The sequence below is a fragment of the Bradyrhizobium sp. CCBAU 45394 genome (assembly GCF_028128655.1).
Lineage (GTDB): Bacteria > Pseudomonadota > Alphaproteobacteria > Rhizobiales > Xanthobacteraceae > Bradyrhizobium > Bradyrhizobium diazoefficiens.
The window spans coordinates 282,217-339,887 of record NZ_LBIX01000177.1 but is presented as its reverse complement, the minus strand read 5'-3'; the positions used below and the strand labels follow the sequence as shown (position 1 = coordinate 339,887).

Sequence of the window (57,671 nt, the reverse complement as noted above, 5' to 3'; positions counted from 1 at the left end):
GCACGCCGAGACGCACACCATCGTGTTGCCGCATGCGCTGGCCTACAACGCCCCCGCCGTGCCCGAGGCGATGGCGCGCGTCGCGCGCGCGATCGGCGCGGCCGATGCGTCGCAGGGACTCTACGAGCTCGCGAAACGGCTGAATGCAAAACTGGCGCTACGCGATGTCGGCATGCCCGAGAGCGGCATCGACAAGGCGGCCGATCTCGCCGTCACCAACGCCTACTGGAATCCGCGGCCGCTCGAGCGAGGCGCCATCCGCGACCTGATCGCGCGCGCCTGGGCCGGCGAGCCGCCTGTTACCACCAAAGCTGTGGCTTGAAGCGATGCGGCGCACGCTGATCAGATCCGCTACCATCATCAGCATGGATGATGCGATCGGCGACCTCCGCACCGGCGACGTGCTGGTCGAAGGCAGCCGCATCGTTGACGTGCGGCCGTCGATCGACCTCGGCAGCGGCGCGGCCGAGACCGAAATCGTCGACGGCAAGGGGCGCATCGTCATCCCCGGCCTCGTCAACGCGCATATGCACACGTGGCAGACGGGCTTACGCGGCTATGCCGCGAACTGGACGCTGCTCGAATATTTCCGGCGCATGCATGCCGGGCTCGCGACCGTGTTCCGGCCCGACGACATCTACATCGCCACGCTGGCCGGCGCGCTGAATCAGATCAATTGCGGCACCACCACGCTGGTTGACTGGTGCCACAACAATCCGACGCCCGATCACACCGATGCCGCCGTGCGCGGCCTGATCGAGAGCGGCATTCGCGCCGCGTTCTTCCACGGCTCGCCCAAGCCGGAGCCAAAGCCCGGCGAGCCGCATTTCTCGGAAGTGCCGCATCCGCGCCGCGAGGTCGAGCGGCTGCTCGCCGGCCCCCTCGCCGACCGCGACGGTCTCGTCACGCTCGGGCTTGCGATCCTCGGTCCGCATTATTCGACGCTCGACGTCGCCATGCACGACTTCCGCCTGGCGCGGGAGCTGAAGCTGATCGCTTCGATGCACCAGGGCGGCGGTCCGGCCAAGACGCCTGATGGCTGGGAGAAGTTGATCGCGGCCGGCCTCGTCGGTGCCGGCGTCAATATCGTCCACGGCAACGATCTGCCCGACGATCTCCTCGACCGGATGGTCGATCTCGGCGTGTCGTTCTCGGTCACGCCAGAGAACGAGATGATCCAGGGCCACGGCTTCCCGATCACGGGACGCCTGCTGAAGCGCGGCGTCCGGCCGACGATCGGCATTGATCTGGAATCCGTGCTGGCCGGCGATCTCTTCTCCGCCGCCCGCGTCGCGCTGTCGATGCAGCGGGCACTCGACAATGCGGAGTCGCGCCGGGACAGCGGCACCATTCCTGCGACCACCACGATCCCCGTGCGCGAGGCGCTGCGCTGGATCACGATTGAAGGCGCGCGCATGCTCGGCCGGGAGAGCCAGATCGGCTCGCTGACGCCGGGCAAGCTCGCCGACCTCGTCATCATCAACGCATCCGATCTCAATCTCGTCCCGGTGCACGATCCCGTCGCGACCGTCACGATGCAGACGAGCCTCGCCAACATCGAGGCCGTCATGATCGGCGGCGCGTGGAAGAAGCGGAACGGCCGGCTTCTGGTCGAGGGACTGGAGGCGAAGAAGGAGCTGCTGGCGCAATCGGGCCGGCGGCTGGTGCAGGATATCGAACGACAGGGACGCGCCGCCTGAAGGCGCCAATGGACAACAACAATGACTGACGCTTCAAGGAATGTAGCCTTTATCGGAATCGGCAAGATGGGCCTGCCGATGTCGCAGCTCGTCGCCAAGGCCGGCTATGCCGTCACCGCGTTCGATCGGAGCGCGGCACGGACCAACGAGGCGCGAACACAGGGCATTTCGATCGCCGCCTCACCGGCCGAGGCCGTAAGCGGCAAGGAAGCGATCATCACGTCGCTGCCGGACGACGCAGCCTTGCGCGGCGCGTTGCTCGGTCCAACCGGCGTCATCGCCGCGATGGCCCCCGGAGCCGTTCTGATCGAGACCAGCACCGTGAGTGTCGAGGCCTCCACCGAAGTTGCGGCCACCGCGCAGGCGCGCGGCGTCCTCTATCTGCGCGCGCCGGTCTCCGGCAACGCCAGCATCGTCCACACCGGCGCGCTGACCTGCTTCGTCTCGGGCCCGAAGGACGCCTTCGAAAATTCAAAGCCGCTGTTCGCCGCCTTCACCCGCGCCCAGACCTATCTCGGGCCCGGCGAGGAAGCCCGTTACGCCAAGCTCGCGGTCAATCTGATGATCGCGGTGTCGGCCGCAATGATGGCGGAGAGCCTGGCGCTGGCGCGCAAGGGCGGCATCGCCTGGCAGGACATCCTGAAAGTGCTCGACGACAGCGCGGTGGCCTCGCCGATGGTGAAGTACAAGACCGCGCCGCTTCGAACGCGGGATTTCGAATCGACCTTCTCCTGCAAGCAGATGGCCAAGGACCTCGATCTCATTCTCGGCGCCGGCCACGCCGTCGGCGTGCCGCTGCAGCTCGCGGCGCAAGTGCGCGAGACCTATGGCTCGCTGGTCGCGCAGGGCGACGGCGAGGCCGACTTCATCGCGACCGTCAAGCATCTCGAGCGGCTGTCCGGCCTCGGCGAACCGAAGCTCTGATCAACGGAGACACCCTTGCGTAACTTCAACGAGACCACGATCACGGAGGCGGTGCTGGAGCGGATCGCAGGCGCAACCGATCCGCGCATCAAGCAGGTCAGCGAGGCGCTGGTGCGCCACCTTCACGCCTTCGTCCGCGAGGTCCGCCCGACCCAGAAGGAATGGGAATACGGCATCGACTTCCTGACCCGCACCGGCCACATGTGCGACGACAAGCGCCAGGAGTTCATCCTGCTGTCGGACACGCTCGGCGTCTCCATGCTGGTCGACGCGATCAACCACCCGGTGCCGGAAGGTGCGACCGAGACCACGGTGCTCGGCCCGTTCTTCGTGCAGGCCGCGCCGGAGAAGGACATCGGCGCCGACATCTCCGGTCCCATGGAAGGCGATCCCACGCTGGTCACCGGCTCGGTCTCGACCGTCGACGGACGTCCGCTGGCGGGCGCCGTCGTCGACGTCTGGCATTCCGACGATGACGGCTATTACGACGTGCAGCAGCTCGACCAGATCGGCGATCTCGCGATGCGCGCGCGCTTCCACACCGACGCCAATGGCCGCTTCCATTTCTGGTCGATCAAGCCGGCCGCCTATCCGATCCCGCATGACGGCCCGGTCGGCGAGATGCTGGAGGTGCAGGGCCGCCATCCCTGGCGTCCGGCGCATGTGCATTTCATGATCTCGGCGCCCGGCTTCGAGCAGCTCGTGACCCATGTGTTCGTCGCCGGCGACAAATATCTCGACAGCGACGTGGTGTTCGGCGTCAAGGACAGCCTGATCCGCGAGTTCGTCCGCCACCCGGCGGGGCGTGCGCCGGATGGTCGCATGGTGGACACCGACTATTTCCATCTCAACTACGATTTCGGCCTGAAGCAGGTTGCGAGCAGCGCAAGAGCCGCCTAAGCCGAACCACAACTCAGCGGACCGGCAAGAGTCCGTCATCGGGGCAGACAGGGAGCAAGGATGGGACCGCGGGTCAGCACAGTAGCATTGGCCGATCGCCTCACCGGCATGATCGGCCCGCGCGCGAGCGTCGCGCGCGGCGTGCTCGATCAGCACGGCCAGAGCGAGTCGCATTATCGCAATTTGCCGCCCGACATCGTCGTCTTTCCTGAAACCACGCAGGAAGTGGTCGACATCGTCAAGCTGTGCGCAAGCGCGGGCATGCCGATCGTCCCGTTCGGCGCCGGCACCTCGCTCGAGGGCAATGCGGCTTCGGTCGCCGGCGGCGTCTGCTTCGACTTCGCGCGCATGAACAAGGTGCTGGCCGTGCACGACAGCGACATGGACGTCGTGGTGCAGCCCGGCATCACGCGAAAGCAGCTCAATGCGGAGCTGCGCGGCACCGGTCTTTTCTTCCCGATCGATCCGGGCGCCGATGCCTCGATCGGCGGCATGACATCGACGAGGGCCTCCGGCACCATGGCGGTGCGCTACGGTACCATGAAGGACAACGTCATGGCGCTGGAGGTGGTGCTGGCCGACGGGCGCGTGATCCGGACCGCCAGGCGCGCCCGCAAGTCGGCCGCCGGTTACGACCTGACGCGCATGTTCGTCGGCGCCGAAGGCACCCTCGGGCTCATCACCGAGATCACGCTGAAGGTGCATCCCGTGCCGCAGGCGATCTCGGCCGCGGTTTGCAGCTTCGACACCCTGCACAACGCCGTGGACACCGCGATCTCCGTGATCCAGTCCGCGATCCCCGTGGCGCGCATCGAGCTGCTCGACGACGTCCTGATGCGCGGCATCAATGCCTACGCAAAGCTGGGCTATCGCGAGGCCCCGACCCTGTTCTTCGAATTCCACGGCTCCGAGGCCTCCGTCGCCGAGCAGGCCGAGGCCGCAGAGGCGATCGCCGCCGACCATGGCGGTCATGGCTTTGCCTGGGCCAAGGCGCAGGAAGACCGCAGCCGGCTCTGGCACGCCCGCGACAACACGCTCTATGCGGGCCTGGGCCTCCGGCCCGGCGCGCGCGCCGTGATCACCGATGTCTGCGTGCCGATCTCGCGGCTGGCGGAATGCCTGACCGAGACGCGGCGCGACGCGGACGAGCACGGCTTCACCGCGCCGATCGTCGGCCATGTCGGCGACGGCAACTTCCACATGCTGATCCTGATCGATCCGGCAAAACCGGACGAAGCTGAGGGCGCCAAGGCGCTCCAGGCCCGCATGGTCGCCCGCGCCATTGCCATGGACGGCACCTGCACCGGCGAACACGGCATCGGGCTCGGCAAGATCGACTATCTCGCTGACGAGCTCGGCGAGGCCGTGGACGTGATGCGAGCGATCAAGACCGCGCTCGATCCTGATGGACTGATGAATCCCGGAAAGATCTTTGCGGGCGGAGCCAAGGCATGAGCGACGCGCTTCCGATCGAGGTCACCTCACCCACGCCACTGCTCGAGCTGCGCGGCATCAGCAAGGAGTTTCCCGGCGTCAAGGCGCTGGATGACGTGTCCTTTGCCGTCTTCCCCGGCGAAGTCCATATGCTGCTCGGGGAGAACGGCGCCGGCAAGTCGAGCCTGATGAAGGTGCTGTGCGGCGCCTACAGCGCCGATGCCGGCGAGTTCTACTACAGGGGCGAGAAGGTCGCGATCGGCTCCGCCGCGGATGCGCAGAAGCTCGGCATTGCCGTGATCTTCCAGGAGTTCTCGCTGGTCCCCCATCTCGACATCGCCCAGAACATCTTCCTCGGCCGCGAGCCGAAGGGCCGCATCCCCGGCACGATCGACCGGAGCAAGATCCTCGCCGACGCCAAACGCGTGCTCGGCACCATCGGCTTCGACATCGATCCCTCCACGATCGTGGACAAGCTCGGGGTGGCGCAGCAGCAGATGGTCGAGATCGCCAAGGCGATCAGCCAGAACGCCCGCATCCTCGTCATGGACGAGCCGACCGCGGCGCTGTCCGACCGCGAGACCGAGCTCCTGTTCGCGCTGATCGCGCGGCTGAAAGCCGACGGCGTATCGATCGTCTATATCTCGCACCGCATGGCGGAGGTGTTCGCGCTCGGCGATCGCATCACGGTGCTGCGCGACGGCCGCCGCATCGACGGTGTCCGCCCGGCCGACGTCACGCCGGACCAGCTCGTCCGCATGATGGTCGGACGCACCGTCGACATGACCTATCCGCGCAATTTCGCCGACAAGCCCGGCGAGGTACTGCTGCAGGTCAAGGGCCTGAGCTCCTCGACCGGGATCTCCGACATCAACATCGAGGTGCGCCGGGGCGAGATCGTCGGCCTGTGCGGCCTGGTCGGCTCCGGCCGCAGCGAAGTCGCGCGCGCCATCTTCGGCGCCGATCCCGTCAGCTCCGGCGAGATCATCTTCGACGGCAAGACCATCTCCGGCGAGCCTGATCTCGCCGCCCGCCGCGGCATCGCGCTGATCCCGGAGAGCCGCAAGAGCGAGGGCCTCGCTCTGCTGCGGTCGGTGAGCGACAATCTGGTGGTGTCGGCGCTGCGAAAACTGTTCCCGAGCGGACTGTTCGACCAGCGTTCGGCGCAGCGCACGGCCGACGGCCTGATCCGGCAGCTGAGGATCGCGACGCCCAGCGCGCGCCAGACCGTCGGCCTGCTCTCGGGCGGCAACCAGCAGAAGGTCGTGATTGGCAAGTGGCTGGCCGCCGGCTCGAAGCTCTTCATCTTCGACGAGCCGACGCGAGGCATCGACATCGGCGCCAAGTCCGAGATCTTTGCGCTGATCGACCGCCTGGTCGCGGAAGGCGCCGCCGCACTGATGATCTCGTCCGAGCAGGTCGAGATCTGCCATGTCTGCGACCGCGCCTATGTGATGCGCGAGGGCCGCATCGCGGGACACCTGACGCGCAACGAACTGACCGAGGAGAACATCGTGCGACTGGGGATGCATCATGCGTGAAGCTGCGGTCGTTTCCGAGCCCAATCCGCTGCAACGCATTCCCGGCGTTGCCATCGTGCTGGTGCTGCTGATCGCGCTGTTCAGCGCGATCGCACCCGGATTCCTGTCGGTCGCCAACCTCTCCAACGTGCTGGTGCAGTCGACCATCCTCACCATGCTCGCGCTGCCGATGACCCTGATCATCATGACCGAGGGGCTCGACCTGTCGATGGGTGCGGTGCTGACGCTGACCTCGCTCTGTGTCGCGATCGTATCGCTCGCGACCAAGTCGATGCTCTTGGGCTTAGGTGCCGGCCTGCTGGTCGGCGCCGCCTTCGGCACCGTCAACGGCTGGCTGGTCGCCATTCTCGGCATTCCGCCCTTCGTCGCGACGCTCGGCACGCTCGGCATGGCCCAGGGCCTGTCGCTGATCGTCAGCGACGGCCAGAGCGTGGTCGGCATTCCTCACAGCGTGCGCGACATCTACTCGGCGACGCTGCTCGGCGTTCCCGTGCCGATCGTGATGGCGCTGGTGACTTACGCCGCGTTTCACGGCCTGCTCTATCACACCCGCTTCGGCACCTACATCTTCGCGCTCGGCGGCAACCGCGAGGCGCTGCGCTATGCCGGCCTCTCGCCGAACAAGCTGCTGATCGCGGTCTATGCGCTCGGCGGCGCCATGGCCGGCATCGCGGGCCTGTTGATGACCGCGCGGATGAATTCAGGTCATCCGACCGCGGGCCTCGGCCTTGAATTCGATGCGATCGCAGCGGTAGCGGTCGGCGGCACCTCGTTCGAGCGCGGCAATGGCTGGCTGCTTGGCACGTTGCTCGGCGTGATCGCGGTCGGCGTGCTTCGCAATGGGCTCAACCTGATCTCGATGCCTTCTTCGGTGCAGGTCGCAAGCGTCGGCGTCCTCGTCATCGTCGCACTATTCCTCGACGGCCTGCGGAGCCGCGCATGACCGACATCACCAAGGAGGCGATCGTGCCGCCCCGCTCCTTCCTGTCGCAGGACGCGATCCAGGTGTTCTATCGCCTGCTCGCGGCGCTGCTGATCTGCGCCGTGCTGGCCGTGCTCAGCGATTCCTTCCTCAGCCTCGGCAACATCCTCAATGTGCTCCGGCAGGCGAGCCTGACCTTCTTCATCGCCTCCGGCCTGACGCTGGTGGTGCTGACCGCGGGCCTCGATCTCTCCGTCGGCGCCAATGTCGCGCTGTCGGCCTGTATCGCCGGAACCGTGATCCACAAGACCGGCTCGCCGGCACTCGGCATCCTCACCGGCCTTGCCTGCGGCGGCATCGTCGGCCTTCTCAACGGTGTCATGGTCACCGCGCTGCGCATCCCCTCCTTCATCGCGACCTATGGCATGCTCTGGGTGCTGAACGGCCTCACCTACTGGTACATGGCGGGCGAGACCCTTCACGGTTTTCCGGCAGGCTTCCGCCAGATCGGCAGCGGCTATCTGTTCGGCCTGCCGATCCCGGTCTACCTGCTGCTGGTCTTCCTCGGCATCGGAACGCTGTTTGCCCAGCGCACGATCTGGGGCCAAGAGATCTACGCGATCGGCGCCAATCCGGTCGCGGCGCGGCTCTCCGGCATTCCGGTCGCGCGGCGCCTGCTGCTGGTCTATGCCGTCTCCGGCACCATGGCGGGGCTCGCCTCGATCATCTTCCTGTCGCGGCTCAATTCGGCCGAGGCCGACATCGGCGAGAGCCTGACGCTACCGGCAATCGCGGCCGTGCTGATCGGCGGCACCTCGCTGTTCGGCGGTGTCGGCACCGTGTTCGGCACCTTCATCGGCGCGTTGATCCTGACGCTGGTGCTGAACGGCATGAACCTGCTCTCGGTCAGCTCCAACTGGCAGCCGCTCGTCACCGGCGTCATCGTCATCCTCGCGGTCTGGCTCGACATGAAGACCCGCCGCCGCGCGCAATGAGTTCCTAGAGTTCCAACAAGCAAAATGAGGGATGGAGGCAACATGAGACTGAAACTGGGCTATCTGGCGCTGCCGCTGCTGATGGCGGCCGCGATCACCACCGAGGTGCGTGCCGACGGCGAGACCATCGCCGTCTTCACCAAAAACCAGACCAACCCGTTCTTCCAGACGGTGCGGGTCGGCGCCGACAACATGGCGAAAGCGCTGAACGCGAAGACGCTGCAGTACATCCCGACCAAGCCGGACTCGATCCCCGAGCAGCTCAGCCAGATCGAGGACGTCGTGGTGAAGAAGCCGAGCGCCATCGTCTTCACGCCGGTGGACTACAAGGCGATGGTGCCGGGGGTCGAGAAGATCAACGAAGCCAAGATCCCCGTCGTCAACATCACCGACCGCTCGGCCGGCGGAAAATTCCTGTCCTTCGTCGGCGCCGACGATTACAGCCTTGGGCTGGAAACCGCACGCTTCCTGCTCAAGACGCTGGGTGGCAAGGGCAACATCGTCATCATCGAGGGCGTCAAGGGCTCCCTGACCAATGTCGACCGCGTCCGCGGCTTCAACGACGCGCTGAAGGAAAGCGCGGGCGCCAAGCTGCTGGCCTCGCAGCCCGGCAACTACCAGCGGCTCCAGGCGCTCCAGGTGATGGAAAACCTGATGCAGTCGAATTCGCAGATCGACGGCGTGCTGGCCGCCAACGACGCCATGGCGGTCGGTGCGATCGAGGCGCTCGACGGCGCCAACCGCAAGGCGCAGGTGATCGGCATCAACGGCACCAAGGAGGCGATCGACGCGATCAAGTCCGGCAAGCTGCTCGCGAGCGGCGATTACAACGGATTTGCGCAAGGCTGCCTCGGCACCATGATGGCGATCCGCTCCTTGCGCAGTCAGCCCGTCATCGGCGAGATCGTGCTGAAGCCGACCGTCATCACCAAGGACAATTTCCAGCCGTTCGACGTGCCGCTGGAGCAGCGGACCTGCCCGACCTTCGAGGACGCCGGCAAGCTCGGCGCCAAGTAACCCAACCGATCATCACAAGCACGGACGGCCGCACCCGCGGCCGTCCCAAGAAGACCAAGACATAAACGGAGACACCATGCTGTTCGCCATTCATGCCATCGACCGCACCGGCGCGCTGCCGACCCGGCTCGCCAATTACGACGCCCACAAGACCTTCCTCAGCGACACCTCGCGCTTCGGCGTCAAGATCGTGATGTCGGGGCCGCTCGTCTCCGACGACGGCGCAACCATGATCGGCAGCCTGTTTCTGATCGAGGCGCCGGGCCGAGCGGAGGTCGAAGCCTTCAACCGCGCCGATCCCTTCGCCGCGGCCGGCATCTGGGACAAGGTCACGATCACGGGCTTTCTACGCCGCCAGGGTTGAGCGGCCTCGGCAACACTGCACCAGGCACGCGCAGTCGTCATATTGACATCTCTGATGTGCCTTGCTGCTCGTGCCGTTATTCGGTGAATAGATCAGATTTCGATCGTTTGCGCTGCCTAGCGACAGACCCATACTCCGTTCACCAGCACACGGGCGCATGCCGGCGCCACGACGGTGGCCGCAGCGCCTGCCGCTACCGCGCCGCCCACGACAGCGCGGCGCGTGGTCCGTCGCGCGACTCCGGCAACACTTGCGGGCGTCGCCGGCCGTCCCACCCTCGCCTGCGCGCTGTCGACCGAAAATGACAGACCACGCTCGTGCGACCATTGCACGGAACCGATCGCGGCGACGGCAATAATGGCAGCTCCAAAGCACCAGTTTCTGCAGGTATGTTTCATGGTCGACCTCCTTCTTCCGTTGTTGAATCGCTATTCGTTTCGAGTCTTGCGCCCAACAGCGACGGGCGCACCGATGGCGAAATTTGCCACCTGCCATCTCTTACCGGCGAGAGCGCGGCGGTGGCGGGACGGGCCCCAAATCGCGCTGCCAGATGGTGCCATTGTCGAACTGAATGAGCATGCCATCCGGCGAATAGACCGCACTCTGGCTGAATGCGTCGATCCAGATCCGGGTTGCCGGCCAGTACCAGTCGGGCCACGCGCGGGACGGCTGCCCCGCTTCCGTCAGGAGATTAAGTTCAGTCCCGTTTTGGGTAATGTAAGCCGGCAAATTTCCCTGGCACATTCGGACACATTTGTAGATGCCGGTCAGGTTGATCGACTGGGCTGACACAGGAGTCGGCGCAAGCGCAGCTGTCATCACGGCGACAACGATCGGAAAATGTTTCATACAAATCACTCCTTCGTTCAAATGATCAGGAGAGCCCCTGTCGAATGGGCTTCCAATAAAAGCGAGTTGCGCTCCGCGAGCGAGCGCCGGATCACTGCGAATTTCGGTTCTTGCTCGCTCCTCTCAAACGCGGTGCCGTCGTGGGCGACTTCACCCACTCCGCCATTTGGATACAGGTGAGAAGATCGACATAGCTCGGACTTCCGCCGGCCGAGGCTTCCCCTTCGCAGCTATCGCGAAGGGGATTTGGCGCAGCGCTCCACACCGTGCTGAGCTGTTGCCGCGCAGCCAACTCATCGCGCATGCAGTCTGCGAAGCTCTGGGAAAGGGCAAGCCCCATTGCCTTGTCATCAGCTGTGGTCGCCTGGCACGTCGCCTCTACCTTCAATTCGGGGACGCGATCGGAGACGGGCATCACGAGCAGTTGGGTCCCGAGGAGCGCTGCGGATAATGCTGCCATCGTCATCTTGACCTCCTTCAAACTCTATCAAATGCCCCCCTGAACTGCCACCACGAGGCACCGCGCTAGAATTGCCCCGGTTGAGCCGGGGGACCGGGCCAATCGGATCGCAGGTTGCTCCGGTTGTTGCGATCGAAGAGGTCTTGCCTGCAGATGAAGCCGTTCCCGCAGCTAACCGCCGGAGGAGCAGGCCGGCGAACATCGGCGGCCGCCGCGATCTTTGCGTGCGGCGCCTTGGCGAGGGCGGCCGTGACCAGGACAACCTCAAGCCCGCAAAGGACGGTAAGCAAGCACGTCTTCTTCATGGGATCAGCGCTCCTTTGCTGGCCGGGCGCAGGCGGTAAACCGACCGCGCCGGTCAAACGGCCCGTCGTTCGGTAACAAGGCGGATGGGGATAGTCGCCGGAGCGAGTGCTGTGCCCGCGATTGCGACGGACGAAACACGGTGCGGGCACGTGATGCAGCAAGAGACATGTGAACTCTCCGGCACTCGGCGAACGTCGGGCATAACGGGGCACGACGTTACGGGACCGGCCTTGATCCAGATCAAGCTCACGTCGGCGTTCCCGCATTGCGCAGGGCGCGAGAGCTACGCCACTCCGTCGCGCGCTACGTGCGGCTCGTTCGAGGGGGAGTGGCGATTTCGTCGACCAGGGGGAGGCTCGTGGCTGACGTCGCTCAGCGCCGGAAACTCTCCGACCAGCCTTGCGAAATAAGCTCTCAACAGGCGATCGAAAGTCGACTTTGCTTCGCCGACGTCGCGGCCCTCAAGGCCGAGGTTTTCGGCAGTCCCACCCAGTACTTGTTGCGCCATGGCCTGCCTCCTCGAAGCAGTACACGCCCGGATGCCCTTTTTTCCTAGTTGTCAATAATCGATGAGCCGCGATCAATCGGTTTGATCCATCTCAAACGACTCGCGCTCTTGAATGGGAAGCAAAGGCCGACCGCCCATGGGCGTCAGCCTTGATGATGCGCGCAACAGGTGTTGCCGCTGGTCTCCAGAGAGATCGTCAGCGCGATGTGGGTACTACTTTGTAGTCATCCGCTTCGGTGGCGCGGTCGGCGCAGGCGCTGCCGGCGAGATGACAAACGTCACCCAGGCATTCCAGCCGTCGGGCCGGTTTTCCGCGGCAAATTCCTTGTAGGCCTTCAGGTTCAGATAGCCCTGCATGTCGCCAACCGGAAAGATGAACCCGACTTGCCGGCCGACGCTCGCGACCTGCGAGCGGAAGCAGCCGAGGCGATCGCCGGAGCCGCTATCGCAACCGAGCTGCTTATAGACGTAGCCCACCAGACCGATCTGGATTGGCTTGGTCAGGATTTGAGAGGCGCCCCAGTCGAAGTACATGCCGACGCCGCATTGATACTGCGTGTCAGTGTTCTTGAAATTGTAGGTGAAGCCGAGCACGCCAGAGAGTTCATGGCCGGTCTGCGGATTGAAATCGGTGTAGCCACCGCCTGCATCGATCGTCCCATGTCCGAGCCCGATATTGGCGAGGCGCGCGGACTGGTACGCGCCGACCGGGATGTCACCCATGACGTAGGTCATATAGTTGTTGACGCCCGCATTCCAGCGCAGTGCGAACTGGGGGATCAGGTCGCCAAAGCCCGTCACTGAATCGCTGAGAGAATCGAAGCGCGATGACGAACGTAGGCCGCGTTTACTTCGTCACGATCCTTCGCGTCGGCGCGACCGTGCTGGTCGGCGCCATTGGCGACAGCGAGAAAGTCAGCCACGTATTCCAGCCGGCTGGCCGATTTTCTGCGGCAAACTCGCCGTACCCTTTCAGGTTCAAATATCCCTGCAGGTCACCGACCGGAAACAGGTATCCGATCTGAGGACCGACTCCCACCACGCGCGACCGAAAACCCCCAAGGATCGGGGGCTGACCAAAATCGTCCGTGACCTGTTGATAGTAGTAGCCGACCAGCCCGACGAAGAGCTGCTTCGAGAGAAACTGCGAAGCACCCCAATCGATGTGGAAATCGACGCCATTCCGATATTGCGTGTCAGGATTCTTGAAATTGTAGGTGAACCCGGCGACTGCGGAAAATTCGTGCCCCGCCTTCTCATTGAAATAGGTGTAGCCGCCGCCGCCGTCGATCGCGCCGTGTCCGATGCCGAGGTTAGCAAGACGGGTTGGAGAGTAGGCGCCAACAGGAATGTCGCCGGTCAAATAGGTCATGAAATTGTGGACGCCGGCGTTCCACTTCAGCGTTGCTTGCGGATACAGATCGCCCACCGAGGTGATTGAATCAGAGAGGGTCCCCGTGCGGGTCGTCACAAAGGGCCCGACCGCTGTTGTCAGCGTTCCGTCGAGGGTTGCGGCGGATCGGCCAAACAAGCCGGTGATGCCGATTGCCAATTGTCCGCCAAGTACCGGCGTGGCGAACGTGTAGGTCGGGTTGAGCAGGACAAGGTCCGCCTGCGCGTTTAAACGCAGATTCAAATCGACATTGACGTTAGCGGGGATCCGGCCGACGCGGATTTCTCTTGCCGCGGCTGCGTTACCGAAGGCCGACACGCTGGTGTGATAATAGACCTCGGCCATCGACCAGCCGGGGACCGCAGGGACTGCCGCGAGGCTGCTGAAGCGCCCCGGAAGCCAGTATGAAACGCCATCCTCGTCGGCATATGCTGGGTCGGACGAGACTCCGGCCAATGCCATAGCCAGACCGATCGTTGCGCGAATAAGCCGACAATGAGACTTTGGCTCGGATAGGTACCGCTTCATCCGCTCGTCCTCCCGCCGACGAATGACAGTGTATCGATCGGCGATTCAATGTCTTGCTCCAAGGTAACGACTTCGTCAGATTCGGCTCAACATGTTGCGCTAAAGGCACTCAGCATCGCCGCTGGCCCGTAGGATTACCGACAGCATCGTTGACCGGAGGTATCCATATCTAGGCAAGCAGCGCCCGTGTGTAGCAAGAAGACTGCAAGATAGTGCCCCTGCCAGAGGCGGCGGCCACATCGAACGCTCTTGGTTAAGTCGCTGTGACATTCGTCACGCACTCGTGCGGGATGATAAGCGAGCAAACCTCAGCCGTTTGTGTCGCTCATGTCTCCGGCATCGTTCGGGTGTCATCGAGTTGGGTCAGCGCTCGACAGCCGGATGCGATCCGAAGTAGAGTGTTCGCGCGTGTTCGGAGTATATTGCAATGGATACTCGCAAGATACTTATTGCGCTGATCGCTGCCTTCACCGTCACGCCTCCAGCATTTGCACCGCAAACATAACGCCACGAGCTGCTCAAAGCACCGCTCGCGCGCGATCCGTCTTGATCAGATTAAGACGGAAACTGCCCCGAGGTTCACGTAGGGGCTACGTACCGCCGACCAGGAGAGAAGATTTCGGCCTCCAGCCAAGTCAGATCAGTTCGGTTTTCGGGAGTTAGCCAATGATGAGCGCCTCGAACCTGCATCGCCGAATTAGTTCGCGCTTTCTGCTCGCTGCTCTCTTGCTGATGCCGTTGACAGCCCTCAACGCCAACGCCCAGCAAACCACTGGCACTCCCGGTTCGCCCGGGGCGACGACCACGATCGACGGCAGGTATCTGCCGAATCCGCCGCAGCCGTTCAGGGGCGAGATCAATCCCAACGCCGTGCAATCGAAGCCGTACTGGCCGGCGCGCATTGTCCCGCCAAAGGGCGCGCCCAATGTGCTGCTGATCATGACGGACGATGTCGGCTTTAGCGCGCCAAGCACCTTCGGCGGCGTGATCCCGACGCCGGCGCTGGACCGTATCGCCCAGACGGGTCTGCGTTACACGGCGTTCCACACCGTGGCACTGTGCTCGCCAACGCGCGCGGCGCTGCTCACCGGCCGCAACCATCACTCGGTGGGTACTGGCGTCGTCGTCGATCAGGCGACCGGCTACCCCGGCTACAACAGCATCATCCCGCGCGATGCCGTCGCCATCGGCGAGATCCTTCGGCAGCACGGCTACGACACCTCGTGGTACGGCAAGGACCACAACCTGCCGCAGTGGGAGGCGAGCCAGGCTGGCCCCTTCCACAACTGGCCGACCGGACCCATCAAGGGCTTCGACTACTTTTATGGCTTCCCAGGCGATGACACGAGCCAATGGCAGCCGAACAATCTCTTCCGCAACACCACTCCGATCCAACCCTTCCAGGGAAATCCCGGCTGGAATCTGATCACCGCGATGGCCGATGAGGCGATCGGGCGCATCAAGATGCTGAACGACGTCCAGCCCGACCGTCCCTTCATGATCTACTACGCGCCCGGCGGCACGCACTCGCCTCACCATCCGACGCCCGAGTGGATCAAGAAGATCAGCGATTTGCATCTGTTCGACAAGGGTTGGAACGACCTGCGTGAACAGATCTTCGCTAACCAGAAACGACTGGGTGTGATTCCGCAGAACGCGCAGCTAACGGCCTGGCCGGACAGCATCCCGAAGTGGGATACGCTTTCGCCCGAGGCGAAGAAGCTCTACACCCGGCAAGCCGACGTCTATGCTGCGTATCTAGCTTACACCGACTACGAGATTGGTCGTGTCATCCAGGCCATCGCGGACACCGGCAAGCTCGACAACACGCTCGTCATCTACGTCAGCGGTGACAACGGCGCGAGCCCGGAGGGCACGCTCCATGGTCTTTACAACGAGTTCGCGGTTGCCAACGCCGTGCACCCGACGGTCGAAATGAACATGAAGTTCTATGACGCCTGGGGCTCCGACCAGACCTACCCGCACTACGCGGTGGGCTGGGCGTGGGCCTGGGATACGCCCTTCAAATGGACCAAGCAGATCGCGTCGTATTTCGGCGGCACCCGCAACGGCATGGCCATGGCCTGGCCGGCGCGGATCAAGGACGCTGGCGGCATCCGTCACCAATTCCACCATGTAATCGACGTCGTGCCGACAATCCTCGAGGCGGTTGGCGTCCCCGAGCCGGTGACGGTCAACGGCATCGCCCAGAAGCCGATCGAAGGCGTGAGCATGGCCTACACCTGGGAAGGTGGCAGCGCGCCCAGCCGGAGGACGACGCAGTACTTCGAAATGTTCGGCAAGCGGGCCGTTTATCAGGATGGCTGGATGGCCTCGACGCCTCCGCTGAGCCCGCCTTGGGACCTCAGTTTGGCGGAGCCGCCCTCGGACGTCATGAACGCCTACCGTTGGGAGCTCTACAATATCAACGAAGACTGGACGCAGTCGAACGACCTCGCCGCCAAGATGCCGGACAAGCTGCGCGACATGCAGCAATTGTTCACCATGGAAGCTGCGAAGTACCAGGTGTTCCCGCTCGACGACACGCGTTTGACCAGGTTCATTTCGCACAAGCCGAGCTACGCTCCGGGCCGGACCCAGTTCACCTATTCGGGTGAGCTGAGCAACGTGCCGTTCCCGGAAACAGGCTCCGCGCCGAGCCTGCTGAACCGGTCGTACACGGTCACCGCCGAGGTCGACGTTCCCCAAGGCGGCGGCGACGGCATGCTGATGACCGACGGCGGCCGGTTCGCCGGCTACGGCTTCTACCTGCTGAAGGGCCAGCCGGTGTTTACCTGGAATCTGGTCGCCCTGGAGCGCGTCAAGTGGCAGGCCAAGGAGACGCTCGCTCCGGGCAAGCACACGCTGGAGTTCGACTGGAAATATGACGGACCGGGCCTGGGCAAGGGCGGCACCAGCACCTTGAAGGTGGACGGCAAGGTGGTGGACAGCCATCCGATGCCGCGCAGTCTTCCCATAACCCTGATGTGGGATGAGACCTTCAACGTCGGCCTCGATACCGGCACGTCGGTGGATGACCAGGACTATCAGGTGCCATTCCGCTTCACCGGCAAGCTCAACAAGCTGACGGTGAAGCTCGGGCCGAACGAGATGTCGCCCGCGGAAAAGGAGACGGTCGCGAAGACAATGCGAGACAAGCAGTAGGTTCGTTGGCGAACGGAAGGTTCCGGCCACATGATTCATGCCAAAGCTCGCGAAGGCAGGTCCCCGGTCACAGCAGGAGGGTAACGTTTACAGGACGCTTGGTGTACTGGTGCTGGCAAGCACGATGGGCGGACTGACGACAGGGCCCGCCCAAGCCGCTCAGGAAACGCCGCAGAGCATGCTCGCGGCGCAGATACGCATGCAAGGCTTTGCCTGTGACAAGCCACTCGGTGCAGTCAGGGATCGACAACGATCAAAGCCCGACCACGCCGTGTGGGTGCTGAAGTGTGGCAACGCGACCTACAGGGTCAACCGTGCGCCCGACATGGCTGCAAAGGTCGAGCCGCTGCGGTGAACACCTCGCGCCTGGTCATGAGAAAAACCAAAGCAATCCCTGCCGCCGTTTTGGGAAGTGCCTTTTCGTCTCTCGTCTTTCCGGAGGCAGTTGCCAACCACATCCATAGGGCCACACGGCTTGCGCACAACCGAGCCCCGGGTCACGAGGATCGATTTGCTCGAGACGATCGCTCTTGATTGCAAGCCGGTGCTTCGCAGGAAGCTTCTGCCAGGACGCCAACGAAATTGCTGCAACCAAGGTGATCGCGAGCACGGCACCGGCGACGGGATGATTGAGCTTGTGGACGCGCATAGCGGGTCGCTGTCGATCCGGGGTGAAGGTCAGGAAAGCTTGCCCTTGGAAGTGTGCGACCCTGAAATTTCGTCCCGTTGATTTCGCTCAAGGTCCGTCGTTCGGCCCGTCCGGTACACGATGGCGAGTGTGAGCGCGTTCTGCTCTCCAACGTGCTGGCGTGTTGCAGATGCTTGACCCGCGTGGCACCGGTAAACCCATACAAAAGATGAGCGTGCCCTGCTGGTTAGGATAGCCGGGCGACCGACGCTGCCCCTCGGCGTCGCCCCCGGTGGGTTGATCTGCATCAACGTCACTCTCTGCATGATCCTGAAGGATGACGACATCCGCGCGTTTTGCGCACCTCTCAGGAGGGCATGCAATGAATTTTCGTGCGATTGTTTCCATACTATTTTTGACATCGGCGATATCCGCCCCTGCATTTGCGCAGCAAGCACAACCGACCACGCCGCCTCCGGGCTCCCCGGCCGCGACGATCACCATTCCCGGCAACCAGCTCCCGCCTCCCGATCCGAAGTTCGGTGGGGTCATCAAGGACAAGGCATCCGAGTCGACGCCATGGTGGCCGCCGCGCGTCGTGCCGCCCAAGGGCGCGCCGAACGTGCTAGTGATCATGACGGATGACCAGGGTTTTGGCGCACCGAGCACCTTCGGCGGCATCATCCCGACGCCCAGCATGGACCGGATCGCAAAGGCCGGCTTGCGCTACCCGAACTTCCATTCGACGTCGCTATGCTCGCCGACCCGCGCAGCGTTGATCACCGGACGCAACCATCACTCGGTCGGCTATGGGGTGGTCGGCGAAATCGCAACGGGTTTCCCGGGTTACGACTCGATCATCCCGATCGAGAAAGGCACGATCGGCACCATTCTGAAGGCGAACGGCTACGCGACTTCGTGGTTCGGCAAGGATCACAACACGCCGTCCTATCAGTCGAGCCAGGCCGGGCCGTTCGACCAATGGCCGAACGGAATGGGCTTCGATTATTTCTACGGCTTCGTCGGCGGCGATGCGAGCCAGTGGCAGCCGAATCTCTTCCGCAACACGACGGCGATCTATCCCTTCCAGGGCAATCCCGGCTGGAATCTGGAAACCGCGATGGCCGACGAGGCCATTCAGCACATGAAGCAGCTCAAGGAGGTCGCGCCGGACAAGCCGTTCTTCGTCTATTACGTGCCGGGCGCCACACATGCGCCGCATCACCCCACGCCCGAGTGGGTCAAGAAGATCAGCGACATGCACCTCTTCGACGAGGGCTGGAACAAGGTACGCGAGAAGATCTTCGCCAACCAGAAGCGGCTCGGCATCATGCCCGAGAACGCCAAGCTCACCCCGTGGCCGAAGGACCTGCCGGAGTGGGACTCGCTGAGCTGGGACGAAAAGAAGCTCTTCATCAAGCAGGCGGATGTTTATGGCGCCTATCTCGCCTACGCCGACCATGAGATCGGACGGGTCATCCAGGCGGTCGAAGACTTAGGAGAGCTAAACAACACCCTGATCATCTACATCGGCGGCGACAACGGTGCGAGCGCCGAAGGCATGCTCAACGGCACACCGAACGAGTTCACCACCTTCAATGGCGTTCCCGTGCCGGTGAAGGATCAGTTGCTCTGGTATCCGTTCTGGGGATCGGAGCGGACCTTCCCGCATTTCGCGGCCGGCTGGGCGTGGACGATGGATACACCCTTCAAGTGGGTGAAGCAGGTGCCATCACACTTCGGCGGGACGGCCCAGGGCGTGGCCATGTCCTGGCCGGGCCACATCACGGACGTCGGCGGCATCCGCCGCCAGTTCCACCACGTGATTGACATCGTGCCGACCATTCTCGAAGCGACCGGCATTTCGCAACCCGACACGATCAACGGGATCAAGCAGATTCCCATCGAAGGCGTCGGCATGACGTACACGTGGGACAAGGCGAACGCCAACACAGCGTCGCGCCACACCACGCAATATTTCGAGATGCTCGGCAATCGCGCCATCTATCAGGACGGGTGGGTGGCGGCCACGACGCCTGCGACGCTCCCCTGGGAGCTGAGCACCAAGACGCCGCCGGACGTGATCACCGGCTACAACTGGGAGCTCTACAACGTTCAGGAAGATCCCACGCAGTTCAACGACCTCGCGGCGAAGATGCCGGACAAGCTCAGGCAACTGCAGGATCTCTTCTACGCCGAGGCGAAGAAATACAACGTGCTGCCGCTCGACAACTCGACGCTGGCGCGCTGGAACACGCCGCGCCCGAGTCTCACGGCCGGACGAACGGTCTTCACGTATTCGGGCGAACTGATCGGCACACCCGCCAGTGCGGCGCCCGACATCCTGAACAAGAGCTACAGCATCACCGCTGAAGTGGACATTCCCGAAGGCGGAGCTGAGGGGATGATCGTCACCCATGGCGGCCGCTTCGGAGGCTACGGCCTGTTCCTGAGCAAAGGCGAGTTTGGCGTCGGCCGAGGCAAGGTGGTGTTCCTCTATAACCTGCTCGACCTCAAGCGCACGACGTGGGAGGGTCCCGAGCTGAGCGCCGGCAAGCACACCATCGCCTTCGACTTCAAGCCCGATGAACCGGGCCTGGGCAAAGGTGGCACGGGCGTGCTCTCGGTGGACGGCAAGGAAGTAGCCAGGAATTCCCTGGAGCACACCATACCTGTCACGTTCCCCGAGGATGAGACCTTCGATGTCGGCCAGGACACCCGCACGGGAGTGGCCCTCGTGGAGTATCGCTACGACACTCCGTTCAAGTTCACCGGCAAGATCAACAAACTGACCTTCAAGCTCGAACCTGAGCCGAAGTCACAAACGACAGGCAAGAACTAGCACTGCATTGAACCCGCGATTGAACTCAAGGCACAGGAGATCGCCATGAACATCGCCAATCAGTGGATGAATTCGTTCAGGATCCACCGCCGTGATCTGGGTCTGGGCGCTCTGGCGCTGGGCGCGGCCGCCACGCTGCCAGGATCGAGCACCGCGCAGACTCGAGCGGAAGAACTAGGCCAATTTCTGAAGGGAGAGCTGGGAGACCTTAAGGACCTGAAAGATGATGTGAAAGAGGAGATCGCGTACCTGCTTGGTATGGAGTGCTACGTCTATGGCTTCCCGCTGGTCATGATGGACGTGACAAATGGCGTGATCACGGCGACATCAAAGTCGGGAGAATACAAGGCACCCATCAACCAATTCGGTCGGATGAAGGGCTACGTCAGCCCGGATTTCAAGGATGTCGTGCGGATCAGCGTCAACTCGGTGTGGTTGTTCGCCGTTCTTGATCTCGACAAGGAGCCGCTTGTTGCCTCGCACCCCGACACGAAGGGGCGTTACATCGTCCTGCAGTTGATGAATATGTGGACCGACGATTTTGGCTCGATCGGCAGCCGCACCACCGGCACGGGCGCAGGCAAGTTCCTCGTCGCCGGGCCCAAGTGGAACGGCACCGCGCCGTCGGACATCAAGGACGTCTACCGATGCCCGACGCGCTTTGCATGGTTGCTCGTGCAGATGTCGGCCGCGGGCCCGCAGGACTTTCCGGAAATCCATGCCCTGCAGGATCAGCTTCTAATCACGCCGCTCAGCGCATGGGGCAAGCCGTATATGCCGCCCAGCGACGTTCCGATCGATCCTGCCGTGGACCTCACCACAACTCCGTACGATCAGGTGCGATTGATGACGGGGGAGATGTTTTTCAAGCGTCTGGCGACGCTGTTGAAGGACAACCCGCCCTATCCGGCCGACACCAAGATGCTCGAGAAACTCAAGAAGATCGGCATCGAACCTGGCAAGGAGTTCGACACCAGCAAGCTGGATCGCGCCATCATCAAGGGCCTGAACGGCGCACCGGGCGAGGTATGGCTGAAGTTTCAGGAGGGACCTTACGAAGCGCCGTCTGTGAACGGCTGGATCAACATGCTGAATATCGGGAGATATGGCACCGACTACAACACCCGCGCCCTGATCGCCTGGCTCGGACTTGGTGCGTTGACCTCCGATGATGCCGTGTATCCCAGTGCATTCGTGGACGGCGATGGCAATGTTCTGGATGGTGCCGCCAGGTACGTTCTGCATTTCGGCAAGGATGACTTTCCGCCCTCGGCCAGCGGCGTCTGGTCCGTCTCGCCCTATCGCGAGAATTTTTACGTACGGAACTCAATTGACCGCTACGGGATTCTTTCCGGAATGCCACTCAAGTACAACGCGGACGGCTCGCTGGATATCTACATCCAGGCCACGACGCCTGGCGCCGACAAGGAAGCAAACTGGCTGCCTTGTCCGCCGAGTCTTCCGTTCAACTTGACCATCCGCGCGTACCAGCCGAGCAAGCCGTTGCTCGATGGCACCTACAAGATTCCACCAGTCAGACGCGTGGGATGAGTTCGGGCGTCGGCAGAGATCGGTATGTTGAAAGGCATGGAGATCGCAAGATGGACCGTTCTCGCCGCGGCCATCGAGGCCGCGGCGACCGGTCTCGTCCTGTTCGCTCGACCGTCATGGTTCGCCCGGCTGGTATTCGGCAGTGAATTTTCGGATGCCGGCAGCGCGCTCGGCCGGCTGACGGCTATCGCTCTGCTCGGACTGACACTCGCCACCTGGCCTTCTGGCGCGGTAGGCCCACTGCCATCATCCGTTCGCGCGCTGATGACCTACAACGTCCTGGCAGCAATCTACCTCCTTTACCTCGCGATCGGCCACCAGTTAACTGGCATCCTCTTATGGCCGGCGATCGCGCTCCACGCGATCCTTGTGATCTTCCTCGGTCACGCCTGGTTAGCCAAGAGAGATCGCGAGAGCGCAGAAGACTTCTCGATATAGCGGCTGAAACCGATCTTCAGGATGCCGTGGGTTGATCTGCATCAACGTCACTCTCTGCATGATCCTGAAGAATGACAGCATCCGCGCGTTTGAGCGCCTCTCAGGAGGGCTTGCAATGAATTTTCGTGCGATTGCTTCCGTACTATTTTTGGCATCGGCGATATCCCCGGCGTTTGCACAGCAAGCGCAGCCAACCACGCCGCCTCCGGGCTCCCCGGCTGCGACCATCACCATTCCCGGCGACCAGCTTCCACCGCCGCCGCAGAAGTTTGGGGGCAAGATCGAACAGGGGGCAACGAATTCGAAGCCGTACTGGCCGGCGCGTATTGTGCCACCCAGGAACGCACCGAACGTCCTTTTGATCATTACGGACGATGCAGGATATGGCGTACCGAGCACCTTCGGCGGCGTCATCCCGACCCCGGCGCTCGACCGCATCGCCGCGGACGGTCTGCGCTATACCAATTTCCATTCGACCGCACTGTGCTCGCCAACCCGCGCCGCGCTGATCACCGGGCGCAATCATCATTCGGCCGGCTTCGGGGTGGTCGCAGAGCAAGCCACAGGCTTTCCCGGATATGACAGCATCATCACCAAAGATAAGGCCACGATCGGCCGCATCCTCACCGACAACGGCTACCACACCGCGTGGTTCGGCAAGAACCATAACACACCGGAATATCAGGCGAGCCAGGCCGGACCGTTCGATCAATGGCCGACCGGCATGGGCTTTGAATATTTCTACGGCTTCATGGGCGGCGACACGAGCCAGTGGCAGTCGGGCACGCTGGTCCGCAACACAACGCCGATCTATCCCTTTGTCGACAAGCCGGGCTGGAACCTGATGACGGCGATGGCCGACGAAGCCATCGACTACATGAACCGGATGAACGCGCTGTCGCCCGATCAGCCCTTCCTCATCAAATTTGCGCCGGGCGCGACCCATGCGCCGCATCACCCGACCAAGGAATGGGTCGACAAGATCAGCGCCATGCATCTGTTCGACGATGGCTGGAACAAGCTGCGAGAGACCATCTTCGCCAACCAGAAGAAGCTCGGCGTGATCCCGCAGAATGCCAAGCTGACTCCGTGGCCGAAGGATCTGATCAAGGAATGGGATCAGCTCAGCGCCGACGAGAAGAAGCTGTTCGTCCGCCAGGCCGATGTGTTCGCCGCCTATGCAGCCTACGCCGACAACGAGATCGGTCGCGTGATCCAGGCAGTCGAGGACATGGGCAAGCTCGACAACACGCTGATCATATACATCGAGGGCGACAACGGCACCAGCGCCGAGGGTCAGCCCAATGGCACTCCGAACGAAATGGCAATGTTCAACGGTGCCAATCCATCGGTCGAGGACCAGCTAAAGTATTTCTACGACGTCTGGGGCACCGACCGTACCTACAACCACATGTCGATCGGCTGGGCCTGGGCGTTCGATACGCCATTCTCCTGGACCAAGCAGATCGTGTCGCACTTCGGCGGGACCCGCCAAGGCATGGCGATCTCATGGCCGAAGGTGATCACGGATAAGGGCGGGATTCGCAACCAGTTCCACCACGTCATCGACATTGTTCCGACCATTCTCGAAGCGGCGAAGATCAAGCAGCCCGACATGGTGGATGGCATCAAGCAGAGCCCGATCGAGGGTGTCAGCATGATGTACACCTTCGACAAGACCAACGCGAATGCGCCCACGACGCACAAGACGCAATATTTCGAGATGATGGCAGATCGTGCCATCTACGACGACGGCTGGATCGCCAGCACCACGGTGATCCGGCCGCCCTGGGTGACGGTCGCGAAGACTGTCGACCCGGCGAACTTCCAATGGGAGCTTTACGACCTGCGCAATGACTGGACCCAGTCCGATGATCTCGCCGCAAAGAACCCGGCGAAGCTCAAGGAACTGCAGGATTTGTTCGTCAAGGAGGCAACGAAGTACCAGGTGTTCCCGCTCGACTCGACGCTGGTCGCCAGAGCCCTCGCACCGCGGCCGAGCCTGAGCGCAGGCCGCTCGCAGTTCGTCTGGACAAGGCCGATCACCGGCACTCCGAACGGCGACGCGCCGAGCGTCCTCAATACATCCTACAACTTCAAGGTCGAGATCGAGATACCTCAGGGCGGCAGCGACGGCATGCTGATCACCCAAGGCGGCCGGTTCGCGGGTTACGGCTTCTACGTGTTGAAGAACAAGCCGGTGTTCACCTGGAATTTGGTCGATCTCAAGCGCGTTCGCTGGGAAGGACCGGACCTCACGCCCGGCAAGCACATACTTGAATTCGATTTCAGGTATGATGGACTCGGTCCGGCGACGATGGCGTTCGGCGATTACAGCGGCGTCGGCAAGGGCGGCACCGGGGTGCTGAAGGTTGACGGCACCGAGGTCGCAACCCAAAAGATGGAGCATACGCTTCCCTTCATCCTGCAGTTCGACGAATCGCTCGACATCGGTTCCGATACCGGCACGCCGGTCGACGATAACGACTACAGCACGCCGTTCACCTTCACCGGCAAGCTGAACAAGATCACGCTGAACATCGACCGGCCAAAGCTGTCGCCCGAAGACATCAAGCGCCTGCAGGCTGCGGCGCGGGCCGCCGGAGACGGTCCGTCCGCCGATGCCGAGACGGCCCCGACCGGTGGCACCGCGCCACAGGTTTCGGGCGACATCGGACTCAATTTGGCTCAGAAGGTCGAGCTGCGCATCGACAAACTGGAAGGCTGCCGCAAGCAGGCGAAAGGCCTTGGGCTTGTGGAACGCGTGCAGTTCGTCCGGAAGTGCATGGAGTGATGGCTGCTGTCCAGCGTATGGCAGGGCGGCACCGACGTGTCGAAGCTCGACGGCGCTCCCGAACCGGGAGCGATTGCCCTTCGTCGCCGCGATTTCATCGCAACCGCAGTAGGTGCCGCGCTGCCTGCCCGCCAAACCTGTCCTTCAATCTCAGCGTTCGGATCTGCCAGACCAAGACTGCGCTGAAGGACGACACGCTCAATATCTCGTCCATCCGGCGCATTCGCGACACCTGAGGAAGCTGGAGAATCGAGCGAAGATGGAGAACGTGGTTCAGTTAATACCGGTAACGCCTTCGATCGACCAGCTGGCACGGATCATCGGCAACGTGGCGGCTCCGGCTTTCCTGCTGGGAGCCGTCGCGTCCTTCATCTCGGTCCTCGTTTCCCGTATCAACCGGGTGGTCGACCGGGCCCAATTTCTTCACGGCATCACCGATGGTGATGCCTCAAAGGCTTACCTCAAGACGGATATTCCCCGGCTGCGGCACCGGGCGTCGCTCTTGAACAGGTCGCTGTTCTGCTCCATCCTCTCTGCGATCCTCACCGCCCTCATCATCATCGTTGCCTTCATCAGTGCGCTGTTCAACGTGGCCCACGAATATGGCGTTGCGATGCTGTTCATGGCCGCGCTCCTGATGTTCTGCGCCTCGCTCATCGACCTCGCTCGCGAAACCCGAATTGCCCTTCACGACAACGACCTTCGCATGTAAATCTTCCTGCGCAGCACGCGATGGGTGATCGGACGTGACGAAGGGTTCTCGAAAGAGCCGCAGGCGTCAGCAGGCCCCCACGAAGGCCCGGCCTGAACAAGGCCGTTCGGCTCCCGCTCGACGCCCCGCGCCGACATTCCGCCTGCGAACTGCCGCGCTGCTGGCAATCGGGTCGGGTGCGCTGTTTTTTCTGCTCGCAAGCGGGCTTTCCTGGTTCAAGACGTCCGAAATCTCGTCTCCGCCGACCCGCGAGGCAGAACTGAGCTTTGTCGGCAGTCAGGCGTGCAGCGGCTGCCACCAGGCGGAGACGCGGCTGTGGCAAAGCTCGCAACATCGCCACGCCATGGATCACGCGACCGACACGTCGGTCCGCGGCGACTTCAACGACGCCGCGTTCGAATATGCCGGCACGCGCTCGCGCTTCTTCCGCAAGGACCGGAAATTTCTGATCGAGACAGACGGGCCGGACGGCAAGCTTGCGACGTTCGAGGTGAAATACGCCTTCGGGGTCGATCCCCTGCAGCAATATCTGATCGAATTCCCCGATGGGCGCATCCAGGCTCTGTCGATTGCATGGGACACGCGCCCCAAAGATCAGGGCGGGCAGCGCTGGTTCCATCTCTATCCGGATGCTGCCGTCACCAGCAGCGATCCCCTGCACTGGACCAGGCTCAATCAGAACTGGAATTTCATGTGCGCCGAGTGCCACTCGACGAACGTGCACAAGAATTACGACGCCGCGAAGGACCGGTTCGCGACCAGCTTCTCCGAGATCAGCGTCGGCTGCGAGGCCTGTCATGGCGCAGGCTCGCGACATGTTGCATGGGCGCACCAGAAGCCTGCAGCGCGCAGCCCGGACAAGGGCCTGCTTGTCCGGTTCGACGAACGCTCGGGCATCACCTGGTCAGCCGATGCCGAAACCATGACTCCGAAGCGCAGCGCGCCTCCGGCAACGCTGCGCAAGGAAGTCGAGGCCTGCGGGCGCTGCCACGCGCGACGCGGACAGTTCTCCGAAGACTGGATGCCGGGCAAGTCCCTGTCGGAAACCCATCGGGTGTCGCTGCTCGACCGGCAACGCTTCCATGCCGACGGCCAGATGCGCGACGACGAGGAGACCTACAACTACGCCTCGTTCAAGCAGAGCAAGATGTTCGCCAAGGGCGTCACCTGCAGCGACTGCCATGATCCGCACAGTGCGGCACTCAAAGCACCCGGCGATGGCGTCTGTGCGCAATGCCATGCGCCGGCCAAGTATGAAGCTGCCGCCCACCGGCAGCATGCCAATGTATCGCCGCCGCCAGGTTGCGCCTCCTGCCACATGCCGGAACGTCGCTACATGGTTGTCGATCGCCGCCACGACCACGGCTTCCGCATCCCCCGCCCCGACTTGTCGGTGCGGCTTGGCACACCGAATGCCTGCAACGACTGCCATCGCGACAAGCCCGCCGCATGGGCGGCGCAACAGGTCGAAACCTGGTTCGGTCCGCAGCGCCTGGGTTTTCAGGCCTATGCGCGGGCATTTCATGCGGCATGGAGCGAAGCGGCCGACGCGCAGGCTCTCCTTTCGGCCGTTGTCGCGAATGACGCTCCCGGGATAGTCCGCGCCAGCGCGCTGGCCGAGTTGCCCGCTCCCGACGCCGATCTGATCCGTCGCGCTCTCTCCGATCCCGATCCACTCGTGAGATTGGGCGCGCTCGATGCGCTGGAGGGCATTCCGGCCGACCAGCTCTGGACGCTCGCATCTGCGCAATTGACCGATCCGGTGCGCGGCGTGCGCATCCGCGCCGCCGAGCTTCTTGCCTCCGTTCCGCCATCGCGCCAGCCGGCCGCCGATCGCAACAAGTTCACGCAAGCCGCTGCCGAATTCGTGGCGGCGCAGAAATTGAATGCGGATCGTCCGGACGCCCGGGCTGCGCTCGGCAACTTCCTTGCAAGACAGGCCGGTGCCGCCGAAGCCGAGGCCGAATATCGGGCGGCCCTCAGGCTTGATCCATCGTTCCCGCCTGCCGCCATCAATCTTTCCGATCTCTACCGGCAGCTTGGGCGCGACAGCGATGGCGAACGCATTCTTCGCCAGACCCTGACCAAGTCCGGGCAAAATGCCTCACTTCACCACGCGCTCGGCCTCGTGCTCGTGCGGGAAAAGCGCGCCGATGAGGCGCTCGGTGAATTGCGTCAAGCAGCGGAGCTGGACCCCGGTCAACCGCGCTATGCTTACGTCTATGCCGTGGGGCTACACTCCTCTGGCCGCCGCGATGACGCCCTTGCCGTTCTACGGACCAGCTTGCAAGTGCATCCCAACGATCGTGAATCAGTTTCTGCGGCCCTCGCGCTGAGCCGCGAAAAAGGGGATTCCGCATCTGCCTTGGGCTACGCTGAGCAACTCTCACGCTTGATGCCCGGCAATCGCGAGATTGAAGATCTGATCAAGCAGCTCAAGCAATAGAGGCTGGCGATGAGGATCAGCGGCTCGGCTAAGCCGTGCACTCATAACCAGGGCGTTTTCGACGTCGCCGGAAGTCGCGGAAGGGCCCAATAACAGACGTTGCAATGCCTCGGCGGCAGGAACGAAAACTAAACTGCTCGCTGCATCGGCGGCTGTTTCCACTTCCCTTCGAGCGCCTCAGCTTTCGGCCAGTAGAGACGCATAACGACAAAGAAGCCACCCTTGGGTGCGGGCAGCCAGTTGGGTTGCCTGTCTGCTGCCGGAGCCTCGTTTTGGATGTAGAAGGTAATTCCGCCGTCCGCATCGCGCTTGAACTGTGACAGCATCGGCGAGTTGAGCAAGTAGCGGTTAATTGGATTGGCCGAGAGCAGGCTCGACGGCAGTTCGTACATCGTAAGTGACCAGAAGGCATTTACCGGCGGCAACTGGCCCGGTGCAAAGCGCACGGTGTAACGGTTTGCCCCATCGAATTTCTGACCGTCCGCATCTACGAGATACAGCGGATACATCGCTTCTTGCTTGGAGTTACCGTAAATGCCCACCACGGCAGCCGCCATGCGGTAAAGGTAGTTGTTCTTCAAATATGCTCGGCTGCCGAAGGTGTCGGCGCTGGTTACTTCCCCAGCATCCATTCGCTTTTGCAGTTGGGCCAATGCCTGCCAAGCATCAGCCATACCCTGCTCAATGGCAGTTTTCAGTTCAGGCGTGAGATTGCTTGCGTTGAAGTTCTTGCCAGCCTCAACGCCAATCTTGGCGAACCGCGCCATCAGTTCCTTCTCGGAGGGGTTCGTGGGGCAGAACTGTAGGAGGAAGTTGACGATGTTGAAAAACTCAAGCGAGGTCTTTTCGGTGTCGGACGTAAGCGGTTTGATGAAATCGATCGCGGAGGCGGCCTTCGGCGCCGGCGCGCCAAGGAAAGCCGAAAGCGTCTGCACCTTGTAGCCGGCCTGCACCTTCTTCACGTTGTCGATGTCGCCAGGGTTGAAAAGTTGCGTGCGGTACGCAGCCAGCGCAAATTCGGTCTCGGCGCGTAAAACCTTCGTCACCCCCTTCGGGGTTGAGCCTTGCCAATTAGGTCCGGCGATGAGGAAGCTACCGCCATTGTTGCCGGTGCTACGACTCCCGATGTAGTCGAAGTTGAAAGTATAGGCGTCAATGAGCTGAATGCTGAAATACCGTTCCTCTTCGATCACCGGAACGGTGAGCACGATGGGTTCGGCCCGCAAGTCCATGCCGAGGAAAGAGTAGGGTGTGTCCGAGTTGGGCGTTTGCACCGCCTTGTCTTCCGGGGTGAAGACACGAGAGAAGTTACGGAGCTCGTTCCATGGCGCTTTATATTCGGGGTTCTTGGCATCCACGAAATAGGCATGCTGGATGCGATAGCTATCCACCATTGGGTAGCCGTAGACATAGGCTTCCTTGGCAATTGCGCGGGCTTCGGTGGGACTGACCGCGGCTTGTGCGCGCGCAAGCGCGGAACGGAAAGACGGGAGCAGAGCAATTCCGCAGGCAAAAGTTCTGCGTGTTATGGATTTCATAATCGCAACCTTCCTGACAGACCGACCGCTAGGTTGGCAGGATATGTTGTGGAAGAGCACGACATTTTGATGCAGGTCAACGATCGCACCAGAACAATGTCCGCGCCCTTGCCGTTCTAAGTACCAACTTGCAAGCGCATCCGGATGATCGAGACACCCTATCTGCGGCACTCGCGCTGAGCCGCGAAAAAGGTGATTCCGCCTCTGCCTTGGGCTATGCCGAGCAACTCTCGCGCTTGATCCCAGGCAATCGCGAGATTGAAGATCTCATCAAGCAGCTCAAGCAATAGCCGACTAGCGAGACTCTGCCGCTCGGCTAGTTGCGCACCGCGTATAGTGGCGTCCTGAGCGTGAGCTGGTACGCCGGTTTCGGCAGCCACATGATCTCGGCGGTCAAGCCAAACAGTCGGTTGTCATTGTCGTCCATGCGGTCCAGATCGAGTCGCACGATGGGCTGGGTGAACGACTGGATCGGCGCGAGGTTCAGAAGCTGGGCGCCTTCGAACGACTGTACCCCGACGCGCCCCGTAAACTTCCAGTTATTCGGCCATTGATAATAGCCGCCGACATAACCGATCGTATTTGGATTAACTCTCACCGCTGCGCTGCCCACATCAACGCGTGTGTGCTGGATGCCTACGAGAAAGCCGCGAGTCTCGTCCTTGTCCAGAGCATAATCGAACTCGAGAATGTTGTTGAAAGACGTTGCGGTCAGTGAGCCGTTTGGAACGGATTGGGTGATCGTGGATTGCAGCGTCACGGTCGGGAAATTCCCGCCATTCTGCTGGTAGATGTCGGCCTGGAAACCGATATTCCAACTGGTGATGTCAAACGAAGACCATCCGCTGCCCGCAAACTGCGTGGAACTGCCGGACACGCCGGCGTAGAGCGAGACGCGATCGGTGACATCGATCGTAAACGGAAGATCGACGTTGAGTGATTTTGCTGCCGGCAATCCGGTCGACAATGCAGCGCCGTTCGATCCGGCGAGCGTTGGCACCGCATTGAAGAAGGAGGGATGACCAAAGCCAAACGCCAAGGATCCCTGTGGGATTTGCGCGTAATAGGTTCTGAGATCGAGGTACATCGTCGGCACGGCCGGCTTCTTGTCGCCGTCGCTGTCGTCATCGGCCTCAGCGGCCAACGCGCTTGCCGCCGGACAGATCAGGGCGAGCCCGAGAGCGGCCTTCAGAACGGACCGAAACCTCATCAACCGCTCCGAGTTCGACGCAAACCTTGCTTACCCGCAAGGCCCGCCAGATGCTGCAACATATCGTGCCACGAATTGCGTCGCTCTGTCTGCAACCTTCGGATCGCGATTTTCCCCTTAGACATACACCGCGTCCCGGCGAAAGGTGTGGAAAGCCATCTCGAACGACACCCCGTGCAGCAGCAATGTGTCGCAGAGCCGTGCAGCAGTTCCCCGGCCAGGCCGGCCTCGTGCGCGATTTCAGGCTGGTCGGAAGCGCTGGCTGGGGCGGGAGGGATCGAACCTCCGAATGGCGGAATCAAAATCCGCTGCCTTACCGCTTGGCTACGCCCCAACAGGCGACCCGGGGTCGGCGGAAGAACTGGCTACCGCAGATTCCCTTCGGTCGCAGCCGGTCTATAGGGTGCGGCGCGGCATTTCAACCGCCTGAAGGCGCAAAATACCACAGCTTCCGGGACCGGCCGCGCCACACTCTATTATACGCCCGGGACGAAGGCCCGTTCCGGGCCGGAGCCGTCCGGCGGCCGGCGTCCGGGCAGTTGAGACCTCCGGCGTTTCATGGGAAGACGGCGCCAACATCTGTCCACGGGAGTGAGCCATGACCTACCGCGCGCCAATCTCTGACATGCTGCTGTCGCTCAATCATGGCGCCGGCCTGAAGGCCGCCGTGGAAGCCGGCCATTACGGCGATTTCGACGCCGACATCGTGGCCGCCGTGCTGGAGGAAGCCGGCAAGTTCGCCACCGACGTGCTGGCGCCGCTCAACCGTGTCGGCGACGAGCACGGCATCAAGCTCGACGCCGGGAAAGTCACGACTGCGCCGGGCTGGCCCGATGCCTATAAGCGCTGGACCGAGGGCGGCTGGAACGCGGTGTCCGGGCCTGAAGCGTTCGGAGGCCAGGGCCTGCCCGTTGCGATCAACGCCGCCTGCACCGAGATCTGGAGCGCCTCCAACGTCGCCTTCGGCCTGTGCCCGCTGCTGACGGCCTCGGCGATCGAGGCGCTGGATGCGCATGGCAGCGACGAGCTGAAGGCGATCTACCTCGAGAAGCTCGTCTCGGGCGAATGGACCGGCACCATGCAGCTCACCGAGCCGCAGGCCGGCTCCGACGTCGGCGCGCTGCGCACCCGCGCCGAAAAGCAGGCCGACGGCACCTATCGCATCAAGGGGACGAAGATCTTCATCACCTATGGCGAGCACGACATGACCGACAACATCGTGCATTTCGTGCTGGCGCGTCTGCCGGACGCGCCCGCCGGCACCAAGGGGATTTCTCTCTTTCTTGTTCCCAAGTTCATGGTCAATGCCGACGGCTCGCTCGGCGCACGCAACGACATTTTTGCGAGCGGCGTGGAGCACAAGCTCGGCATGCATGCTTCGCCGACCTGCACCATGACCATGGGCGACCATGGCGGCGCCATTGGTTTCCTGATCGGCGAAGAGAACCAGGGCATGCGCTGCATGTTCACGATGATGAACCAGGCCCGCCTCGGCGTCGGCCTCGAAGGCGTCGGCGTTGCCGATCGCGCCTATCAGCAGGCATTGTCCTATGCGCAGGAGCGCAAGCAGGGCCGCGCCGTCGGCAAGAAGGGCGACGGTTCGGACGCGATCTTCGTTCACCCCGACGTCAAGCGCATGCTGATGCGGATGCGGGCGCAGACCGCGGCGGCGCGCACCATCTGCTACGCGACCGCCGTCGCAATCGACGTTTCGACCCGCGCCAGGGATCCAAAGGTCCGCGCTGACGCGGCCGCGCGCGCGGCGCTGCTGACGCCGATGGCCAAGGGCTATTCCACCGATATCGGCAACGAGGTCGCCTATCTCGGCGTGCAGGTGCATGGCGGCATGGGCTTCATCGAGGAGACCGGCGCCGCGCAGTACTATCGCGACGCCCGCATCACCGCGATCTACGAGGGCACCAACGGCATCCAGGCGATCGACCTCGTCACGCGCAAGCTCGCGGCCAATGGCGGCGCCGCGGTGTGGGCGCTGCTCGACGAGCTCTCGGCCGTCGTCAAGCAGGTCGAAGCCTCCAACGACCCCGCTTTCGGCACCACGGGCGCAAAGCTGCGCGAAGCGCTGGACGCGCTGACGCGCACCAGCAAGTGGCTGCTGGAGCGCGTCACGTCCGCGCCGAACGAGGCGCTTGCCGGCGCAACGCCGTATCTGCAGCAGTTCGGCGCCACGCTCGGCGGCTGCATGCTGGCGTCCGAGGCGCTCGCCGCGAAGAGCGACGGCCTTGCCGATGCACAGCGCTACGTCTCGCTCGCCCGCTTCTTCGCCGAGAACATCACGGTGCAGGCGGCGGGGCTGGAGCGCACCGTGACGGAAAGCGCGGAGTCGGTCGCGGCGGCGGATGCGGTGTTGCTGGGGTAAGGTCTACCCTCCTCCCCGCTGTCATTCCCCGCGAAGGCGGGGAATCCAGTACGCCGCGGCCTCTCGGTAAACTACGGATGTCTCGGAGTACTGGATCGCCAGATCAAGTCGGGCGATGACACCGAATGTTGGGGACGCAGTTGGCCCACAGTCGGTCATCCTGGAGCTTCGCTCCATCCAGGCTATGGAGCTGCGAGCTTCGCCCGCCTCCCCGGTCGCCACAGCACGATGCTCGCGGCGATGAGATCCAACGCGACGCACATCGCAAACGCCGTCGTGTAGTTGCCGGTCAGGCTGCGGACCAGGCCGACGATGCCCGGGCCGAAGGCGCTGACGACGCCGCTGATCGACGTGCCCAAGCCCATCGCGGCGGCAAAGGCGGCAGAGCCGATCTCGCGCTGGATGATCAAAGGTGGGAACGTGATCATGTTGCCGATCGAGAAGCCATAGACGGCACAGCACACCAGCAGCGCCGTCGGGCTCGTGCTCTGCAGGAGCACGAACAGCGCCGCCGCCTGGCTCGTCATCGACGCCGCGCATGCGAGCCGCGGATCGAGCCGGTCGACGAACAGGCCGAGCGACAGGCGCCCGACCACCGCCATCGCGGCCATGATGGTCACGGCAAGGCCGGCGCTGGCGCGCCCGATCAGCGGTTCGAGGAATGTCACCTGGTGGACGATGAAGCCCATCTGCGCCAGCAGCGCGATCGCGATCGGCAGCACCATGGTCCAGAACGCCGCGTTGGCGAGCAGCGCCTTGCGGGAATGGGCCGGCGCGGGCGTGCCGCCACCGGCGGGGCGTTCGCCCGATGCCAGCGGCAGCCCGGCCGGCCAGCCGATGAAGCCGACGACCACCGGCAGCACCAGCAGCACCATCACCGTCGTGGCCGCCAGCATCGCCGAGCGGAAGCCGATGCTGGCGGTCAGCGACAGCAACAGCGGAACGAGGACGATGCCGCCGCAGGTCGCGCCGTTGAAGGCGAGGCTGAGCGCGAGGCCGCGGCGACGATCGAACCAGGAGTTCAGCACCGTCGCGATCACCACGGTGCCCATGCCGGTCCAGCCGACCGCCATCAGCGCATAGGCAAGATAGAGCTGCCAGGGCGTCTGCATCAGCGCCAGCAGAACGGTCGATGCGCCGAGCGCCGAGAGGCCGCACAGGATCAGCGAACGCAGCCCGATACGGGCGAGCAGATCGTCGGTGAAGATGACGAGGACGGAGGTCAGCAGAAACGAGAAGGTGCTGGCCGCGGAGACCAGCGTGCCCGGCCAGCCATGGGCGCGCTGAAGCTCGGCGAGATAGACGCCCTGGCCGTAGAGGCCGAAGCCGAACATGAAGAAGGCCATCAGGAAACAGGCCAGCACAACGCGCCAGCCGCGATAATGCAGCGAGGATTCGTCGACACTCGTCGCGGCAATCATCAATCGAGCAATCGGCCAAATGGAACGGCACGATCGTGCACCACAACCACCGGTTTTTCAAATGAAACATTGTAGCCATTTGTTGCAATGCGCAATGGTCCATAAGCGATGCGCCGGTGCGATCCAGCCGATCATGGTTCCCTGGACGGAATACCGCCGCGACGGGCGGCGCCATGCGCCGGGATCAAGGGAATCGTCGTCGAAAAGGCCGAGCGGGCGGATTGGCACGTCTGCAAGATGATGTAGGCTGATGCTTGCGAGACTCGCCGGCGGCAAGCCGTCGCGGCGACCGCAGGGGGTCATCATGCCGAATGGCAATATCATCGTCGCCGAAGAGCGTGGAACGCGCGTGATCACCCTGCGCCGCCCGGGCAAGAAGAACGCGATCACGCAGGACATGTATCGGGAGATGAGCCGCGCGATCGACACCGCGCAGAACAACCCCGATATCCGCTGCATGATCATCACCGGCGGCTCCGGCGTGTTCACGGCCGGCGACGACATCGACGATTTTCTCAAGGCCGACACGGCACGCCCGGAGACGCTTTCGGACGGCGCCAAGTTTCTCTATTCGCTCGCCCTCAACGTCAAGCCGATCATCGCGGCCGTGGACGGCGCCTCGATCGGCATGGGCACCGTGATGCTGTTCCATTGCGACTACGTGCTCGCTTCGAACGCGGCGACCTTCTCCGCGCCCTATATCCATCTCGGGCTGGTGCCGGTCGGCGCCGCCAGCCTCTTGATGCCGAACACGATGGGTTACCAGCGCGCCTTCGCGATGCTGGTGATGGGACGAACCTTCACCGCCGCGGAGGCGCACGCCGCCGGCTTCGTCAACACCGTGGTCTCGCCGGGGCACACCGAGGTCGAGGCGCGCAAGGTGGCGCGCGATATCTGCCGGCTGCCCGCCGAGGCTGTCGCGACCTCGCGCAAGCTGCTGCGTGCCCCGCCGGAGCAACTCACCCGCCGCATCGACCAGGAGGCCCATCTGTTCGGCGAGCGCTTGAAGTCGGACGATGCCATCGCTGCGTTCAACGCGTTTGCGAGCAGGAAAAAGCGGTAGATCCCGTCATTCCGGGGCGCCACGAAGTGGCGAGCCCGGAATCCATTGGGCCGCAGAGTTGGTAGATGAATGGATTCCGGGCTCGCGCTACGCGCGCCCCGGAATGACAGCGAGAACCTTCGTGAAATCTTCGCGCGCAACGACTAATCTTATTCCATGCGACATCTTCTCCGCCTGACCATTTTCGCCCTTGCGCTCGCCGCCCTGCCCGCCTCTGCCCAGACCGCCGCGCCGGTCGAGCTGCGCATCCTTGCGATCAACGATTTCCACGGCAATCTGCGGCCGCCGCCCGGCGGCATCCGCATCAACGATCCCGAGGACGGAGCCAAGAAGGTCATGGTGGCGGCCGGCGGCGCCGAGTACATGGCGACGCTGGTGAAGCAATTGCGCGACGGGCACAAGAACACGATCTTCGTGGCCGCCGGCGACCTGATCGGTGCGAGCCCGTTCCTATCGGCGATGTTCCACGACGAGCCTTCGGTCGAAGCGCTCTCGATGATGGGGCTCGCGATCACCTCGGTCGGCAATCACGAGTTCGACGAGGGCAAGGTCGAGCTGCTCAGGATGCAGAACGGCGGCTGCCATCCGGTCGACGGCTGCCAGGGACCGCATCCCTTCACGGGCGCCAAATTTCACTATCTCGCCGCCTCCACCGTGGAGACGGCGACCGGTCAAAGCGTGCTGCCGCCGTATGAGATCCGTGAGTTCGACGGCATTCCCGTCGCCTTCATCGGGCTGACCTTGAAAGGCACCGCCGGCATCGTGTCGCCCTCGGGCATTGCCGGCCTCGAATTCCGTGACGAGGCCGAAACGGTGAATGCGCTGGTGCCGCAACTGAAGGCGCGCGGGGTGGAAGCGATCGTCGTGCTGATCCACGAAGGCGGCGAGCCTGCCGGCGACTACAATGAATGCCCGGGCATTTCGGGGCCGATCGTCGAGATCGTGAAAAAATTCGATCGCGCCGTCGACGTCGTCGTCAGCGGCCACACCCATCGCGCCTATGTCTGCAATATCGACGGGCGGCTGGTGACGAGCGGCGACAAGTACGGCACGCTGGTCACGGCGATCGATCTCAAGCTCGATCCGGCAACGCGCGACATCGTCGCCGCCAAGGCCGAGAACGTCATCGTCGCCAATGCCTCGCTGGCGAAGGACGCGGAGCAGACCGCGCTGATCGAGGCCTATGACAAGCTCGCCGCGCCGATCGCCAATCGCCCGGCCGGATCGGTGACGCAGACGCTGTCGCGCATTCCGAACGAAGCCGGTGAAAGCCCGCTCGGCGACGTCATCGCGGACGCGCAGCTCGCCGCGACCAAGGAGGCCATGAATGGCAGCGCTGTCATCGCGCTCACCAATCCCGGCGGCATCCGCACCGATATCGTTCCGAAGGAGAACGGCGCGGTGTCCTTCGGCGAGCTGTTCGCGAGCCAGCCGTTCCGCAACCGCCTCGTCACCATGACGCTGACAGGCAGCCAGCTCAAGGAGATGCTGGAGCAGCAATGGCTCGATCCGAAGCGGCCGCGAATCCTCCAGGTGTCGAACGGGTTCAGCTACGCCTGGGATGCGTCGAAGCCGTTCGGCGAACGCGTGATGGCCGAGAGGATGACGCTCAACGGCAGGCCGATGGAGCCCGGAAGCGGCTACCGCGTCACCCTCAACGATTACCTCGCCGTCGGCGGCGACGGCTTCACGGTCGCCAGACAGGGCACGGCGCCGCAATATGGCGGCTACGACGCCGACGCGTTGTTCGCGTTTTTCCAGGCGCACGGGCCGATCGGCCCGTTGCCGCTGAGTCGCATCCTGCGCGTGAATTGATCCGGATCAAACGGGCCGGAACGGGACAACCGTTTGCCATTCCCGGTGGAGCGCATAGATTGCGTTTTGCATTGCGTTTTGGCGCCGGATGCGCCAAGCGACGTCAAGAGCCCGTTCCCAGTGAGCCCGACCTGATGAGCACGCTTCTCCTCTCCCACAAGGCCTGCCTCGACCACGTCACGCCGCCGGGACATCCCGAAAGGCCGGACCGCTTGCGCGCAGTGGAGGAAGCGCTGTCGCACGAGCGCTTCCAGTTCCTGGTCCGCGACCAGGCGCCGGAGGGCGATCTCGATCTCGTCACGCTCTGCCACAACGAGCACTACGTCACCGAGCTGCGCCACATCGCGCCGTCCAGCGGCCTCGTCTATATCGACGGCGACACCTCGATGTCGCCGGGCACCTGGGAAGCGGTGATGCGCGGCGTCGGCGGCGCGGTCGCGGCGACCGAAGCGGTGATGGCGGGCGAGCACCGCAACGCCTTCGTCGCGGTGCGCCCGCCCGGCCATCACGCCGAGATCGGCAAGCCGATGGGCTTCTGCTTCTTCGACAATGTTGCGATCGCCGCGCGTCACGCGCAGCGCAAATACGGCATCACGCGCGCGGCCATCGTCGATTTCGACGTGCATCACGGCAACGGCACGCAGGACATCTTCTGGTCGGACCCCACGGTGATGTACTGCTCGACGCACCAGATGCCGCTGTTTCCGGGCACCGGCGCGAAGGGCGAACGCGGCGACCACGACACCATCGTCAACGCGCCGCTGGCGTCCGAGGACGGTGGCCCGGAATTCCGCAGCGCTTTCGAGAACCTGATTCTGCCGCAGCTCGAAAAATTCAGCCCCGAGCTCCTCATCATCTCTGCGGGCTTCGATGCACATTATCGCGATCCGCTGGCCTCGCTGAATCTGCGCGCGGAGGATTATGCCTGGGTGACGCGCAAGCTGATGGACCTTGCCGACAGGACCGCCGGGGGCCGCGTTGTTTCGGTGCTCGAGGGTGGCTATGACCTGCAAGGACTGAAAGAATCTGTTACGGCGCATGTCGGCGCCCTGATGGGCGCCTGACGACGCCCGCCACATTAAGCCCGCAAAACCCGCCTTCACTGCGAGGCAAGCGAATCGGGCAATCGGAAACGGATATGGCCGAAAATACCCAAGTCGACGTCTCCAGGCTCACCTTCGAGCGCGCGATCGAGGAACTCGAGACGATCGTGAAGCGGCTCGAGGACGGCAAGGTGCCGCTCGAGGAATCCGTGACGATCTACGAGCGCGGCGAAGCGCTGAAGCGCCGTTGCGAGGAACTGCTGCGCCAGGCCGAAGCCCGCGTCGACAAGATCACCACCGATGCGAGCGGCCAGGCCACCGGCACCGCACCGCTCGACGTCCAGTAAGGGACCCCGACCAAGCCTCTTTCGGCATCGGACGCCTGCAATTTTTTCATGATCGCACGTAGCTGTGTGTGCTCATGGGGCGGGCGGCCGGGCACCGAGATCGAAGAGTTCCCCCGCCGGGGCCATTCGGCCCCGCGAATCGAGCGGAAAATAGCCCTCCTCTCGCCGAAAATCCTGCCGGGGAGCCGGGCAAGGCAGGAACCCCGCCGCGGGCGCCGCAGTTAACCACTCTGGCCCGGGGGTTGCAGGCGTATGCCCGTAATCGCCCCAGCGGGTTGGCTTTGGCCCAAGCTTTGGTGTAAAGCTGCGCGGAGTGTGGCTTTTTGTTAGCCTTGCGTAGGCATCGATTACCGACGACAAGTGCTTCAAATTGCTAATGAAATTGGCTGGGACGGACGAAGCCGATCTAAGTGACAGGGATCACAGAGACTGAACCGGAGCGCACTTAAGCTCACCTAAGCTTGAAGACGGGGCCTTGCCCCATGCAGGTGGCTCCGACGGTTTAAGGACTCGCGCTGCGCCGATATTGTGCAAACCCATCGCGCACCGGAACGACCTTCCGGCGCTGACAAATTGGAAATCGCCGTGAACGCATACAGTAAGACGCCGCTTCTCGACACCATCCGGACGCCGGACGACCTGCGCAAGCTCAAGATCGAGCAGGTTCGCCAGGTCGCCGACGAGCTGCGGCAGGAGACCATCGATGCCGTCTCGGTAACCGGCGGTCACTTCGGCGCGGGTCTCGGCGTGGTCGAGCTCACCACCGCGATCCATTACGTCTTCGACACGCCGCGCGACCGGCTGATCTGGGACGTCGGCCACCAGGCCTATCCGCACAAGATCCTCACCGGTCGGCGCGACCGCATCCGCACCCTGCGCACCGGCGGCGGCCTGTCCGGCTTCACCAAGCGCAGCGAGAGCGACTACGATCCGTTCGGCGCGGCACATTCCTCGACCTCGATCTCCGCCGGCCTCGGCATGGCCGTGGCACGCGACCTCTCCGGCGGCAAGAACAACGTTATCGCCGTCATCGGTGACGGGGCGATGTCGGCGGGCATGGCCTATGAGGCCATGAACAATGCCGGGGCGATGAACTCGCGCCTGATCGTCATCCTCAACGACAACGACATGTCGATCGCGCCGCCGGTCGGCGCCATGAGCGCCTATCTGTCGCGCCTGTATTCCGGCAAGACCTATCGCACGCTGCGCGAGGCGGCCAAGCAGATCAACAAGCGCCTGCCCAAGATCATCGCCAACCGCGCCAACCGCGTCGAGGAATATTCGCGCGGCTTCATGATGGACGGCGGCACCCTGTTCGAGGAGCTCGGCTTCTATTACGTCGGCCCGATCGACGGCCATAACCTCGACCACCTCCTGCCCGTGCTGAAGAACGTCCGCGACATGGAGGAAGGCCCGATCCTGGTCCACGTCGTGACGCAGAAGGGCAAGGGTTACGGCCCGGCGGAAGCTTCCGCCGACAAGTACCATGCCGTCGTCAAGTTCGACGTCGCGACCGGCACGCAAGCCAAGGCCAAGCCGAACGCGCCCGCCTACCAGAACGTGTTCGGCCAGAGCCTCGTCAAGGAAGCGCAGAAGGACGAGAAGATCGTCGCCATCACCGCGGCGATGCCGTCCGGCACCGGCGTCGACATCTTCAACAAGGCGTTCCCGGACCGCACCTTCGACGTCGGCATCGCCGAGCAGCACGCGGTGACCTTTGCCGCCGGTCTTGCGAGCGAAGGCTACAAGCCGTTCTGCGCGATCTACTCGACCTTCCTGCAGCGCGGCTACGACCAGATCGTGCATGACGTCGCGATCCAGAACCTGCCCGTCCGCTTCGCCATCGACCGCGCCGGCCTCGTCGGCGCCGACGGCGCGACGCATGCCGGCTCGTTCGACAACGCCTATCTCGGCTGCCTGCCGAACATGGTGATCATGGCGGCGGCCGACGAGGCCGAGCTCGTGCACATGGTGGCAACCCAGGTCGCGATCGACGACCGTCCGAGCTCGCTGCGCTATCCGCGCGGCGAAGGCCGCGGCATCGAGATGCCCGAGGTCGGCATTCCGCTCGAGATCGGCAAGGGCCGCATGATCCGCCAGGGCAGCAAGATCGCCCTGCTCTCGTTCGGCACCCGCCTCGCCGAATGCGAGAAGGCAGCCGACGAGCTCGCCGCGCACGGCCTTTCGACCACCATCGCGGACGCGCGCTTCATGAAGCCGCTGGACACCGAGCTGGTGCTCAAGCTCGCCCGCGACCACGAGATCCTGATCACGATCGAGGAAGGCTCGGTCGGCGGCTTCGGCTCGCACGTCGCGCAGTTCCTGACAGACCAGGGCGCGCTCGACAGCGGCATGGTCAAGTTCCGCACGATGGTGCTGCCGGACGTGTTCCAGGACCACGACACGCCGGCCGCGATGTACGCCCGTGCCGGTCTCGACGCCAAGGGCATCGTCGCCAAGGTGTTCGAGGCGCTCGGCAAGGACGTGAAGACCGAGACGGTCAAGCTGGCTTGATTGGTTTCACCTCTCCCGCTTGCGGGAGAGGTCGGATCGCGAAAGCGATCCGGGTGAGGGCTTATTCCTCCAGGGGGCTCTCGATTGTCGAGACACCCTCTCCCCAACCCTCCCCCGCAGGCGGGGGAGGGAGCGCAGTTTTCGCCGCGGTTTGCAGCTCGCCTGATTTCTTCTGAAGCAGTCCCCCATGAAAATCTATCTGGCAGGCCCCGACGTGTTCCTGCCGGATGCGGTCGAGATCGGCCGGCGCAAGGCCGAGATCTGCGAGCGCTTCGGGCTCACCGGCCTTTATCCTCTCGACAACGAGATCGACCTCACCGCCCCCGACGCCTCGCGGCAGATCTTTTGCGGCAACGAGGCGATGATGGATGCGGCCGACGCCATCATCGCCAACCTGACGCCGTTCCGCGGTGCCGGCGCCGATCCCGGGACCGTCTACGAGCTTGGCTACATGGCCGGGCGCCGTAAATTGTGTCTCGCCTATTCCAACGATGGCGCCACCTATGCCGACCGCGTCGGCCGTTTCGTGGACGTCACGTCCGAGGACGGGCGGCTGGTCGATGCGCAGGGCCTGACGGTCGAGGATTTTGGCCTCGTCGACAACCTCATGATGATCCATGCGCTGGAACTGCACGGCTGCCCGCTGGTGACGCCGGCCACGATGCCGATCGACGTCTGGCACGATCTCGCCGCGTTCGAGGCTTGCGTCCGGATGGCGGCCGCGCGATTGATTGCACCATAAGCGCATCAATCGTCCCAAGAATCGTCTCAAGAATCGTCTCAAGAATCGTCTCATGAGAGCGTGATGTCCCCTTCCCGCAAACGCGCGGATATTCTGCTGGTCGAGCGCGGCCTGTTCGAGAGCCGGGCACGGGCGCGCGCGGCCATCGAGGCCGGCCTCGTCACGGCCGACGACAAGCAGGTGACGAAACCGTCGGAGACCATCGCCGAGGACGCGGTGATCCAGGCCGAGCCCGCGCACCCCTACGTGTCGCGCGGCGGCGTCAAGCTCGCCGGCGCGCTGGAACGCTACCCGATCGAGATCGAGGACCATGTCTGCCTCGACGTCGGTGCCTCCACCGGCGGTTTCACCGAGGTGCTGCTGGCCAATGGCGCAAGCCTGGTGTTCGCCATCGACGTCGGCACCAGCCAGTTGCATCCCTCGCTGCGCGATCATCCCAAAATCGTGTCGATGGAGGAGACCGACATCCGCGCCTATGAAGGCAAACGCCTGCCGGCGCGGCCCGATGTCGTCGTGATCGACGTCAGCTTCATCTCGTTGAAGGCCGTCCTGCCCGTAGCGCTGTCGCTGGCGGCCGCACCGATGAGCCTGCTGGCGCTGATCAAGCCGCAATTCGAGGCCGAGCGGAAGCACAACAAGAAGGGCATCATCCGCGACGCCGCCGTGCATCAGCAGATCTGCGACGACATCGCGGCCTTCGCCGCCTCGCTCGGCTGCACCGACATCGAGGTGTTCCCCTCGCCGATCACCGGCGGCGACGGCAACATCGAATTCTTCCTGGGCGCGCGCCGTGGTTGAGCGCCTGAGGATCGATCACGTCGGCCATCGCGGCGACGGCGTCGCGCTCGGCGCCGGTGAAGCGATCTATGTGCCGTATGCGCTCGGCGGCGAGACCGTCGAGGTCGACCATGTCGCGGGCAACCATCCCGACCGCCGCAAGCTGCTGGCGGTCGACGTCGCAAGCCCCGAGCGCGTCGCGCCGTTCTGCCCGCATTTCGGCATCTGCGGCGGCTGCGCGATCCAGCACTGGGCGGCCGAGCCGTATCATGCCTGGAAGCGCAGCATCGTGGTCGAGACGCTGGCGCAGGCCGGCATCGATTGCGAGGTCGCGCCGCTGGTCGATGCCCATGGCGTGGGGCGCAGGCGCGTCACGCTGCATGGCCGGTTCGGCACGCATGACATCCTCAAGGTCGGATTCTCGGCAGCGAGCTCGCACGACGTCATCCCAATTCATCGCTGCCCGATCCTCGATCCCGCACTCGACGGCGCGCTCGATGCTGCCTGGGCGCTGGCCGAGCCGCTCACGTCCAAAATGCCGGTGACAAAGCCGCTCGACATCCAGGTCACGGCGACCGCGAACGGCCTCGATGTCGATGTGCGCGGCTCCGGCCCGCTGCCGACGCCGCTGGTCACGGCGCTGTCGCGCGTCGCCGAGCAGCATCGCCTGGCGCGGCTGACGCGGCATGGCGAGCTGGTGCTGCAGCGCCTGCCGCCGACGGTGAAGATGGGCCGCACTGAAGTGACGCTGCCGCCGGGCTCGTTCTTGCAGGCAACCGTCGCGGGCGAAGAGACGCTGGCATCTCTCGTGGCCGAGCGCGTCGGCAAGGCCAAGGAGGTTCTCGACCTCTTCTGCGGTGTCGGGCCGTTCGCGCTGCGGCTCGCCGAGAAGGCGCGCGTCACCGCTTACGATAGCGATGCCGGCGCAGTTGCCGCGCTGGCAAAGGCCGCGCGCACGCCCGGCCTGAAGCCGATCAGGTGCGAGCCGCGCGACCTGTTCCGCCGCCCCCTGGTGCCGCAGGAGCTGCGCGACTTCGACGCCGTCGTGTTCGATCCCCCGCGCCAGGGCGCACAGGCGCAGGCACTGAAGCTGGCCGCAAGCAAGGTGCCCGTCATCGTCGCGGTGTCCTGCAACGTCGCAACCTTCGCCCGCGACGCACGGCTGCTGATCGACGGCGGCTACAGGATCGAGACCGTCGTGCCAGTCGACCAATTCCGCCACACGCCGCATGTCGAGCTGGTGGCGCGTTTTGCGCGGTAGCTGCAAGCCTCGTGGGACGGCCCGCCGCGGGCGCCTCACCAGATTGATCCGCGGCCGATCCGAACCTTGATACCGGTCAACCGCCCGAGCTTCCGGGGACGCTAGAAGCGTCGTGGCGAAAGGGCCGTGGAGCGGATGATGGCGATCGACCGGCGACAACTCATGACCATCGCGCTCGGACTTTCCGCGGCGGCAATCACCGCCCGCCCCTCGACTGCGGCGACGACGACCTATGAGGAAACGGTGCGGGCGTCGCGAGCGCCGCTGCAACCGGCGCCGCGGGACCGCGAGCTCGTGCGCTTTGCCACGCTCGCCGCCAACAGCCACAACACCCAGCCCTGGATCTTCTCCGCCCGCGGCAATGAAATCGTGATTGCGCCCGATTTCGCGCGCCGCTGTCCGGTGGTCGATCCGGACGATCACCACCTTTTCGTCAGCCTCGGCTGCGCCGCCGAGAACCTCGTTCTCGCGGCATCAGCGCTCGGCTGGCGCGCGAACCCGATGGTCGACGGTGACAAAGTCCGGATCGCGCTGGAGCCAGCGCGCCCCGAAGCGTCGGCGCTCGTCAACGCGATTCCCCTCAGGCAATGCACCCGTGCAGCCTTCGACGGCAAGCCGGTGGCGCCCGACATTCTGCGCCAGCTCGAGAACGCCTGCCGGGAGCCGAACGTCTCGGCAATCCTTATGACCGAACGCGCCGCCATCGCAAAGATCACCGACTACGTGCTCGAAGGCAATGCCGCGCAAATGCGCGACAAGGCCTTCATGCGCGAGCTCGTGGGCTGGATGCGCTTCAACGAGGCCGATGCGGTCGCGACCATGGACGGGTTGTTCTCGCGGGCCTCGGGAAGCCCGTCCCTGCCGGCATGGATCGCGCGACCGCTGCTCAGGTTCTTCTTCACCGAAAGCGGCGAGAGCGGGAAATACCGCGCCGAGCTCGACAGCTCCGCGGGTGTCGTCGTGCTTGCCGCCGATCGTAGCGACACGTCGCACTGGATTGCGGTCGGCCGTGCCTGCCAGCGGTTCGGCCTGCAGGCGACCGCGCTCGGGCTCAAATATTCCTTCGTCAACCAGCCGATCGAGGTGGCGACGCTAAGGCCGCAGTTCGCAGTCTCGCTCGGACTCGGCGAGCGGCGTCCCGATATCGTGATGCGCTTCGGAGCCGGGCCCGATCTGCCGAAATCGCTCCGCCGCGCTCCCGAACTGGTGATGCGGCCGACGCAATAGTCTCCTAGCGCCGAAGGCCGCCGAGCGCCGGTGACTCGCCGGGCAGCATGTTCGATCTGATATCGCTGTCCATGCGGCCCGAGTCCTGCTGGGTGAACCCGGCCCCGAACGACAGGCTGAGGTTGGAGGTCGGCTTGAATTCGACCCCCGCGAACGCGCCGTAGCCGGGCCCGGCGCCGGAGGTGAGCGGCGCAAGCGAACTGCCAATGCCGTTGCCGTATTTCAGCGTGTCGAAGCCGGCAAAGAACGTGACGGGCATGCCGCCCGCCGTCTTGGTGTTGTAGCCGAACTGCGTGCTGTCATAGGAGAGCGCGCTGAAATTGCCGGCCTGTCCAGCCTGGCCGAGACCGCTCCAATTGAGGTTGCCACGCTGGCTACCGACGAAGAAGCCGTTCGCAAAGTTGGCGCGCCCGCCTGCGTCGCTGGCACTGAAGCCTGGAAAATTGCCGTAACTTTCGGAGCTCTGGCCATCGCTGCCGCCAAAGCCGAAAGGTCCGCCCGGTATCCAATACCTCAAGGGTGCAACTTGCGCATGAGCGGGCGCTCCGCCGAGGCAAAGCACGGCGAAGAGAGCTGCGAGACCGCAAGAACCTGCAAGGCTGGACATTCCGGCTACCGTCAAAATGCTCACAAATTATACCCTCGGTATATCGCGATGGCCAGCGAAGCAATGGCGGTCCCGCGGCCCCGGTTCCAGGGTCACGTATTCCTGACAAATTGAACCTCCCATCCGCCGGATTGACCCACATAGAGGACGCGCAAGCTCGAGCCGTCATCGCGATCGCCAGAGCCTCGTGCGATCCGGCAATGCGCAGTTTGCGCTGACCTTTGAAAATGCCCGACACAGCATGGAGGTCGTCATGGAGGTCAATTCCGACAGGTTGAACGCGTTTATGGGCAAGATGATCACCGAGGTCGGGGCCGCGATGAACGCATCGCTGGTCCTGCTGGGCGACAAGCTCGGCCTCTATCGCGCCCTCGCCGCCAAGGGGCCCATGAACTCTGCCGAACTCGCAAGCGCCACCGGAACGAACGAACGCTACGTCCGCGAGTGGCTGTCGAGCCAGGCGGCTTCTGGTTACGTCGAATATGATACCGCTTCAGGAAAATTCTCGATGTTGCCGGAGCAGGCGATGGCGCTTGCCGACGAGGACAGCCCGGTGTTCCTCGGCGCAGTCGGCAATGTCATTGCCGCGGCGTTCCTCGACGAGCCGAAAATCACGGATGCATTCAAGTCCGGCAAGGGAGTCGGCTGGAACCGGCGGAGCGAGTGCCTGTTCTGCGGCACCGCCCGCTTCTTCCGCACCGGCTACATGCATCATCTGGTGCAGGAGTGGCTGCCCGCGCTCGACGGCGTGGTGGACAAGCTCAAGCGCGGCGCCAAGGTCGCCGATGTCGGTTGCGGGCATGGCGTTTCGACGCGGCTGATGGCGAACGCCTTCCCAAACTCCCGGTTCTACGGCTTCGACTATCACGAGGGCTCGATCGAGGCCGCGCGAAAGGCGGCCAATGAGGCCAAGCTGGGCGACCGGGTCAGCTTCGCTGTTCACTCGGCCAAGACCTATCCGGCCGAAGGCTATGATCTCGTCTGCTTCTTCGATTGCCTGCACGACATGGGCGATCCCGTCGGCGCCATCAGCCACGTACGCGAAGCCATGGACAAGGACGGCACCTGCATGCTGGTCGAGCCGTTCGCGGGCGACCGCCTCGAAGACAATCTCAATCCGGTCGGTCGCGTCTACTATGCGGCGTCGACCATGATCTGCACACCGGCCTCGCTCGACCAGGAGGTCGGCCTGGCGCTGGGCGCACAAGCGGGCGAAGCAAGGCTGCGCAAGGTCGCCCGCGAAGGCGGCCTGACGCGCTTCCGTCGCGCCGCCGAGACGCCCTTCAACTTGATCCTGGAGGCGCGGATCTGATCTCGATCGCGCCGGGCGCACGGAGGCGGCATGCGGCCATGCCCGTACCGCAGCCTCGCCCGGTGCCGACATCCTTGCCTCACTCGCGCCGCAACGTAAGTTGGCGTCGAGCAGGCGGCGCGAGTCCGCCGCAATGGGAGGATGACGATGCGATATCTGGGTCTGGCGCTGGCTGTGCTGTTCACCATCGCGACCTCGGAAGCCGGCCGCGCGGCCGAGCCGACCCGCTTCGTGCCGCTGCAACCCGACGAACTTTCGTCGTCGCAGAAAGAATGGGCGGACGCGATCGCGGTGCCCCCGCGCAACGCGAAATTCACCAACCCGCCCTACCGCGCCTATATCCATAACCCGGAGCTGGCGCCAAAACTCTCTGCGATGTCGGACTATCTGCGCTGGAATTCGTCGCTGCCGGCGCGCCTCAGCGAATTCGCGATCCTGATCACCGCGCGGCAATGGACGGCGCAGTATGAATGGTTCGCGCATTATCCGCTCGCGATGAAGGCCGGGCTCGATCCTGATGTCGCCAAGGACGTCGCCAACGGCGTGCGGCCGAAGGCGATGAAGGACGACGAGGCCGCGCTCTACGACCTCGCGATGGCGCTCTATCGCGACAAGAAGGTGTCCGACGATGTCTACCGCGCGGCCCAGCAAAAATTCGGCGAGCGCGGCATCATGGATGTTATCGGCCTGATCGGCTATTACGACCTGGTCTCGATGACGCTGATCACGATGCAGGCGGAAGCGCCGAACGACAGCGTGCTCCCGCTGCCGCCGCTGGCTGCGAAATAGCCACGCAGCAACCGCGGTTGATACCGCACGATCCCAAGAAGCCTGGAGACCCCGGTGACATCTGACAGCCCCGTCGCCTACGAATGCGTGGGCAACATCGTCCGCATCACGCTCAACCGGCCACCGGTCAATGCGCTGAGCCTCGAGGTCATCCGGGCGGTGGTCGCGGCACTGCGCCGCGCCGCCGACGATCCGGATGCGCGCGTGGTCGTGCTGGCGAGCGCGATCGCCAGGCGCTTTTCGGCAGGCCTCGACCTCGACATCCTGCTTGGCAAATCCGGCGCCCAGATCCGCGAATTCCTCCAGGCGCTCTATATCGACCTTTACGACGCCCAGTACGGGCTCGGAAAGCCGTCGATCGCCGCGGTCGGCGGCGCGGCCCGCGGCGGCGGCATGACCATGGCGGTGTCCTGCGACGTGGTGCTGGCATCCGAGAGCGCGACGTTCGGCTATCCCGAGATCGACGTCGGCGTCATTCCCGCGATCCACTACGCGCATCTGCCGCGCATCATCGGGCGCCACCGCGCTTTCGAGCTGCTGTTCACCGGCCGCGTCTTCAGCGCCGCCGAGGCACGCGAGCTCGGCGTGGTGAACCGCGTCGTCGGAGATACGGAGCTCGAGGCCGAAGTCGTGAGGCTCGCGGCGCAGTTCGCCGCGAAATCAGCCGCGGTGCTGCGGATGGGCCGGGCCGCCTTCATGCGCCAGATCGACCTCGACTATCGGCGCAGCATTGCCAGCGCCGTGGACGATTTCTGCAACGTCGCGACGTCGGACGAGGCGCAGGAGGGCCTGAGGGCGTTCGTAGAGAAACGGGCACCGAAATGGTGAGGACGGCCGGCCGCCGCGCGCGTCGGGAACGCGAAGCGTTCAGGCGGTCTTGTCGACCGAAGACGATGAATCGGCCGGTGGATATTTCGTCACCGGCACCATGAAGGACTTGGTGCCGACCTGGTAGATGACCTTGCCGTTCTTCCCGTCATCGGTCGCAATCTGCGCCTGCCCGAACATGATGACGTTCTTGTAGACGATGCCGGTGCCCTGGCGGGTGATGCCGTCGGTGGTGACGCTGACCTGCGCTTCGTTGCCGTTGACGGCGAGCACCTTGAAGCTCGCGCTCTTGCCGTTGTCGCTGGAATAGCCGCCCCAGCTTCCCATGAGACGGCTGTCGGAGGCCGGCGGCGCCTGCTTCTCGAGATTGGCGGTCTGCTTGCCGGCGCCGCCCGCAGAGAACAGCAGCACCATGTTCTTGCCGTCCTTGGTGCCGACCGTGACCCCGCCGAAGGTGATAAGCGAGCCCTGGACCTCGCCAAAGCCGCGCTCGGTGTGCCCGTTATGGGTGTATTCGACCTGCGCCCGCGCACCGCGGATGTTCACGACCTTGAAGCCGACCGGCTGGTTGTTGCCCACCCAATTGCCCTTCCAGTCACCGACCAGAGCGCTCTGGTGAAAGATCCGCTCGTTCGCGGGCGAAATCTGGCTGGTGCTCGATGTGACGATGGCCATTGGATTGCTCGGCGGACAGGTCTCGCGAATCCGCTGCCGTGTGCGCCGGACAGCAATGTCGGAACAGACCTGGAAGCAAACGGAAACAATCCGATTAGGGCCATGCGGCGGTTAACGGTCGGTTAAATTCAACCGCAAGGCGAGATGGGGCAAATGGTCTCATTTCAGGTAAGTCTCGCGTGTCAATGGCCGGGAGGCGGACAACCGGATCTGATCCCGAAAGAACTTTGTTAAGCGTCTTTCGTTGCGCAAACGGCACACGCCGCATGCATCTTTTGAGAAGCACGTTTCGATTGTTGTCTGATCGCTTCTGCTCGCCTAGCGTTGTGGTTGTACTTCGTGGACTACACGACAACGACAATCCGCACCCTCGAACGGTGTGGACGTAATTGGAATACTGCATGCGCGAATGCATCGGGGCTGCTGCGACGATCCGACGGCAATCAGATGACACGCTTCGCAGGAGTCCGAATCGGACTCGGCATTGTTCCGCCAGCACCCGCCGAACCCGAATGCTTCGCCTGCTCCTGGCGAGCTTGCTGGTTGTGGTGCTATCGGCGCTGTTCACGCGATCAGCCTCGGCCCAGGCGAATTGGACCGGTTTGACCAGCAACGATTGGATGGCCGGGAGCAACTGGACGACCGCAGCCCCTCCGATCCCGGGTCAAACCGTCAACATCGGTATCCTGGGCGCGCCGCCGCAGAGGGAGACGATCCTCGGTGTCAGCGGCCCGGTCAGCGTTTCGGTGGGGACCATGTCCATTGGCAACAGCGGTGCACCGGCCGGCAATCTGACGATCCAGAACGGCAGCACGTTGACGAGTACCGGCTCATCGCGGCTCGGGATATCGGCTGGAGCCACCGGCATCGTGACCGTCACCGGTGCGGGGTCGCAATGGAACATCCCCGCTGCAACTTTTTATGTCGGCTTTCTAGGCGTCGGCACGCTTAATATTCAAAACGGCGGGGCTGTCGTTACGGGAGCCGGCACGGTCCTGGGTAACTTCGCCTCATCTTCCGGCACGCTCAACATCAGTGGCGGCGGCATACTGGAAACTCAATCCTTGCGGGGCGCGGCCGGGACGAGCCAGGCCAATTTCGACAATGGTATCCTGCGGGCGACTGCCAGCAACGCGACCTTCATCAACGGATTTTCAGGAACCAAGCTCAACATCCTCGCGGGCGGGCTGACGATCGACACCGGAGCGTTCACGGTCGGCACCGATGCCACCTCCGCCTTCACGGGCGCCGGTGGATTGACCAAGATCGGCAACGGCACTCTGAACCTGGCCGCCAGCAGCCCTTATGCCGGCCAAACCGTGGTCCAGGCCGGTATCCTTGCGCTCACCGGTGCGGGCGCCATCAACAATTCAAGCCGCGTTGTCACCAACGGGACGTTCGATATTTCCGGCATCAGCGCTGGCGGCACCAGCATTCAGAGCCTCGCCGGCAGCGGCGGCGTCAGCCTCGGCGCGAAGAACCTGACGATCACAAACGCGAGCGACACGTTCGCCGGCGTGATTGGCGGCACGGGAGGCCTGACCGTTACCGGTGGCACCCAGACGCTGTCGGGCGCCAACAACTATACCGGCGCGACAAATGTGAACGGCGGCACCCTGCGCGCCGGAGCCGCGAATACATTCAGCGCAGCGTCGGCCTTCAACGTGGCCGCCGGCGGCACACTCGACCTCGCCGGCTTCAATCAAACGCTCACCTCGCTCGGTAATGCCGGCACGGTCACTCTCGGCGGCGCCGCTGGAGCCACACTGACCGTGGTCGGCAATTACGTGGGCAATGGCGGCACGGTTCAACTCAACGCCAGGCTCGGCGGCGACAGTTCGCCGACCGATCTGTTGCGGGTGCAAGGAAGCACATCGGGCTCGTCATCACTCCGGGTCACCAATGTCGGCGGCGCCGGCGCGCAGACCACCGAAGGCATCAAGGTGATAGACGTGGTCGGCGCGTCCAACGGCAGCTTTTCGCTTCTAGGCAGCTACGTCTTTCACGGCGAGCAGGCCGTGGTCGGCGGCGCCTATGCCTATACGTTGCAGAAGAATGGCATCGCCACACCCGGTGACGGCGATTGGTATCTGCGCTCGAGCCTGATCAATCCGCCGGTGACGGCACCGCCCGGCCCGCTGTATCAGCCGGGCGTTCCGCTCTACGAGAACTATGCGCAAGTGCTGCTTGGCATGAATGATCTGCCGACGCTGCAGCAACGCGTCGGCAACCGCTATTGGGGCGGCAGCGACGCCATGGCGCGCGCCGGTGCCGCGCCGTTGACAGCCGCGGCTTCGCCGGCGCCCACGGCGTTCTGGGGCCGCATCGAAGGTGGCCATTCCGACTTGCAGCCCGCCAACACCACCGGCTCGACCTACAAGGCCGACCAGTTGAAAGTGCAGACAGGACTCGATGGCCTTGTGCTGGAGAACGAACGGGGCCGGTTGTTCGTCGGCCTCACCGCCCAATATGGCCTGACGACCGCCAATGTCGCGTCGTTCTTCGGCAATGGACGTATTCGCGTCGAGGGAACGGGCGCCGGCAGCACGCTGACCTGGTATGGCGACAACGGCTTCTATGTCGACGGTCAGGCACAGTCGATGTTCTATCGCAGCGATCTGTCTTCCGTGCTGGCCGGCAGCCTGACCCACGGCAATGAAGGGTTCGGCTACGCCTTCAGCGCCGAAACCGGCAAGCGGATCGGCTTCGGCAACGGCTGGTCGCTGACGCCGCAGGCGCAGCTTTCCTATTCGAAGGTCGCTTTCGACAGCTTTGCCGATCGGTTCGGCGCGCCGGTGTCGTTGCGCGATGGTCACAGCCTGCTCGGCCGCGTCGGACTTGCGCTCAACAATCAGAGGATATGGAGCGACGGCACGGGCATCGTGCGATCCGATGTCTACGGCATCGCCAATCTGCGTTACGAGTTTCTCAACGGCACCAATGTCGATGTCGCAGGTACCGGTTTTGTCAATGCGCAGGATCGGCTGTGGGGCAGCATCGGCGGCGGCGGCACCTACAGCTGGGCGAACGGGCGCTACGCCCTCTTCGGCGAGGTCTCCTACAATGCGAGCCTCAACAACAGCTCGGACAGCCGCAACTACAAGGGCACTGGAGGCTTCCGCCTCACCTGGTAAATAGCGCGCCCGCAGCCGAGGCGCGCCCGGAACAAGATCGAGCGGTTCTTCAATTGGATCAAGCAGTGTCGTCGGGTGGCGACGCGTTACGACAAGCTTGCCGCCAACTACCTGGCCTTCGTCCGGTTTGCGTCAACAAGGCTATGGCTGCGCGTCAATGATTCCGCGCCCTAGAAGGCGCTCGCGGAATCGACGGCGGTGCCGCCGGACAGGATCGTGCCGCTATTGTCGATCGTCGCGCCGTTCACCGACAAGGCGGCATTGTCGCCGTACACCATGCCGCTGTTGGCGAGCTTGACGGTGGAAAACGAGAGAATGCCGTAGTTGCCGGAAATGTTGCCGCTGTTGGTGATGTCGCCAAAGCCGCTCAGGCTGATCGCCCGGTTGGACGTGCCGACAATCGAGCCGGAGTTGGCGATGGTCGCAGTCGTCGCGCTGACGCCGTTCTGGCTGCCTTGCACGGATCCGGAATTGGGCAACGTCAGACTTCCGCTGAGATCGATCGCGGTGCCGCGACGTTGCGCGTCATCCCGCGATCGACGCCACGAGAAACGGCAGCGACCATTGGTGACGTTCCAGGCCGCTTAGCGTCCCCAGCGGTCCGACCAGATCTTCTCGCCGATCAGGCAGCTGACGCGCGGCTCCTTGTCGGCGACCCGCATCACGGGACGATCGGGCACGCGGCCTGCGACCTCCATCAGGAGCTTGGTGCGGATCGCTTCCTTGAACTTCTCGCGGTCCTTGATCGTGATGACGAAGGAGCCGGGACCGCCGATGACGCAATCCTCGTAGTAGTAGTCGAGATTGTCGATATCCATGGTCGAATAGGACGGCTCCTTGACCATGATCGGCAGGCCGTTGATGACGATGCCTTTCTCGAGCGCGGCGTCGCGCGCCACCGTGACCGGGCCGCCATTGTTGTTGGGGCCGTCGCCGGAGATGTCGATGACGCGACGCAAGCCCCGATAGGGATCCTCGTCGAACAGCGGCATCGCGAACGTGATCGCGCCGGAGATCGAGGTGCGCGAGGCGCGCCGGATCGGCGTCTTCATGATTTCGGTGGCGACCGCGTCCGCGGTCTCAGGTCCGTCGATCAGCCGCCAGGGAATGATGATCTTCTGGTCGGTGGAGGCGGCCCACTCGAAATAGGTCACCGCAATCCGGCCGTTCGGGCCCATCTTCAGCGCCTGGAGAAACTCTTTCGACTGGATCGCCTGCGCGTAGCCCTCGCGCTGGATCGCCAGCTCGTCCATGTCCATGGAGTAGGAGACATCGACCGCGAGGATCAGCTCGACATCGACCGTCTGCGCATCCTTGTCGGCCGCCAGCCGCTGAGTCCTGGGCGGCTCAAACTTCGGCCCTGGTGCCGCGATGCCCGCGACGTCCCCCCCGGCAAGCACGCCGGCCACCAGCACAGCCCCGATCGAGAACAGCAAGCGCATCGCAGTCTCCCGTCGTATGATGCGATGGTGACATGCAATCGCCTTGCCGCAAAGTGCGAAGATCGCCTGCGCTTCACATTCGAGTTAGGAATTACGCAAAGCTGCCGCCGTGTTGCCGCGCTAGCGTCATCGGAACACGTGCGACCACAGGCTCCGTCATTCCGGGGCGTCTCGAAGAGCCGACCCCGGAATGACAGTACCGGACACGCATCCCGCCCACTTGTCCGGCGTGATTTCCATGCTAGGCTGGCCGCACAGATGGGGATGGAGTCCCCCGACAACCGCCCGGCGGTCGGTGACCGTGATGGGCTGATGACTCCTGCTTGAGGTGGGGCAATTTTTGAGCCTCTGCCTTTGGCGGGAGCATGGACAAACCCGCCAATGGCGGGTTTTTTGTTGCCTGAAGGCGAAGGCCGGGACGTGAAGGCCAAGGGGACGTTCGAGGGGAAGTCCAAGGCGTGACGACGACGACACCGAATGCTGCGCGCGCGGGGCTGCCCAGGGGGATCTGGGTGCTCGGCTTCGTCTCGATGCTGATGGACGTCTCCTCCGAGATGATCCACGCGCTGCTGCCGGTCTATCTCGTCACCGTGCTCGGCGCCTCGACGCTCACGGTCGGCTTCATCGAGGGCATTGCGGAGGCGACGGCCTCGATCACCAAGATCTTCTCCGGCGCGCTGTCGGACTGGCTCGGCCTCCGCAAGCTGCTTGCCGCGCTCGGCTATGGGCTGGCAGCCGTCACCAAGCCGCTATTCCCGCTCGCGCCCAGCGTCGAATGGCTGGTGGCGGCGCGCTTCATCGACCGGGTCGGCAAGGGCATTCGCGGCGCGCCGCGCGATGCGCTGATCGCCGATATCGCACCCGTCGGCCTGCGCGGCGCGAGCTTTGGCCTGCGCCAATCGCTCGACACCATCGGCGCCTTCGTCGGACCGCTCGCGGCGATCGGCCTGATGTGGTGGACGGCTGACAATTTTACCGCCGTGTTCTGGGTTGCCGTGCTGCCGGCCTTTCTGTCCTTCGGCCTGATCGCCTTTGCCGTGAGCGAGCCGGAGCCGGACCCGAGCCGGGAATCTGCGAAAAATCCGCTCAATCTCGCCGCGATGCGGCAGCTCGGAGCGGTCTACTGGCGTGTCGTGGCGATCGGAATCGTCTTCACGCTGGCGCGCTTCAGCGAAGCCTTCCTGATCCTGCGCGCGCAGAACATCGGCCTCAATGCGATGTGGGTGCCGGCGGTGCTGGTGCTGATGAACATCGTCTACGCGCTGTCGGCCTATCCGGCCGGCGTGCTGTCGGACCGCATCAACCGGACCAGCCTGCTCGCGCTCGGTCTCGTCTTCCTCGCCGGCGCCGATCTCGCGCTCGCGCTGCTGCCGAGCCTCGGCGGCCTCGCGCTCGGGGTCGTGCTGTGGGGGCTGCATATGGGATTGACGCAAGGCCTGCTCTCGGCCCTCGTCGCCGACGCCGCGCCGCCAAGCTTGCGCGGCACTGCATTCGGCTATTTCAACCTGTTCACCGGCCTGGCACTGCTGGCCGCGAGCGTGATCGCCGGTGCGCTGTGGGACGCCTATGGTCCGGCCGGCACGTTCCTGGCAGGGCTCGGCTTCGCGCTGGTGTCGCTCGTAGGGCTGCTCGCCGTCGGCAACGGGCTGGCAGCGGAGGGCAAATGAGGATGGGGGGTCGTTCGTCGTGCTGAGCGGAGTGATCGCAATCGTGGTCGGCAGCGTGCTCGGCGGCTGTGCGCGCTACTTCATCTCCGGCGCTGTCGCGCGGCGGCTGGGCGAGACCTTTCCGTGGGGCACCATGACCATCAACGTCACCGGCGCCTTCCTGATCGGCATTTTAGGCGCGCTGGCAACCCATCCGGGCTCGATGTTCGCCTCGCCCAATCCATGGCTGTTCGCGGTGACCGGTTTCCTCGGCTGCTACACCACGGTGTCCTCGTTCAGCCTGCAAACGCTGACGCTCGCCCGCAACGGCGAGCCGATGCATGCGCTCGGCAACGTCGCCTTCTCGGTTGGACTGTGCCTCGCCGCAGTGAGCTGCGGCTTCCTGCTCGCTGACGGTCTTGGAGGGTAGAGGCCGATGAACGTTCCCTCCTCCGCCGAGCGCTGGCGCAGCGCGATGCTCTATGCCTGGGTTTCCGCCGGCAGCGTCGTCGGCGGCCTGACGCGCTACCTGGTCGGGCTCGCGCTCGATACCGGTCCAGGCTTTCCCTTCGCGACACTGTTCATCAACGCCACCGGCTCGCTGATCATCGGATTCTATGCGACGCTGACCGGCCCGGACGGCCGGATGCTGGCACGGCCCGAGCACCGGCAGTTCGTCATGACCGGGTTCTGTGGCGGCTATACCACCTTCTCGGCCTTCAGCCTGGAAACATTCCGCCTGTTCCACGGCGGCATGAAATACACCGCGCTGGCCTATGTCGCATCCTCCGTCGTCTGCTGGCTGGTGTCGGTCTGGCTCGGCCATATCATGGCGAGCCGCTACAACCGCTTGAAAAGGAGCTGACCATGCAAATTCCCAATCAGGCTGTTTCGCTCCGCATCTTCATCGGCGAGAGCGACCATTTCGACGGCAAGCCGCTCTATGAAGCGATCGTGATGAAGGCGCGCGAGCTGCACCTCGCCGGCGCCACCGTGCTGCGCGGTCCGATGGGGTTTGGCAAGTCGAGCCGGCTGCATACCTCGAAAATCCTGCGGCTCTCTGAAGACCTGCCGCTGCTGATCGAGATCGTCGACAGCGAGGACAACATCAACGCATTCCTGCCCATCCTGGATGGCATGATGTCGAGCGGGCTGATCACCTTGGAGAAGGTGCAGGTCCTGCAATATGGTGAGAAAGCCGCGAGCTGATCGCTCCGGCAGGGAACCCGAGCCCGCCGTGTCCAGGAGGCGGAATGAACGACGCCGTCACCAAGCCGAAAACCAGAACCAAGACCAAGGTCGAGCGGCCCAAGCTGCACAAGGTCATCCTGATCAACGACGACTACACGCCGCGCGAATTCGTCACGATGATCCTCAAGGCCGAGTTCCGCATGACGGAAGATCAGGCCTACAAGGTGATGATCACGGCGCACAAGCTGGGCGCCTGCGTGGTCGCCGTGTTCACCAGGGACGTCGCCGAGACCAA

General features: G+C 63.8%; 49 protein-coding genes, 1 tRNA gene, 2 pseudogenes and 1 riboswitch (2 of these 53 only partly in view). Of the genes and pseudogenes, 39 read left to right on the top strand and 13 right to left on the bottom strand.

Going from position 1 to position 57,671, the window contains the following annotated elements:
- The 10 genes from WN73_RS42420 to WN73_RS42375 all read left to right on the top strand — a co-directional run.
- On the top strand, nt 1-322 hold the 3' end of the coding sequence (locus WN73_RS42420) for a maleylacetate reductase (protein WP_271558217.1). 758 nt of this gene lie to the left of the window's left edge; only the last 322 of its 1,080 coding nucleotides appear in the window; its start codon lies off the left edge, out of view; its stop codon occupies nt 320-322.
- 4 nt (nt 323-326) lie between these two features.
- Nucleotides 327-1,700 (top strand): amidohydrolase family protein, encoded by a 1,374-nt coding sequence (locus tag WN73_RS42415; protein WP_028175561.1) that lies wholly within the window; start codon nt 327-329, stop codon nt 1,698-1,700.
- 21 nt (nt 1,701-1,721) lie between these two features.
- On the top strand, nt 1,722-2,624 hold the full coding sequence (locus tag WN73_RS42410) for an NAD(P)-dependent oxidoreductase (RefSeq protein ID WP_028175562.1): 903 nt from the start codon (nt 1,722-1,724) through the stop codon (nt 2,622-2,624).
- Nucleotides 2,625-2,639: 15 nt separating this feature from the next.
- Nucleotides 2,640-3,524, top strand: a complete 885-nt coding sequence (locus WN73_RS42405) for an intradiol ring-cleavage dioxygenase (protein ID WP_271558213.1) — start codon at nt 2,640-2,642, stop codon at nt 3,522-3,524.
- 60 nt (nt 3,525-3,584) lie between these two features.
- Nucleotides 3,585-4,979, top strand: a complete 1,395-nt coding sequence (locus WN73_RS42400) for an FAD-linked oxidase C-terminal domain-containing protein (protein ID WP_271558212.1) — start codon at nt 3,585-3,587, stop codon at nt 4,977-4,979.
- On the top strand, nt 4,976-6,499 hold the full coding sequence (locus WN73_RS42395) for a sugar ABC transporter ATP-binding protein (protein WP_271558210.1): 1,524 nt from the start codon (nt 4,976-4,978) through the stop codon (nt 6,497-6,499). The genes WN73_RS42400 and WN73_RS42395 overlap by 4 nt, the downstream gene beginning before the upstream one ends.
- Nucleotides 6,492-7,442 (top strand): ABC transporter permease, encoded by a 951-nt coding sequence (locus WN73_RS42390; protein ID WP_011085461.1) that lies wholly within the window; start codon nt 6,492-6,494, stop codon nt 7,440-7,442. The genes WN73_RS42395 and WN73_RS42390 overlap by 8 nt, the downstream gene beginning before the upstream one ends.
- Nucleotides 7,439-8,416, top strand: coding sequence for an ABC transporter permease (locus WN73_RS42385; RefSeq protein ID WP_271558208.1), 978 nt, complete (start codon nt 7,439-7,441; stop codon nt 8,414-8,416). The genes WN73_RS42390 and WN73_RS42385 overlap by 4 nt, the downstream gene beginning before the upstream one ends.
- Before the next feature lie 42 nt (nt 8,417-8,458).
- Nucleotides 8,459-9,433 carry a sugar ABC transporter substrate-binding protein gene (locus tag WN73_RS42380; protein ID WP_028175566.1) on the top strand — a complete coding sequence of 325 codons (975 nt, stop codon included), beginning with the start codon at nt 8,459-8,461 and terminating at the stop codon, nt 9,431-9,433.
- 76 nt (nt 9,434-9,509) lie between these two features.
- Nucleotides 9,510-9,797 carry a YciI family protein gene (locus WN73_RS42375; RefSeq protein ID WP_011085458.1) on the top strand — a complete coding sequence of 96 codons (288 nt, stop codon included), beginning with the start codon at nt 9,510-9,512 and terminating at the stop codon, nt 9,795-9,797.
- 498 nt (nt 9,798-10,295) lie between these two features.
- Here WN73_RS42375 and WN73_RS42365 read toward each other — a convergent pair whose 3' ends face one another.
- The 5 genes and pseudogenes from WN73_RS42365 to WN73_RS42345 form a co-directional block, all read right to left on the bottom strand.
- Nucleotides 10,296-10,646, bottom strand: coding sequence for a hypothetical protein (locus WN73_RS42365; protein WP_162185823.1), 351 nt, complete (start codon nt 10,644-10,646; stop codon nt 10,296-10,298).
- A gap of 91 nt (nt 10,647-10,737) precedes the next feature.
- Complete coding sequence (locus WN73_RS42360; protein WP_028175569.1) at nt 10,738-11,112, bottom strand: hypothetical protein; 375 nt, start codon at nt 11,110-11,112, stop codon at nt 10,738-10,740.
- 583 nt (nt 11,113-11,695) lie between these two features.
- Complete coding sequence (locus WN73_RS42355) at nt 11,696-11,920, bottom strand: hypothetical protein (protein ID WP_131234236.1); 225 nt, start codon at nt 11,918-11,920, stop codon at nt 11,696-11,698.
- 213 nt (nt 11,921-12,133) lie between these two features.
- Nucleotides 12,134-12,748, bottom strand: a pseudogene (locus tag WN73_RS42350) (SphA family protein); the annotation flags it as partial.
- A gap of 19 nt (nt 12,749-12,767) precedes the next feature.
- Nucleotides 12,768-13,775, bottom strand: coding sequence for a SphA family protein (locus WN73_RS42345; protein ID WP_271558454.1), 1,008 nt, complete (start codon nt 13,773-13,775; stop codon nt 12,768-12,770).
- Between the two features lie 732 nt (nt 13,776-14,507).
- On the opposite strand from WN73_RS42345, the gene WN73_RS42340 reads away from it, so the two are divergent.
- The 9 genes from WN73_RS42340 (at nt 14,508) to WN73_RS42300 (ending at nt 28,417) form a co-directional block, all read left to right on the top strand.
- On the top strand, nt 14,508-17,006 hold the full coding sequence (locus WN73_RS42340) for an arylsulfatase (RefSeq protein WP_271558202.1): 2,499 nt from the start codon (nt 14,508-14,510) through the stop codon (nt 17,004-17,006).
- 37 nt (nt 17,007-17,043) lie between these two features.
- Entirely contained in the window at nt 17,044-17,361 is a 318-nt protein-coding gene (locus tag WN73_RS42335; protein WP_271558200.1) for a hypothetical protein, read from the top strand.
- 156 nt (nt 17,362-17,517) lie between these two features.
- Nucleotides 17,518-17,736, top strand: a complete 219-nt coding sequence (locus tag WN73_RS42330) for a hypothetical protein (RefSeq protein WP_161536004.1) — start codon at nt 17,518-17,520, stop codon at nt 17,734-17,736.
- Nucleotides 17,737-18,016: 280 nt separating this feature from the next.
- Nucleotides 18,017-20,476: an arylsulfatase gene (locus WN73_RS42325; RefSeq protein ID WP_271558198.1), complete on the top strand. Its 2,460-nt coding sequence runs from the start codon at nt 18,017-18,019 to the stop codon at nt 20,474-20,476.
- A gap of 45 nt (nt 20,477-20,521) precedes the next feature.
- A complete protein-coding gene (locus WN73_RS42320) occupies nt 20,522-22,027 on the top strand; it encodes a DUF1254 domain-containing protein (RefSeq protein WP_271558196.1) in 1,506 nt (501 codons plus the stop codon).
- 36 nt (nt 22,028-22,063) lie between these two features.
- Nucleotides 22,064-22,465, top strand: a complete 402-nt coding sequence (locus tag WN73_RS42315; RefSeq protein ID WP_271558194.1) for a hypothetical protein — start codon at nt 22,064-22,066, stop codon at nt 22,463-22,465.
- A 115-nt stretch (nt 22,466-22,580) separates the two neighbouring features.
- Nucleotides 22,581-25,259, top strand: coding sequence for an arylsulfatase (locus WN73_RS42310; RefSeq protein WP_271558192.1), 2,679 nt, complete (start codon nt 22,581-22,583; stop codon nt 25,257-25,259).
- A gap of 259 nt (nt 25,260-25,518) precedes the next feature.
- Nucleotides 25,519-25,971 carry a DUF2721 domain-containing protein gene (locus tag WN73_RS42305; protein WP_049832581.1) on the top strand — a complete coding sequence of 151 codons (453 nt, stop codon included), beginning with the start codon at nt 25,519-25,521 and terminating at the stop codon, nt 25,969-25,971.
- 34 nt (nt 25,972-26,005) lie between these two features.
- Nucleotides 26,006-28,417, top strand: coding sequence for a tetratricopeptide repeat protein (locus tag WN73_RS42300; RefSeq protein WP_271558191.1), 2,412 nt, complete (start codon nt 26,006-26,008; stop codon nt 28,415-28,417).
- Between the two features lie 128 nt (nt 28,418-28,545).
- On the opposite strand, the gene WN73_RS42295 is transcribed toward WN73_RS42300, so the two are convergent.
- The 3 genes from WN73_RS42295 to WN73_RS42285 all read right to left on the bottom strand — a co-directional run bounded on the left by WN73_RS42295 (nt 28,546) and on the right by WN73_RS42285 (nt 31,499).
- Nucleotides 28,546-29,955: a DUF1254 domain-containing protein gene (locus WN73_RS42295; protein ID WP_271558190.1), complete on the bottom strand. Its 1,410-nt coding sequence runs from the start codon at nt 29,953-29,955 to the stop codon at nt 28,546-28,548.
- A 316-nt stretch (nt 29,956-30,271) separates the two neighbouring features.
- Complete coding sequence (locus WN73_RS42290; RefSeq protein ID WP_028175577.1) at nt 30,272-31,165, bottom strand: hypothetical protein; 894 nt, start codon at nt 31,163-31,165, stop codon at nt 30,272-30,274.
- 259 nt (nt 31,166-31,424) lie between these two features.
- Nucleotides 31,425-31,499: transfer RNA gene (locus WN73_RS42285), tRNA-Gln, on the bottom strand.
- Between the two features lie 264 nt (nt 31,500-31,763).
- On the opposite strand from WN73_RS42285, the gene WN73_RS42280 reads away from it, so the two are divergent.
- Entirely contained in the window at nt 31,764-33,542 is a 1,779-nt protein-coding gene (locus WN73_RS42280) for an acyl-CoA dehydrogenase (protein ID WP_011085442.1), read from the top strand.
- 182 nt (nt 33,543-33,724) lie between these two features.
- Here the strand turns inward: WN73_RS42280 and WN73_RS42275 are convergent, their stop codons facing one another.
- Entirely contained in the window at nt 33,725-34,963 is a 1,239-nt protein-coding gene (locus WN73_RS42275; RefSeq protein ID WP_271558188.1) for an MFS transporter, read from the bottom strand.
- A 304-nt stretch (nt 34,964-35,267) separates the two neighbouring features.
- On the opposite strand from WN73_RS42275, the gene WN73_RS42270 reads away from it, so the two are divergent.
- The 9 genes from WN73_RS42270 to WN73_RS42230 all read left to right on the top strand — a co-directional run bounded on the left by WN73_RS42270 (nt 35,268) and on the right by WN73_RS42230 (nt 45,752).
- On the top strand, nt 35,268-36,026 hold the full coding sequence (locus tag WN73_RS42270; RefSeq protein ID WP_011085440.1) for an enoyl-CoA hydratase-related protein: 759 nt from the start codon (nt 35,268-35,270) through the stop codon (nt 36,024-36,026).
- A 156-nt stretch (nt 36,027-36,182) separates the two neighbouring features.
- A complete protein-coding gene (locus tag WN73_RS42265; protein ID WP_028175334.1) occupies nt 36,183-37,841 on the top strand; it encodes a bifunctional metallophosphatase/5'-nucleotidase in 1,659 nt (552 codons plus the stop codon).
- A 134-nt stretch (nt 37,842-37,975) separates the two neighbouring features.
- Nucleotides 37,976-38,905, top strand: a complete 930-nt coding sequence (locus WN73_RS42260) for a histone deacetylase family protein (protein WP_011085438.1) — start codon at nt 37,976-37,978, stop codon at nt 38,903-38,905.
- A gap of 74 nt (nt 38,906-38,979) precedes the next feature.
- Entirely contained in the window at nt 38,980-39,231 is a 252-nt protein-coding gene (locus WN73_RS42255; protein ID WP_008132970.1) for an exodeoxyribonuclease VII small subunit, read from the top strand.
- 585 nt (nt 39,232-39,816) lie between these two features.
- Complete coding sequence (gene dxs / locus WN73_RS42250; RefSeq protein ID WP_028175335.1) at nt 39,817-41,745, top strand: 1-deoxy-D-xylulose-5-phosphate synthase; 1,929 nt, start codon at nt 39,817-39,819, stop codon at nt 41,743-41,745.
- A 187-nt stretch (nt 41,746-41,932) separates the two neighbouring features.
- Nucleotides 41,933-42,487 (top strand): nucleoside 2-deoxyribosyltransferase, encoded by a 555-nt coding sequence (locus WN73_RS42245; protein WP_028175336.1) that lies wholly within the window; start codon nt 41,933-41,935, stop codon nt 42,485-42,487.
- A 63-nt stretch (nt 42,488-42,550) separates the two neighbouring features.
- Nucleotides 42,551-43,285 (top strand): TlyA family RNA methyltransferase, encoded by a 735-nt coding sequence (locus WN73_RS42240; protein WP_028175337.1) that lies wholly within the window; start codon nt 42,551-42,553, stop codon nt 43,283-43,285.
- Nucleotides 43,278-44,525 carry a class I SAM-dependent RNA methyltransferase gene (locus WN73_RS42235; RefSeq protein ID WP_028175338.1) on the top strand — a complete coding sequence of 416 codons (1,248 nt, stop codon included), beginning with the start codon at nt 43,278-43,280 and terminating at the stop codon, nt 44,523-44,525. The genes WN73_RS42240 and WN73_RS42235 overlap by 8 nt, the downstream gene beginning before the upstream one ends.
- Nucleotides 44,526-44,660: 135 nt before the next feature.
- Nucleotides 44,661-45,752: an Acg family FMN-binding oxidoreductase gene (locus tag WN73_RS42230; protein ID WP_271558453.1), complete on the top strand. Its 1,092-nt coding sequence runs from the start codon at nt 44,661-44,663 to the stop codon at nt 45,750-45,752.
- Nucleotides 45,753-45,756: 4 nt separating this feature from the next.
- Here WN73_RS42230 and WN73_RS42225 read toward each other — a convergent pair whose 3' ends face one another.
- Complete coding sequence (locus tag WN73_RS42225; RefSeq protein WP_028175340.1) at nt 45,757-46,359, bottom strand: hypothetical protein; 603 nt, start codon at nt 46,357-46,359, stop codon at nt 45,757-45,759.
- A gap of 253 nt (nt 46,360-46,612) precedes the next feature.
- Between WN73_RS42225 and WN73_RS42220 the strand changes: the two genes are divergently transcribed.
- The 3 genes from WN73_RS42220 (at nt 46,613) to WN73_RS42210 (ending at nt 49,288) form a co-directional block, all read left to right on the top strand.
- Nucleotides 46,613-47,671: a class I SAM-dependent methyltransferase gene (locus WN73_RS42220; RefSeq protein ID WP_028175341.1), complete on the top strand. Its 1,059-nt coding sequence runs from the start codon at nt 46,613-46,615 to the stop codon at nt 47,669-47,671.
- 147 nt (nt 47,672-47,818) lie between these two features.
- Nucleotides 47,819-48,460, top strand: a complete 642-nt coding sequence (locus WN73_RS42215; RefSeq protein WP_271558186.1) for a carboxymuconolactone decarboxylase family protein — start codon at nt 47,819-47,821, stop codon at nt 48,458-48,460.
- A gap of 54 nt (nt 48,461-48,514) precedes the next feature.
- Nucleotides 48,515-49,288 (top strand): enoyl-CoA hydratase/isomerase family protein, encoded by a 774-nt coding sequence (locus WN73_RS42210; protein WP_271558184.1) that lies wholly within the window; start codon nt 48,515-48,517, stop codon nt 49,286-49,288.
- 39 nt (nt 49,289-49,327) lie between these two features.
- On the opposite strand, the gene WN73_RS42205 is transcribed toward WN73_RS42210, so the two are convergent.
- A complete protein-coding gene (locus WN73_RS42205; RefSeq protein WP_028175344.1) occupies nt 49,328-49,963 on the bottom strand; it encodes a hypothetical protein in 636 nt (211 codons plus the stop codon).
- A 512-nt stretch (nt 49,964-50,475) separates the two neighbouring features.
- On the opposite strand from WN73_RS42205, the gene WN73_RS42200 reads away from it, so the two are divergent.
- Together WN73_RS42200 and WN73_RS42195 are read left to right on the top strand one after the other, a co-directional pair.
- Complete coding sequence (locus WN73_RS42200) at nt 50,476-53,097, top strand: autotransporter family protein (protein ID WP_271558182.1); 2,622 nt, start codon at nt 50,476-50,478, stop codon at nt 53,095-53,097.
- A 21-nt stretch (nt 53,098-53,118) separates the two neighbouring features.
- Nucleotides 53,119-53,271, top strand: a pseudogene (locus tag WN73_RS42195) (IS5/IS1182 family transposase); the annotation flags it as partial.
- On the opposite strand, the gene WN73_RS42190 reads toward WN73_RS42195, so the two are convergent.
- Nucleotides 53,268-53,576 carry a hypothetical protein gene (locus tag WN73_RS42190; RefSeq protein WP_271558180.1) on the bottom strand — a complete coding sequence of 103 codons (309 nt, stop codon included), beginning with the start codon at nt 53,574-53,576 and terminating at the stop codon, nt 53,268-53,270. The pseudogene WN73_RS42195 and the gene WN73_RS42190 overlap by 4 nt on opposite strands.
- A 105-nt stretch (nt 53,577-53,681) precedes the next feature.
- Nucleotides 53,682-54,539: a DUF1194 domain-containing protein gene (locus tag WN73_RS42185; RefSeq protein WP_271558179.1), complete on the bottom strand. Its 858-nt coding sequence runs from the start codon at nt 54,537-54,539 to the stop codon at nt 53,682-53,684.
- 251 nt (nt 54,540-54,790) lie between these two features.
- Nucleotides 54,791-54,868: riboswitch (Fluoride riboswitch) on the top strand.
- 129 nt (nt 54,869-54,997) lie between these two features.
- Here WN73_RS42185 and WN73_RS42180 point away from each other — a divergent pair.
- The 5 genes in view from WN73_RS42180 to clpS are tightly spaced (at most 44 nt apart) and all read left to right on the top strand, a layout consistent with a single transcriptional unit that may run on beyond the window.
- Complete coding sequence (locus WN73_RS42180; protein ID WP_271558177.1) at nt 54,998-56,206, top strand: MFS transporter; 1,209 nt, start codon at nt 54,998-55,000, stop codon at nt 56,204-56,206.
- 19 nt (nt 56,207-56,225) lie between these two features.
- Complete coding sequence (gene crcB, locus WN73_RS42175; RefSeq protein WP_028175346.1) at nt 56,226-56,615, top strand: fluoride efflux transporter CrcB; 390 nt, start codon at nt 56,226-56,228, stop codon at nt 56,613-56,615.
- Nucleotides 56,616-56,621: 6 nt separating this feature from the next.
- The gene (gene crcB, locus WN73_RS42170) at nt 56,622-57,050 is read left to right on the top strand and encodes a fluoride efflux transporter CrcB (protein WP_028175347.1); all 429 of its coding nucleotides are present in this window, start codon (nt 56,622-56,624) and stop codon (nt 57,048-57,050) included.
- A gap of 2 nt (nt 57,051-57,052) precedes the next feature.
- Nucleotides 57,053-57,394 (top strand): DUF190 domain-containing protein, encoded by a 342-nt coding sequence (locus WN73_RS42165; protein WP_011085423.1) that lies wholly within the window; start codon nt 57,053-57,055, stop codon nt 57,392-57,394.
- Nucleotides 57,395-57,438: 44 nt separating this feature from the next.
- Nucleotides 57,439-57,671 carry the 5' portion of an ATP-dependent Clp protease adapter ClpS gene (gene clpS, locus WN73_RS42160; protein ID WP_028175348.1) on the top strand. 73 nt of this gene lie beyond the right edge of the window, so 233 of the gene's 306 nt are visible here — the first part of the coding sequence; the start codon lies at nt 57,439-57,441; its stop codon lies off the right edge, out of view.

Excerpts from the sequence above, each read along its gene's own strand:
- WN73_RS42315 (WP_271558194.1), top strand. The coding sequence starts at position 22,064 with ATGGAGATCGCAAGATGGACCGTTCTCGCCGCGGCCATCGAGGCCGCG.
- WN73_RS42215 (WP_271558186.1), top strand. The coding sequence starts at position 47,819 with ATGCGATATCTGGGTCTGGCGCTGGCTGTGCTGTTCACCATCGCGACC.
- WN73_RS42365 (WP_162185823.1), bottom strand. The coding sequence starts at position 10,646 with ATGAAACATTTTCCGATCGTTGTCGCCGTGATGACAGCTGCGCTTGCG.
- WN73_RS42240 (WP_028175337.1), top strand. The coding sequence starts at position 42,551 with ATGTCCCCTTCCCGCAAACGCGCGGATATTCTGCTGGTCGAGCGCGGC.
- WN73_RS42375 (WP_011085458.1), top strand. The coding sequence starts at position 9,510 with ATGCTGTTCGCCATTCATGCCATCGACCGCACCGGCGCGCTGCCGACC.
- WN73_RS42305 (WP_049832581.1), top strand. The coding sequence starts at position 25,519 with ATGGAGAACGTGGTTCAGTTAATACCGGTAACGCCTTCGATCGACCAG.
- WN73_RS42380 (WP_028175566.1), top strand. The coding sequence starts at position 8,459 with ATGAGACTGAAACTGGGCTATCTGGCGCTGCCGCTGCTGATGGCGGCC.
- WN73_RS42205 (WP_028175344.1), bottom strand. The coding sequence starts at position 49,963 with ATGGCCATCGTCACATCGAGCACCAGCCAGATTTCGCCCGCGAACGAG.
- WN73_RS42290 (WP_028175577.1), bottom strand. The coding sequence starts at position 31,165 with ATGAGGTTTCGGTCCGTTCTGAAGGCCGCTCTCGGGCTCGCCCTGATC.
- WN73_RS42200 (WP_271558182.1), top strand. The coding sequence starts at position 50,476 with ATGCTTCGCCTGCTCCTGGCGAGCTTGCTGGTTGTGGTGCTATCGGCG.
- WN73_RS42335 (WP_271558200.1), top strand. The coding sequence starts at position 17,044 with ATGCCAAAGCTCGCGAAGGCAGGTCCCCGGTCACAGCAGGAGGGTAAC.
- WN73_RS42280 (WP_011085442.1), top strand. The coding sequence starts at position 31,764 with ATGACCTACCGCGCGCCAATCTCTGACATGCTGCTGTCGCTCAATCAT.
- WN73_RS42325 (WP_271558198.1), top strand. The coding sequence starts at position 18,017 with ATGAATTTTCGTGCGATTGTTTCCATACTATTTTTGACATCGGCGATA.
- WN73_RS42225 (WP_028175340.1), bottom strand. The coding sequence starts at position 46,359 with ATGTCCAGCCTTGCAGGTTCTTGCGGTCTCGCAGCTCTCTTCGCCGTG.
- WN73_RS42415 (WP_028175561.1), top strand. The coding sequence starts at position 327 with ATGCGGCGCACGCTGATCAGATCCGCTACCATCATCAGCATGGATGAT.
- WN73_RS42410 (WP_028175562.1), top strand. The coding sequence starts at position 1,722 with ATGACTGACGCTTCAAGGAATGTAGCCTTTATCGGAATCGGCAAGATG.
- WN73_RS42390 (WP_011085461.1), top strand. The coding sequence starts at position 6,492 with ATGCGTGAAGCTGCGGTCGTTTCCGAGCCCAATCCGCTGCAACGCATT.
- WN73_RS42360 (WP_028175569.1), bottom strand. The coding sequence starts at position 11,112 with ATGACGATGGCAGCATTATCCGCAGCGCTCCTCGGGACCCAACTGCTC.
- WN73_RS42260 (WP_011085438.1), top strand. The coding sequence starts at position 37,976 with ATGAGCACGCTTCTCCTCTCCCACAAGGCCTGCCTCGACCACGTCACG.
- WN73_RS42355 (WP_131234236.1), bottom strand. The coding sequence starts at position 11,920 with ATGGCGCAACAAGTACTGGGTGGGACTGCCGAAAACCTCGGCCTTGAG.
- WN73_RS42185 (WP_271558179.1), bottom strand. The coding sequence starts at position 54,539 with ATGCGCTTGCTGTTCTCGATCGGGGCTGTGCTGGTGGCCGGCGTGCTT.
- WN73_RS42265 (WP_028175334.1), top strand. The coding sequence starts at position 36,183 with ATGCGACATCTTCTCCGCCTGACCATTTTCGCCCTTGCGCTCGCCGCC.
- WN73_RS42310 (WP_271558192.1), top strand. The coding sequence starts at position 22,581 with ATGAATTTTCGTGCGATTGCTTCCGTACTATTTTTGGCATCGGCGATA.
- WN73_RS42340 (WP_271558202.1), top strand. The coding sequence starts at position 14,508 with ATGATGAGCGCCTCGAACCTGCATCGCCGAATTAGTTCGCGCTTTCTG.
- WN73_RS42275 (WP_271558188.1), bottom strand. The coding sequence starts at position 34,963 with ATGATTGCCGCGACGAGTGTCGACGAATCCTCGCTGCATTATCGCGGC.
- crcB (WP_028175347.1), top strand. The coding sequence starts at position 56,622 with ATGAACGTTCCCTCCTCCGCCGAGCGCTGGCGCAGCGCGATGCTCTAT.
- WN73_RS42270 (WP_011085440.1), top strand. The coding sequence starts at position 35,268 with ATGCCGAATGGCAATATCATCGTCGCCGAAGAGCGTGGAACGCGCGTG.
- WN73_RS42320 (WP_271558196.1), top strand. The coding sequence starts at position 20,522 with ATGAACATCGCCAATCAGTGGATGAATTCGTTCAGGATCCACCGCCGT.
- WN73_RS42400 (WP_271558212.1), top strand. The coding sequence starts at position 3,585 with ATGGGACCGCGGGTCAGCACAGTAGCATTGGCCGATCGCCTCACCGGC.
- WN73_RS42245 (WP_028175336.1), top strand. The coding sequence starts at position 41,933 with ATGAAAATCTATCTGGCAGGCCCCGACGTGTTCCTGCCGGATGCGGTC.
- WN73_RS42295 (WP_271558190.1), bottom strand. The coding sequence starts at position 29,955 with ATGAAATCCATAACACGCAGAACTTTTGCCTGCGGAATTGCTCTGCTC.
- WN73_RS42345 (WP_271558454.1), bottom strand. The coding sequence starts at position 13,775 with ATGGCATTGGCCGGAGTCTCGTCCGACCCAGCATATGCCGACGAGGAT.
- WN73_RS42220 (WP_028175341.1), top strand. The coding sequence starts at position 46,613 with ATGGAGGTCAATTCCGACAGGTTGAACGCGTTTATGGGCAAGATGATC.
- WN73_RS42165 (WP_011085423.1), top strand. The coding sequence starts at position 57,053 with ATGCAAATTCCCAATCAGGCTGTTTCGCTCCGCATCTTCATCGGCGAG.
- WN73_RS42395 (WP_271558210.1), top strand. The coding sequence starts at position 4,976 with ATGAGCGACGCGCTTCCGATCGAGGTCACCTCACCCACGCCACTGCTC.
- WN73_RS42230 (WP_271558453.1), top strand. The coding sequence starts at position 44,661 with ATGATGGCGATCGACCGGCGACAACTCATGACCATCGCGCTCGGACTT.
- WN73_RS42255 (WP_008132970.1), top strand. The coding sequence starts at position 38,980 with ATGGCCGAAAATACCCAAGTCGACGTCTCCAGGCTCACCTTCGAGCGC.
- WN73_RS42385 (WP_271558208.1), top strand. The coding sequence starts at position 7,439 with ATGACCGACATCACCAAGGAGGCGATCGTGCCGCCCCGCTCCTTCCTG.